The 56,789-nt window shown below is 51.3% G+C and carries 61 protein-coding genes; 13 read left to right on the top strand and 48 right to left on the bottom strand.

The window, feature by feature from the left end; genetic code table 11:
- Positions 1-21: 21 nt before the first annotated feature.
- Positions 22-339 (top strand): heat shock protein HspQ, encoded by a 318-nt coding sequence (gene hspQ / locus NA197_RS12670; RefSeq protein WP_000561983.1) that lies wholly within the window; start codon positions 22-24, stop codon positions 337-339.
- Positions 340-383: 44 nt separating this feature from the next.
- Here hspQ and NA197_RS12665 read toward each other — a convergent pair whose 3' ends face one another.
- Positions 384-797: a CoA-binding protein gene (locus NA197_RS12665; protein ID WP_001537782.1), complete on the bottom strand. Its 414-nt coding sequence runs from the start codon at positions 795-797 to the stop codon at positions 384-386.
- Positions 798-970: 173 nt separating this feature from the next.
- Here NA197_RS12665 and NA197_RS12660 point away from each other — a divergent pair, with 173 nt between their 5' ends.
- Entirely contained in the window at positions 971-1,633 is a 663-nt protein-coding gene (locus NA197_RS12660) for a DUF2057 family protein (RefSeq protein WP_000847732.1), read from the top strand.
- 94 nt (positions 1,634-1,727) lie between these two features.
- Positions 1,728-2,186, top strand: coding sequence for a methylglyoxal synthase (mgsA, locus tag NA197_RS12655; protein ID WP_000424187.1), 459 nt, complete (start codon positions 1,728-1,730; stop codon positions 2,184-2,186).
- A gap of 35 nt (positions 2,187-2,221) precedes the next feature.
- Here mgsA and helD read toward each other — a convergent pair whose 3' ends face one another.
- Entirely contained in the window at positions 2,222-4,276 is a 2,055-nt protein-coding gene (helD, locus tag NA197_RS12650) for a DNA helicase IV (RefSeq protein ID WP_064043056.1), read from the bottom strand.
- A gap of 123 nt (positions 4,277-4,399) precedes the next feature.
- Here helD and NA197_RS12645 point away from each other — a divergent pair, with 123 nt between their 5' ends.
- Positions 4,400-4,846, top strand: a complete 447-nt coding sequence (locus NA197_RS12645; protein WP_001261222.1) for a YccF domain-containing protein — start codon at positions 4,400-4,402, stop codon at positions 4,844-4,846.
- An 18-nt stretch (positions 4,847-4,864) separates the two neighbouring features.
- A complete protein-coding gene (yccS, locus tag NA197_RS12640) occupies positions 4,865-7,018 on the top strand; it encodes a YccS family putative transporter (protein WP_000950869.1) in 2,154 nt (717 codons plus the stop codon).
- Here yccS and NA197_RS12635 read toward each other — a convergent pair.
- Positions 7,005-7,610 (bottom strand): TfoX/Sxy family DNA transformation protein, encoded by a 606-nt coding sequence (locus NA197_RS12635; protein ID WP_064043055.1) that lies wholly within the window; start codon positions 7,608-7,610, stop codon positions 7,005-7,007. The genes yccS and NA197_RS12635 overlap by 14 nt on opposite strands.
- A 216-nt stretch (positions 7,611-7,826) precedes the next feature.
- Here NA197_RS12635 and sulA point away from each other — a divergent pair, with 216 nt between their 5' ends.
- On the top strand, positions 7,827-8,336 hold the full coding sequence (gene sulA / locus NA197_RS12630; RefSeq protein WP_000288732.1) for an SOS-induced cell division inhibitor SulA: 510 nt from the start codon (positions 7,827-7,829) through the stop codon (positions 8,334-8,336).
- Positions 8,337-8,692: 356 nt separating this feature from the next.
- Positions 8,693-9,745 carry a porin OmpA gene (gene ompA / locus NA197_RS12625; RefSeq protein WP_001670727.1) on the top strand — a complete coding sequence of 351 codons (1,053 nt, stop codon included), beginning with the start codon at positions 8,693-8,695 and terminating at the stop codon, positions 9,743-9,745.
- A gap of 71 nt (positions 9,746-9,816) precedes the next feature.
- Here ompA and matP read toward each other — a convergent pair whose 3' ends face one another.
- Positions 9,817-10,269, bottom strand: coding sequence for a macrodomain Ter protein MatP (matP, locus tag NA197_RS12620; protein ID WP_000877172.1), 453 nt, complete (start codon positions 10,267-10,269; stop codon positions 9,817-9,819).
- 185 nt (positions 10,270-10,454) lie between these two features.
- Between matP and NA197_RS12615 the strand changes: the two genes are divergently transcribed.
- Together NA197_RS12615 and fabA are read left to right on the top strand one after the other, a co-directional pair.
- Positions 10,455-12,215 (top strand): AAA family ATPase, encoded by a 1,761-nt coding sequence (locus tag NA197_RS12615; protein WP_000156454.1) that lies wholly within the window; start codon positions 10,455-10,457, stop codon positions 12,213-12,215.
- A 68-nt stretch (positions 12,216-12,283) separates the two neighbouring features.
- The gene (gene fabA, locus NA197_RS12610; RefSeq protein WP_000227928.1) at positions 12,284-12,802 is read left to right on the top strand and encodes a bifunctional 3-hydroxydecanoyl-ACP dehydratase/trans-2-decenoyl-ACP isomerase; all 519 of its coding nucleotides are present in this window, start codon (positions 12,284-12,286) and stop codon (positions 12,800-12,802) included.
- A 99-nt stretch (positions 12,803-12,901) separates the two neighbouring features.
- Here fabA and rmf read toward each other — a convergent pair whose 3' ends face one another.
- From rmf to rlmKL, 6 genes are all read right to left on the bottom strand, one after another.
- Positions 12,902-13,069, bottom strand: a complete 168-nt coding sequence (gene rmf, locus NA197_RS12605) for a ribosome modulation factor (protein WP_001537784.1) — start codon at positions 13,067-13,069, stop codon at positions 12,902-12,904.
- Between the two features lie 255 nt (positions 13,070-13,324).
- Positions 13,325-13,888, bottom strand: coding sequence for a membrane integrity-associated transporter subunit PqiC (pqiC, locus tag NA197_RS12600; RefSeq protein WP_000759136.1), 564 nt, complete (start codon positions 13,886-13,888; stop codon positions 13,325-13,327).
- Entirely contained in the window at positions 13,885-15,525 is a 1,641-nt protein-coding gene (gene pqiB, locus NA197_RS12595) for an intermembrane transport protein PqiB (RefSeq protein ID WP_000433414.1), read from the bottom strand. The genes pqiC and pqiB overlap by 4 nt, the downstream gene beginning before the upstream one ends.
- 4 nt (positions 15,526-15,529) lie before the next feature.
- Positions 15,530-16,783: a membrane integrity-associated transporter subunit PqiA gene (pqiA, locus tag NA197_RS12590; RefSeq protein ID WP_000333152.1), complete on the bottom strand. Its 1,254-nt coding sequence runs from the start codon at positions 16,781-16,783 to the stop codon at positions 15,530-15,532.
- 14 nt (positions 16,784-16,797) lie between these two features.
- Positions 16,798-18,705, bottom strand: a complete 1,908-nt coding sequence (locus NA197_RS12585) for an ABC transporter ATP-binding protein (protein WP_058116386.1) — start codon at positions 18,703-18,705, stop codon at positions 16,798-16,800.
- Positions 18,706-18,717: 12 nt separating this feature from the next.
- On the bottom strand, positions 18,718-20,826 hold the full coding sequence (gene rlmKL, locus NA197_RS12580; RefSeq protein ID WP_064043054.1) for a bifunctional 23S rRNA (guanine(2069)-N(7))-methyltransferase RlmK/23S rRNA (guanine(2445)-N(2))-methyltransferase RlmL: 2,109 nt from the start codon (positions 20,824-20,826) through the stop codon (positions 18,718-18,720).
- 98 nt (positions 20,827-20,924) lie between these two features.
- Between rlmKL and NA197_RS12575 the strand changes: the two genes are divergently transcribed.
- On the top strand, positions 20,925-22,034 hold the full coding sequence (locus NA197_RS12575) for a YcbX family protein (protein ID WP_000224075.1): 1,110 nt from the start codon (positions 20,925-20,927) through the stop codon (positions 22,032-22,034).
- Here NA197_RS12575 and zapC read toward each other — a convergent pair.
- The 3 genes from zapC to pepN form a co-directional block, all read right to left on the bottom strand.
- Positions 22,031-22,573, bottom strand: a complete 543-nt coding sequence (gene zapC / locus NA197_RS12570) for a cell division protein ZapC (RefSeq protein ID WP_001220671.1) — start codon at positions 22,571-22,573, stop codon at positions 22,031-22,033. The two genes, NA197_RS12575 and zapC, sit on opposite strands and share 4 nt — an antisense overlap.
- A 165-nt stretch (positions 22,574-22,738) precedes the next feature.
- A complete protein-coding gene (pyrD, locus tag NA197_RS12565) occupies positions 22,739-23,749 on the bottom strand; it encodes a quinone-dependent dihydroorotate dehydrogenase (protein ID WP_000291723.1) in 1,011 nt (336 codons plus the stop codon).
- A 207-nt stretch (positions 23,750-23,956) separates the two neighbouring features.
- Entirely contained in the window at positions 23,957-26,569 is a 2,613-nt protein-coding gene (gene pepN / locus NA197_RS12560; RefSeq protein ID WP_023241234.1) for an aminopeptidase N, read from the bottom strand.
- A 426-nt stretch (positions 26,570-26,995) separates the two neighbouring features.
- On the opposite strand from pepN, the gene NA197_RS12555 reads away from it, so the two are divergent.
- A complete protein-coding gene (locus NA197_RS12555) occupies positions 26,996-27,202 on the top strand; it encodes a DinI-like family protein (protein WP_000497440.1) in 207 nt (68 codons plus the stop codon).
- A 206-nt stretch (positions 27,203-27,408) separates the two neighbouring features.
- Here the strand turns inward: NA197_RS12555 and NA197_RS12550 are convergent, their stop codons facing one another.
- The 6 genes from NA197_RS12550 to NA197_RS12525 are packed head-to-tail and all read right to left on the bottom strand — an operon-like array spanning position 27,409 to position 33,820.
- Positions 27,409-28,539, bottom strand: a complete 1,131-nt coding sequence (locus NA197_RS12550) for a tail fiber domain-containing protein (protein ID WP_371062088.1) — start codon at positions 28,537-28,539, stop codon at positions 27,409-27,411.
- Positions 28,540-28,549: 10 nt separating this feature from the next.
- Positions 28,550-29,509, bottom strand: a complete 960-nt coding sequence (locus NA197_RS12545; RefSeq protein WP_001113925.1) for a DUF6453 family protein — start codon at positions 29,507-29,509, stop codon at positions 28,550-28,552.
- Between the two features lie 8 nt (positions 29,510-29,517).
- Positions 29,518-32,238, bottom strand: coding sequence for a phage tail tip protein J-related protein (locus tag NA197_RS12540; protein ID WP_001110473.1), 2,721 nt, complete (start codon positions 32,236-32,238; stop codon positions 29,518-29,520).
- Positions 32,238-32,636: a DUF6950 family protein gene (locus NA197_RS12535; RefSeq protein WP_000682267.1), complete on the bottom strand. Its 399-nt coding sequence runs from the start codon at positions 32,634-32,636 to the stop codon at positions 32,238-32,240. The genes NA197_RS12540 and NA197_RS12535 overlap by 1 nt, the downstream gene beginning before the upstream one ends.
- A 6-nt stretch (positions 32,637-32,642) precedes the next feature.
- Positions 32,643-33,227 carry a hypothetical protein gene (locus NA197_RS12530; protein WP_000967282.1) on the bottom strand — a complete coding sequence of 195 codons (585 nt, stop codon included), beginning with the start codon at positions 33,225-33,227 and terminating at the stop codon, positions 32,643-32,645.
- Positions 33,227-33,820, bottom strand: a complete 594-nt coding sequence (locus NA197_RS12525) for a hypothetical protein (protein WP_000729325.1) — start codon at positions 33,818-33,820, stop codon at positions 33,227-33,229. Before NA197_RS12525 ends, NA197_RS12530 begins: the two co-directional genes overlap by 1 nt.
- Positions 33,821-33,982: 162 nt before the next feature.
- Here NA197_RS12525 and NA197_RS12520 point away from each other — a divergent pair, with 162 nt between their 5' ends.
- Positions 33,983-34,204: a hypothetical protein gene (locus tag NA197_RS12520; RefSeq protein ID WP_088730722.1), complete on the top strand. Its 222-nt coding sequence runs from the start codon at positions 33,983-33,985 to the stop codon at positions 34,202-34,204.
- On the opposite strand, the gene NA197_RS12515 is transcribed toward NA197_RS12520, so the two are convergent.
- The 22 genes from NA197_RS12515 to NA197_RS12410 form a co-directional block, all read right to left on the bottom strand.
- Positions 34,172-34,528: a hypothetical protein gene (locus NA197_RS12515; RefSeq protein ID WP_052921015.1), complete on the bottom strand. Its 357-nt coding sequence runs from the start codon at positions 34,526-34,528 to the stop codon at positions 34,172-34,174. The two genes, NA197_RS12520 and NA197_RS12515, sit on opposite strands and share 33 nt — an antisense overlap.
- Before the next feature lie 45 nt (positions 34,529-34,573).
- Positions 34,574-37,888, bottom strand: a complete 3,315-nt coding sequence (locus NA197_RS12510; RefSeq protein WP_023231014.1) for a phage tail tape measure protein — start codon at positions 37,886-37,888, stop codon at positions 34,574-34,576.
- 46 nt (positions 37,889-37,934) lie between these two features.
- On the bottom strand, positions 37,935-38,270 hold the full coding sequence (locus NA197_RS12505; protein WP_000404385.1) for a zinc ribbon domain-containing protein: 336 nt from the start codon (positions 38,268-38,270) through the stop codon (positions 37,935-37,937).
- Positions 38,271-38,326: 56 nt separating this feature from the next.
- Entirely contained in the window at positions 38,327-38,617 is a 291-nt protein-coding gene (locus NA197_RS12500; RefSeq protein ID WP_001211645.1) for a phage tail assembly protein T, read from the bottom strand.
- A gap of 11 nt (positions 38,618-38,628) precedes the next feature.
- Entirely contained in the window at positions 38,629-39,000 is a 372-nt protein-coding gene (locus tag NA197_RS12495) for a phage tail assembly chaperone (RefSeq protein ID WP_001129939.1), read from the bottom strand.
- 27 nt (positions 39,001-39,027) lie between these two features.
- The gene (locus NA197_RS12490; RefSeq protein WP_438796693.1) at positions 39,028-39,732 is read right to left on the bottom strand and encodes an immunoglobulin domain-containing protein; all 705 of its coding nucleotides are present in this window, start codon (positions 39,730-39,732) and stop codon (positions 39,028-39,030) included.
- 55 nt (positions 39,733-39,787) lie between these two features.
- Positions 39,788-40,135 carry a tail completion protein gp17 gene (gene gp17 / locus NA197_RS12485; protein WP_058800908.1) on the bottom strand — a complete coding sequence of 116 codons (348 nt, stop codon included), beginning with the start codon at positions 40,133-40,135 and terminating at the stop codon, positions 39,788-39,790.
- The gene (locus NA197_RS12480; RefSeq protein WP_058800907.1) at positions 40,132-40,581 is read right to left on the bottom strand and encodes an HK97-gp10 family putative phage morphogenesis protein; all 450 of its coding nucleotides are present in this window, start codon (positions 40,579-40,581) and stop codon (positions 40,132-40,134) included. The genes gp17 and NA197_RS12480 overlap by 4 nt, the downstream gene beginning before the upstream one ends.
- Entirely contained in the window at positions 40,578-40,928 is a 351-nt protein-coding gene (locus NA197_RS12475; RefSeq protein WP_058800911.1) for a phage head closure protein, read from the bottom strand. Before NA197_RS12475 ends, NA197_RS12480 begins: the two co-directional genes overlap by 4 nt.
- A gap of 7 nt (positions 40,929-40,935) precedes the next feature.
- Complete coding sequence (locus NA197_RS12470) at positions 40,936-41,262, bottom strand: head-tail connector protein (protein ID WP_049017487.1); 327 nt, start codon at positions 41,260-41,262, stop codon at positions 40,936-40,938.
- Complete coding sequence (locus NA197_RS12465; protein WP_058800906.1) at positions 41,259-42,302, bottom strand: hypothetical protein; 1,044 nt, start codon at positions 42,300-42,302, stop codon at positions 41,259-41,261. The genes NA197_RS12470 and NA197_RS12465 overlap by 4 nt, the downstream gene beginning before the upstream one ends.
- Entirely contained in the window at positions 42,299-43,654 is a 1,356-nt protein-coding gene (locus NA197_RS12460) for a phage portal protein (protein ID WP_058803862.1), read from the bottom strand. The genes NA197_RS12465 and NA197_RS12460 overlap by 4 nt, the downstream gene beginning before the upstream one ends.
- Before the next feature lie 203 nt (positions 43,655-43,857).
- Positions 43,858-45,792 (bottom strand): phage major capsid protein, encoded by a 1,935-nt coding sequence (locus tag NA197_RS12455; protein WP_058800042.1) that lies wholly within the window; start codon positions 45,790-45,792, stop codon positions 43,858-43,860.
- A 58-nt stretch (positions 45,793-45,850) separates the two neighbouring features.
- Complete coding sequence (locus NA197_RS12450; protein ID WP_024152330.1) at positions 45,851-47,512, bottom strand: terminase large subunit; 1,662 nt, start codon at positions 47,510-47,512, stop codon at positions 45,851-45,853.
- Positions 47,509-48,003 (bottom strand): terminase small subunit, encoded by a 495-nt coding sequence (locus tag NA197_RS12445; RefSeq protein ID WP_000954404.1) that lies wholly within the window; start codon positions 48,001-48,003, stop codon positions 47,509-47,511. The genes NA197_RS12450 and NA197_RS12445 overlap by 4 nt, the downstream gene beginning before the upstream one ends.
- Before the next feature lie 106 nt (positions 48,004-48,109).
- Positions 48,110-48,478: an HNH endonuclease gene (locus NA197_RS12440; protein WP_023231022.1), complete on the bottom strand. Its 369-nt coding sequence runs from the start codon at positions 48,476-48,478 to the stop codon at positions 48,110-48,112.
- Positions 48,471-49,064 carry a hypothetical protein gene (locus NA197_RS12435; RefSeq protein WP_024148404.1) on the bottom strand — a complete coding sequence of 198 codons (594 nt, stop codon included), beginning with the start codon at positions 49,062-49,064 and terminating at the stop codon, positions 48,471-48,473. The genes NA197_RS12440 and NA197_RS12435 overlap by 8 nt, the downstream gene beginning before the upstream one ends.
- Positions 49,045-49,398 carry an HNH endonuclease signature motif containing protein gene (locus NA197_RS12430; RefSeq protein WP_042782225.1) on the bottom strand — a complete coding sequence of 118 codons (354 nt, stop codon included), beginning with the start codon at positions 49,396-49,398 and terminating at the stop codon, positions 49,045-49,047. Before NA197_RS12430 ends, NA197_RS12435 begins: the two co-directional genes overlap by 20 nt.
- 209 nt (positions 49,399-49,607) lie before the next feature.
- Positions 49,608-51,065, bottom strand: a complete 1,458-nt coding sequence (locus NA197_RS12425) for a glycosyltransferase family 2 protein (protein ID WP_058800043.1) — start codon at positions 51,063-51,065, stop codon at positions 49,608-49,610.
- Positions 51,066-51,082: 17 nt separating this feature from the next.
- Positions 51,083-51,310 carry a hypothetical protein gene (locus NA197_RS12420; protein ID WP_001223372.1) on the bottom strand — a complete coding sequence of 76 codons (228 nt, stop codon included), beginning with the start codon at positions 51,308-51,310 and terminating at the stop codon, positions 51,083-51,085.
- 10 nt (positions 51,311-51,320) lie between these two features.
- Positions 51,321-52,214 carry a phage tail tip fiber protein gene (locus NA197_RS12415; protein ID WP_371062087.1) on the bottom strand — a complete coding sequence of 298 codons (894 nt, stop codon included), beginning with the start codon at positions 52,212-52,214 and terminating at the stop codon, positions 51,321-51,323.
- Positions 52,215-52,335: 121 nt separating this feature from the next.
- Positions 52,336-52,671 (bottom strand): hypothetical protein, encoded by a 336-nt coding sequence (locus tag NA197_RS12410; protein WP_000509527.1) that lies wholly within the window; start codon positions 52,669-52,671, stop codon positions 52,336-52,338.
- A 76-nt stretch (positions 52,672-52,747) separates the two neighbouring features.
- Between NA197_RS12410 and NA197_RS12405 the strand changes: the two genes are divergently transcribed.
- Complete coding sequence (locus NA197_RS12405) at positions 52,748-53,293, top strand: hypothetical protein (RefSeq protein ID WP_001034848.1); 546 nt, start codon at positions 52,748-52,750, stop codon at positions 53,291-53,293.
- 144 nt (positions 53,294-53,437) lie between these two features.
- On the opposite strand, the gene NA197_RS12400 is transcribed toward NA197_RS12405, so the two are convergent.
- The 7 genes from NA197_RS12400 to NA197_RS12370 form a co-directional block, all read right to left on the bottom strand.
- On the bottom strand, positions 53,438-53,695 hold the full coding sequence (locus NA197_RS12400; protein ID WP_001283924.1) for a hypothetical protein: 258 nt from the start codon (positions 53,693-53,695) through the stop codon (positions 53,438-53,440).
- Positions 53,692-54,015, bottom strand: coding sequence for a DNA-binding protein (locus tag NA197_RS12395; RefSeq protein WP_058800044.1), 324 nt, complete (start codon positions 54,013-54,015; stop codon positions 53,692-53,694). Before NA197_RS12395 ends, NA197_RS12400 begins: the two co-directional genes overlap by 4 nt.
- A gap of 21 nt (positions 54,016-54,036) precedes the next feature.
- Positions 54,037-54,120: a hypothetical protein gene (locus tag NA197_RS12390; RefSeq protein WP_234696397.1), complete on the bottom strand. Its 84-nt coding sequence runs from the start codon at positions 54,118-54,120 to the stop codon at positions 54,037-54,039.
- A 278-nt stretch (positions 54,121-54,398) separates the two neighbouring features.
- Positions 54,399-54,866 carry a lysis protein gene (locus tag NA197_RS12385; protein WP_058800046.1) on the bottom strand — a complete coding sequence of 156 codons (468 nt, stop codon included), beginning with the start codon at positions 54,864-54,866 and terminating at the stop codon, positions 54,399-54,401.
- Between the two features lie 397 nt (positions 54,867-55,263).
- Positions 55,264-55,806 (bottom strand): lysozyme, encoded by a 543-nt coding sequence (locus tag NA197_RS12380; protein ID WP_000255147.1) that lies wholly within the window; start codon positions 55,804-55,806, stop codon positions 55,264-55,266.
- Positions 55,807-55,808: 2 nt separating this feature from the next.
- Entirely contained in the window at positions 55,809-56,123 is a 315-nt protein-coding gene (locus tag NA197_RS12375) for a hypothetical protein (RefSeq protein WP_001189445.1), read from the bottom strand.
- Positions 56,124-56,516: 393 nt separating this feature from the next.
- Positions 56,517-56,789 (bottom strand): antitermination protein Q (locus tag NA197_RS12370; protein ID WP_438796692.1); only part of this gene is annotated, 273 nt, incomplete at its 5' end.

Here is a 56,789-nt window from a genome sequence, read left to right as displayed (position 1 = left end):
TCTATTTCCCGGGAGGTGACTATGATAGCCAGCAAATTCGGTATCGGCCAACAGGTCCGCCATTCCCTGTTAGGTTACCTCGGAGTGGTCGTCGATATCGACCCGGAATATTCGCTTGATGAACCGTCGCCTGATGAACTGGCGGTTAACGACGAACTTCGCGCCGCTCCGTGGTACCACGTGGTAATGGAAGATGATGATGGTCAGCCAGTGCATACTTATCTGGCCGAGGCCCAGTTGCGAAGCGAAATGCGGGACGAGCATCCAGAACAGCCATCGATGGATGAACTGGCGCGTACCATTCGCAAGCAGCTTCAGGCGCCGCGACTACGTAACTGATTGTATGTAAAAGGCCGGAGAGCGATATCCGGCCATTTAAACTTTTATTTCGCCAGCCCCAGGCGAGGGATCTCAATCGCCGGGCAGCGATCCATCACCACGGTCATGCCTGCATCCCGCGCCAGTACCGCCGCCTGTTCATTGATCACGCCAAGCTGTAGCCACAGCGTTTTTGCGCCGATGGCGATAGCTTCCTGTGCGACGCCCCATGCAGCTTCAGAGTTGCGAAAAACATCCACCATATCGACTTTTTCGGGAATGTCCGCCAGCGTGGCATACCCCTGTTGCCCCAGTAATGTCTTACCCGCGACTTTTGGCGCAACCGGAATCACATGGTAGCCCTGTTCAAGCAGGTATTTCATTACCCGATAACTTGGACGATCGGGTTTATCGCTCGCACCTACCAGCGCGATAGTGCGAGTGGACGTCAAAACATCAGCAATATCGGTCTCTTTCATCATCTTTCTCCTGGCTGTTTTGCAAAGTGTACGACAAACCTGACATAGCAACCATTCATCCCATACCGATGTATGAGAGCAAAACGCCAAAATATGTCTATATGTTAGTAAACATGATCTAAGAAAAATTTCGATACATTATTAGCCAGACGGCCTTTGGACAGGAGAACCTTATGAAAACCGGCGCGCTAACCACCTTCCTTGCTCTCTGTTTGCCGGTGACTGTTTTTGCTACAACGCTCCGTTTGTCGAATGAGGTTGATCTGCTGGTGCTGGACGGCAAAAAGGTGTCCAGCTCTTTATTACGCGGCGCAGAGAGCATCGAACTGGAAAACGGGCCGCATCAACTCGTTTTCCGGGTGGAAAAAACCATCCGCCTGCCCGGTAATGAAGAGCGGCTTTATATTTCTCCGCCGCTGGTGATAAGCTTCGATACCCAGCTGATAAGTCAGGTCAATTTTCAGCTCCCGCGGCTGGAAAACGAGCGCGAAGCCTCGCATTTTAACGCGGCGCCGCGTCTGGCACTTTTGGACGGCGACGCCATGCCCATTCCGGTAAAACTCGATATTCTGGCCATTACTTCTACGGCTAAAGTGGTCGATTATGAAATAGAGACCGAGCGTTATAATAAATCGGCGAAACGCGCCTCGCTTCCTCAGTTCGCCACGATGATGGCAGACGACAGCACGTTACTTTCCGACGTCTCAGAGCTTGATACCGTACCGCCGCAATCACAAACCCTGACAGAACAGCGGCTGAAATATTGGTTCCGACTGGCCGACCCGCAGACACGCCATCATTTTCTGCAATGGGCGGAAAAACAGCCGCCCTCTTGATATGAGTTGTCCCAGCGCGCAATTTTTTTGTCTTTCTCTTGCAGCATCAAGCGCTTCCAGTAATCTGTAGACAGGTTAACTACGGAATCGAATTATGGAACTGACGACTCGCACCTTGCCGACGCGCAAACATATCGCGTTGGTTGCTCACGACCACTGCAAACAGATGTTAATGAACTGGGTGGAACGCCATCAGCCGTTGCTGGAAAAACACGTTCTTTATGCAACCGGCACGACGGGGAATCTGATCCAGCGCGCAACCGGTATGGACGTTAATGCGATGCTGAGCGGCCCGATGGGCGGCGACCAGCAGGTTGGCGCGCTCATTTCAGAAGGGAAAATCGACGTGTTGATTTTCTTCTGGGACCCGCTTAACGCGGTACCGCACGACCCCGATGTCAAAGCGCTACTGCGTCTGGCCACTGTATGGAATATCCCTGTCGCCACTAACGTCTCAACGGCGGACTTTATCATCCAGTCCCCGCATTTTAATGACGCTGTAGATATTCTTATTCCGGATTATGCGCGTTATCTGGCCGAGCGCCTGAAATAACCGCTACGCGGGCGGGATGCTGTACCGCCCGCGCTTTAGGGCTTCCTCGCCACTGGCACATCCAGCTGTTTAAGCGCCTCCACAAAGCGCGAGGGATTATCTTTATTGAAAAGCAGCCAGACCCGCGCACGCGCGCGCGTCAACGCCACATATAACAAACGCCGCTCTTCAGCGTCCGGAAAATCCTCAACCTGAGGAAGAAGCGCACTTTCCATAATGGATTCTCGCGCCGGGGCGGGGAAACCGTCGTTACCCTCCTGCAATCCGACAAGAATCACGTAATCGGCCTGTTGGCCTTTGCTGGCATGGATAGTCATGAAGTCTATCTGTAACTTCGGCCAGCGAGTCGCCGCTTTTTGTAGACTCGCGGGTTTCAGATGGTGATAGCGCGCCAGCACCAGGATACGTTCATCCTCCTTCGCATAGCCGGATAATTTATCCAGTAACGCGTCCAACTGGCTTTCATCCAATAACGTCACCGCTTTTTTATCGCCTGAGGTCAGACTATTTAACGGTTTTTTAAGCTGGTGCGGATTCTGCTGTACAAAGCGATTGGCAATATCGCCAATCCGACTGTTAAAGCGGTACGTGGTGTCCAGGTGGCAATGCTCGCCCTCGCCGAACGTCTGATGAAACGCCGTCGTTAAGGAGAGCTGCGCCCCGCTAAAACGGTAAATCGCCTGCCAGTCATCGCCAACGGCAAACAGCGTAGTCTGGCTATTCTGCTTGCGCAGCGCCTCTAACAGCGCCGCCCGTTGCGGGGAAATATCCTGAAATTCATCGACCAGAATATGCTTCCACGGGCTGATAAAACGCCCTTTTTCGAGGATCACCATTGCCTGATGGATCAGCCCGGAGAAATCAACGGCATTTTCCGCTTTCAACGCGCTTTTCCAGGCCTTCAGCAGCGGCGCCATCAGCTTAATGCGTTTGCCAAACAGCTCGCGGCACTCCTCTGGCGCGCCAGCGATCATTTCTGCCTGCGCGCCGCCGTGCATACGCATCAAACTGACCCAACGATCCAGGCGAGGGGCCAGACGCCGCTGCAATGTCTCATCGTCCCAGAAATTACCTTCCGGCACTACCCACTGCATCTCCTCTTCCAGCCACTGACGCCAGCCTTTGGCCTGCGCTTTTTTCTCGCTACACTGCTGACGCCAGGTGCGCAGAAATAGCTGATGCCGCGCGGTGGCGTCACTTTCCAGCTTACTGACAACCGGCGCTTTTTTACTGCCTTGCTGAATAATATACAGCGCCAGCGAATGGAACGTACGGGCAGTAATCTCTTCCGTATGTAAGCGCTCGCGGATACGCTCATCCATCTCCTCTGCCGCCTTGCGACCAAACGCCAGTAAAAGAATTTGCCCCGCATCTGCTTGTCCGCGCACCAACAGCCAACCCGCGCGCGCCACCAGCACCGAGGTCTTACCGCTTCCCGCGCCCGCCAGTACCAGTAACGATGATTCGCCGTTAACCACCGCCCTGGCCTGGGAAGGATTAAGCGGAGAAGATTCTATCTGCGTAAAAAAGTCGGCATGCGCTTCCAGCATGGCATCAGCATACGCCTGATTATGCTGCTGCCGACTTCCCTCGCTATCCTGTAACCATGCCAGACACTTACGCCATATCTCGCGACAGTGAGCAAACTCCTCCAGACGTGAGACCGGCAGCGGCAAGGCGGCAAACGTCTGGCGAATTTCGTGTTCCAGCCCCCGAACGCGTTCACGGGTAAGCCATTGGTTTTCGCCCGTTCGCTCACTAATACGCGCCCATTGCTCTTGTAATGCCTGCGCGGCGACATCACTCATCTCCTGGCTCCAGCGACGCCAGTGCGCGTCCAGATAGCGATGGAATTGCTGGGTTTCCGACCACTCGGTACCGTGCAAACGCACGACTTTATCCTCCGGCAGGACAAACTCCAGCTCGCCCCATACCAGCCCACGCTTACAGTGAATCGCCAATAACTGATTGAATGGAATAAGATATTCATGCCTGTCGCCAGACACTTTCACCCCAGCGTTGAGGATCACGGCACGATCATACGGGTGTTGCGCCAGACGTTTTCCAAGAGAAGTAGCTTTCAGTTCCATGACTCAGCGAATCCAGACGTAAAGATGTGCTTATCAGTGTAACCGCCAGAGAAAACGTGCTCCAGTCTAAAAAAACGTTACAATTGCCCGCAGTGATAGAAAACCGGAATGAACTGAGGGTTTATGCGTACCGTTCTGAATATTTTAAACTTTGTACTGGGCGGCTTTGCCACTACGCTGGCCTGGCTGCTGGCGACGCTGGTCAGTATTGTGCTTATTTTTACCCTGCCGTTGACCCGCTCCTGCTGGGAGATAACCAAACTGTCCCTGTTCCCTTACGGTAATGAAGCCATTCACGTTGACGAACTTAATCCGGCGGCAAAAAGCGTATTAATGAATACTGGCGGTACCTTGCTGAATATTTTCTGGTTACTTTTTTTCGGCTGGTGGCTATGCCTGATGCACATTGCCTCCGGTATCGCGCAGTGTGTCACTATCATCGGGATACCTGTCGGTATTGCGAACTTTAAAATTGCCGCGATTGCGCTTTGGCCTGTCGGTCGCCGCGTCGTCTCTGTAGAAACCGCTCGCGCCGCGCGAGAAGCTAACGCGCGCCGCCGTTTTGAATGATCGGGACAAATAGCCTTTATGTTAAGTCCGTTGATTCGCCGTTATACCTGGAACAGTACCTGGCTGTATTACATCCGCATTTTTATCGCTCTGTGCGGCACCACCGCCCTGCCCTGGTGGCTGGGCGACGTCAAACTGACCATCCCGCTCACGCTCGGTATGGTTGCCGCGGCGCTAACCGATCTCGACGACCGCCTTGCCGGACGCTTGCGTAATTTAATCATTACCTTAATTTGCTTTTTTATCGCGTCTGCTTCTGTTGAGCTGCTCTTTCCCTGGCCGTGGCTATTTGCGTTGGGCTTAACGTTATCCACCAGCGGATTTATTCTGTTGGGAGGACTAGGGCAACGCTATGCCACCATCGCGTTCGGCGCGTTACTCATTGCGATTTATACGATGCTGGGCGCTTCTTTATACGATCACTGGTATCAGCAACCACTGCTCCTGCTGGCAGGCGCAGTATGGTATAACCTACTGACGCTAACCGGGCATCTGCTATTTCCGATCCGCCCGTTGCAGGATAATCTGGCACGCAGTTACGAACAGTTAGCGCACTATCTGGAACTGAAATCACGTCTGTTTGATCCTGATATTGAAGATGAAAGCCAGGCGCCGCTCTATGATTTAGCGTTAGCGAACGGGCAGTTAATGGCGACGCTGAACCAAACGAAAGTGTCGTTATTGACTCGCCTGCGCGGCGATCGTGGTCAACGCGGTACGCGCCGCACTCTCCATTACTATTTTGTGGCACAGGATATTCATGAACGCGCCAGTTCTTCGCATATTCAATATCAGACGCTGCGCGATTATTTTCGCCATAGCGACGTCATGTTCCGCTTTCAACGTCTGATGTCGATGCAGGCGCAGGCCTGTACGCAGCTGGCGCGCTGTATCTTACTGCGTACGCCGTACCAGCATGATCCGCGCTTTGAACGCGTCTTTACCCACATTGACGCCGCGCTTGAACGTATGCGCGCCAGCGGCGCTTCTTTAGAGCTGCTGAATACGCTTGGATTCTTATTAACCAACCTACGCGCCATTGATGCGCAACTGGCGACGATCGAGTCGGAGCAGGCCCAGGCAATGCCGCGCAATGAGTCAGAAAACCAGTTGGCTGATGATAGCCTACACGGGTTTAGCGACATCTGGCTGCGTCTGAGCCGTAATTTTACCCCGGAGTCCGCTCTCTTTCGCCATGCGGTACGCATGTCGCTGGTATTGTGCATCGGTTATGCTCTCATCCAAATTACCGGGATGCGCCACGGGTACTGGATATTGCTCACCAGCCTGTTTGTTTGCCAGCCTAACTATAACGCGACCCGCCATCGCCTTGCGCTCAGGATTATCGGCACGTTGGTAGGCGTTGCTATCGGCCTGCCGATTTTATGGTTTGTTCCTTCGCTTGAAGGACAGTTAGTTCTGCTGGTGATTACCGGCGTGCTTTTCTTCGCATTCCGTAATGTGCAGTATGCCCATGCAACGATGTTCATCACCCTGCTGGTATTACTCTGCTTTAACCTCCTGGGCGAAGGCTTTGAGGTAGCGTTACCGCGCGTCGTCGACACGTTAATTGGCTGCGCTATCGCCTGGGCTGCGGTCAGCTTTATTTGGCCGGACTGGCGCTTTCGCAACCTTCCCCGGGTACTCCAGCGCGCCACCGATGCTAATTGCCGCTACCTTGATGCGATCCTTGAGCAATATCACCAGGGACGGGATAACCGCCTGGCCTATCGCATTGCCAGACGCGACGCGCACAACCGCGATGCAGAACTGGCATCCGTGGTTTCTAATATGTCGAGCGAACCCGACGTCACGGCTGAAACCCGGGAGGCGGCGTTCAGGCTGCTTTGCCTCAATCACACTTTTACCAGCTATATCTCCGCCCTCGGCGCGCACCGCGAAAAGCTCAGTAATCCGGACGTGTTGGGGCTTCTGGATGACGCGGTCTGCTACGTTGATGATGCGCTTCATCATCAACCTGAAGACGAACAGCGCGTACACCAGGCGCTGGAGGGTTTAAAGCAGCGAGTTCAGTCACTGGAAACACGTCCGGACAGCAAAGAACCTCTGGTTGTTCAACAAATTGGTTTGCTCATTGCCTTACTGCCCGAGATTGGACGCTTGCAACGGCAAATTTCACCGCCGACTTCTACATTAATTACCCAGCCGTAAGCGAATGAGCCCAGTCGGCAAGCTCCTGGCGACGACTCGCCGGGAGCGCCGCTTCATGTACGCCGACAATTGCGCCTTCCAGGGCATACAAAACTTTCACCGTCAGCAAGGGATTGCTTTGTCGCAACCTTAGCCAGCACATTTTCGCGCCCAGTATGCGTAACATATTTTCGTCCTTTATCCCTGACTCATTGAGCAATGTTTCCAGATGGAAGGTCATATTGGGGAGATCTTTGAGTCTTTGCTGTAAAATACGGCTGTGTTTTTCCTTCATTGCCGCGTCAAGAGAATACTTCGATAAACGCACCAGCTGCTGCTGATCGCGCCACAGGCTTTCATCCACCCGGTAATAGTTGAGCATAACGGGACGTCCACACTTCATAAACATGAGCCAGGCGGGAGGATGCTTCACACAGTAGGGTACGCTTTCTTCACAGGCGCGGAGATAAAGCTCGCCATTAGCCACCATCGCAAAGACGGTATCCTCCACGGTCAGACTATAGCTACCGAATAAAGATCGATACTGGATCGTCCCCAAAGAGGCCAAATATTCTTGCGATTTATAGATCCTGTCATAAGAGAGTGCTCTCATAAAATTCCTTTTAAATCATAAAGTAAAAGAATGATTTGCAGTAACGGATCCGTTAATGACGAAAATAGGCAACTTATACTCCGCGAGCAAGATGATTTTTATTTTTGACGCCACTAAGAATAAAAATTGCGAGACAGTTTCCGAAAATAGAGTTGATCTTTCATCGCCACAGGGGTACTGTATGAATATACAGTAACTCACAGGGCTGGATTGATTATGTACACTTCAGGTTATGCAAATCGTTCTTCGTCATTTCCTACCACTACCCACAACGCTGCGCGCACCGCTACGGAAAATGCCGCGGCAGGACTGGTCAGTGAAGTTGTCTACCACGAAGACCAGCCCATGATGGCGCAACTCCTGCTTTTGCCTTTACTCCGTCAGTTAGGCCAACAATCACGCTGGCAGCTCTGGCTCACGCCGCAGCAAAAGCTCAGCCGTGAATGGGTACAGTCTTCAGGTTTGCCATTAACGAAAGTGATGCAAATTAGCCAGCTTGCGCCTCGTCATACGCTGGAGTCGATGATCCGCGCTTTGCGTACAGGAAATTACAGCGTGGTAATTGGTTGGATGACTGAAGAACTGACAGAAGAAGAACATGCCAGCCTGGTTGAAGCAGCGAAGGTAGGTAATGCGGTAGGGTTTATCATGCGCCCTGTACGTGCGCACGCTTTACCCAGGAGACAGCATTCCGGGCTAAAAATTCACTCTAATTTGTATCATTAAGTAAAATTAGGATTTATCCTGGACTTTTTTTTACGCGAACGTATCTCCTTTGAGTGCTAACGTTTTTTTTGCGAGAACGCTTGTCAGAAGCGGTTTCCGCAATTTTTGCTGTACGATTTATCATCTGAAACTGTTAAATGATGTGTATATCCGTCATGTTTTTTTCACATGTCTGACGGAGTTCACACTTGTAAGTTTCCAACTACGTTGTAGACTTTACATCGCCAGGGGTGCTCAGCATAAGCCGTAGATATCGGTAGAGTAACTATTGAGCAGATCCCCCGGTGAAGGATTTAACCGTGTTATCTCGTTGGAGATATTCATGGCGTATTTTGGATGATAACGAGGCGCAAAAAATGAAAAAGACAGCTATCGCGATTGCAGTGGCACTGGCTGGTTTCGCTACCGTAGCGCAGGCCGCTCCGAAAGATAACACCTGGTACGCTGGTGCTAAACTGGGCTGGTCTCAGTACCATGACACCGGCTTCATTAACAATGATGGCCCGACTCATGAAAACCAACTGGGCGCAGGTGCTTTTGGTGGTTACCAGGTTAACCCGTACGTTGGCTTTGAAATGGGCTACGACTGGTTAGGCCGTATGCCGTACAAAGGCGACAACATCAATGGCGCTTATAAAGCTCAGGGCGTTCAGTTGACCGCTAAACTGGGTTATCCAATCACTGACGATCTGGACGTTTATACCCGTCTGGGTGGTATGGTATGGCGTGCAGACACCAAGTCTAACGTCCCTGGCGGCCCGTCTACTAAAGACCACGACACCGGCGTTTCCCCGGTATTCGCGGGCGGTATCGAGTATGCCATCACCCCTGAAATCGCAACCCGTCTGGAATACCAGTGGACTAACAACATCGGTGATGCCAACACCATCGGCACCCGTCCGGACAACGGCCTGCTGAGCGTAGGTGTTTCCTACCGTTTCGGCCAGCAAGAAGCTGCTCCGGTAGTCGCACCGGCACCGGCACCGGCTCCGGAAGTACAGACCAAGCACTTCACTCTGAAGTCTGACGTACTGTTCAACTTCAACAAATCTACCCTGAAGCCGGAAGGCCAGCAGGCTCTGGATCAGCTGTACAGCCAGCTGAGCAACCTGGATCCGAAAGACGGTTCCGTTGTCGTTCTGGGCTTCACTGACCGTATCGGTTCTGACGCTTACAACCAGGGTCTGTCCGAGAAACGTGCTCAGTCTGTTGTTGATTACCTGATCTCCAAAGGTATTCCGTCTGACAAAATCTCCGCACGTGGTATGGGTGAATCTAACCCGGTTACCGGCAACACCTGTGACAACGTGAAACCTCGCGCTGCCCTGATCGATTGCCTGGCTCCGGATCGTCGCGTAGAGATCGAAGTTAAAGGCGTTAAAGACGTGGTAACTCAGCCGCAGGCTTAAGTTTCCGTCTGATAAAAAACCCCGCGTCGCGGGGTTTTTTGCTCTGGTCTGGATGACAACGCCTTTCAGCGTTACTTCTTGCCTAATAACGCCTGTAAATCCTGCTTTAACGTGGTCATTTGCGTGGCATATTTCTCTTTATGCTCCGCGTCTTCTATCAGTTGCACTATCGTTTCGGATAATGTTTTACCGCGTCGCTGCGCAAGGCCCGCCAGACGCTGCCAGACCATAAACTCTAAATCGATAGATTTTTTGCGCGTATGCTGATGTTCCGCATTGAAGTGTCGTTTGCGTCTTGCCCGAATGGTTTGTTTCATCCGATTAAGCAAGGCAGGATTCATATGCCTGTCTATCCAGACATTTACCCGCACCGGTTCATTTTCGAGGGCCAACAACAAATTGACGGCTTCCTGGGCTGCACTGGCTTCCACGTAGCGGGTGATCAACTCCCCTTCGCGGTGCTTTTTCACCAGATATTTCCATTTCCAACCGCTTTCAAGATTTTCAAGTTGTTGATATTTCATTGCGATCCCAACGTTACCGTGTAACTGTTATCAGAATATCAGTTTTTTAGCCATCTGAAGAAAAGAATCTCGAACCTGTGAATGGTTACACGTCTTCATATTACTTTGCATTCGCTTTCCGCGTGTGCAGCGTGACGGGTTAGGCTATAATCCCCCCTTTTACAACAGACTAAAAAACCTCAACTTTGACCATTACGAAACTTGCATGGCGTGATCTGGTTCCGGATAGCGAAAGCTATCAGGAGATATTTGCACAGCCACACGCGACTGACGAAAACGACACCTTACTCAGTGATACTCAGCCACGACTGCAATTTGCGCTTGAGCAACTTATACAGCCGTGGGCATCATCCTCTTTTATGCTGACTAAAGCGCCTGAAGAGCAAGAGTATCTCACTTTACTTTCAGATGCCGTCCGCGCTCTGCAAACCGATGCCGGACAATTAACCGGCGGACATTATGACGTTTCCGGGCATACTGTTCATTACCGCGCCGCGCAGAATGCGCAAGACAACTTTGCCACCGTCACACAAGTCGTCAGCGCGGACTGGGTCGAAGCCGAACAGCTCTTTGGTTGCCTGCGGCAGTATAACGGCGACATTACCCTGCAGCCGGGACTGGTTCATCAGGCGAACGGCGGCGTGCTGATTATTTCCTTACGAACCCTTCTGGCGCAGCCGTTACTGTGGATGCGTCTGAAAGCCATCGTTAGCCGCGAGCGTTTTGACTGGGTGGCCTTTGACGAGTCGCGTCCATTACCGGTCTCCGTGCCATCAATGCCGCTCAAACTGAAGGTGATTCTGGTTGGCGAACGTGAATCACTGGCTGATTTTCAGGAGATGGAACCGGAGCTCGCGGAACAGGCTATCTACAGTGAATTTGAAGACAATTTACAGATAGCGGACGCAGAAGCTATGACCCTGTGGTGTCAATGGGTGACGCGTATCGCTTTACGCGATAATTTGCCCCCTCCGGCACCGGACGCCTGGCCCGTCCTGATACGCGAGGCTGTGCGCTATACCGGCGAACAGGATACGCTGCCTCTTTGCCCACTGTGGATAGCCCGCCAGTTTAAGGAGGCGTCGCCTTTATGCGAAGGCGATACCTGTGGCGCAGAAGCGCTCAGTCTGATGCTTGCCCGACGCGAATGGCGAGAAGGCTTTCTGGCGGAACGGATGCAGGATGAGATTCTGCAAGAGCAGATCCTGATTGAAACCGAAGGCGAACGCGTTGGACAAATCAATGCGCTTTCCGTCATTGAATTTCCCGGGCATCCGCGCGCCTTTGGCGAACCGTCGCGAATTAGCTGTGTTGTGCATATCGGCGATGGCGAATTTAACGATATTGAGCGCAAGGCCGAACTTGGCGGAAATATCCACGCTAAGGGAATGATGATTATGCAGGCCTTCCTGATGTCGGAGTTGCAGCTGGAGCAACAAATTCCCTTCTCTGCCTCGTTAACCTTTGAGCAGTCCTACAGCGAAGTGGATGGCGATAGCGCCTCAATGGCGGAATTATGTGCGCTCATCAGCGCGCTGGCCAATGTGCCAGTGAATCAAAATATTGCGATTACCGGCTCGGTCGATCAGTTTGGTCGCGCGCAACCGGTGGGCGGGCTAAACGAAAAAATTGAAGGTTTCTTCGCCATCTGCGAGCAGCGGGAATTAAACGGTAAACAGGGCGTGATTATCCCTGCCGCCAATGTCCGCCATCTCAGTCTTAAATCTGAACTGCTGCAAGCGGTTAAAGAAGAGAAGTTCACTATCTGGGCGGTAGACGACGTGACCGACGCCTTACCGCTACTGTTAAATCTGGTGTGGGATGGCGAAGGTCAAACGACGTTGATGCAGACTATCCAGGAGCGTATCGCGCAGGCGACGCAACAGGAAGGCCGTCATCGTTTCCCGTGGCCATTACGTTGGCTGAACGCTTTTATTCCGAACTGATCGGACTTGTTCAGCGTACACGTGTTAGCTATCCTGCGTGCTTCAATAAAATAAGGTTTACATAAAACATGGTAGATAAACGCGAATCCTATACAAAAGAAGACCTTCTTGCCTCTGGTCGTGGTGAACTGTTTGGCGCTAAAGGGCCGCAACTCCCTGCACCGAACATGCTGATGATGGACCGCGTCGTTAAGATGACCGAAACGGGCGGCAATTTCGACAAAGGCTATGTCGAAGCCGAGCTGGATATCAATCCGGATCTATGGTTCTTCGGATGCCACTTTATCGGCGATCCGGTGATGCCCGGTTGTCTGGGTCTGGATGCTATGTGGCAATTGGTGGGATTCTACCTGGGCTGGTTGGGCGGCGAAGGCAAAGGCCGCGCTCTGGGCGTGGGCGAAGTGAAATTTACCGGCCAGGTTCTGCCGACAGCCAGGAAAGTCACCTATCGTATTCATTTCAAACGTATCGTAAACCGTCGCCTGATCATGGGCCTGGCGGACGGTGAGGTTCTGGTGGATGGTCGTCTGATCTATACCGCACACGATTTGAAAGTCGGTTTGTTCCAGGATACTTCCGCGTTCTAAGTGTTGAATTGATATTCCGCGCTATCGGTATCATGCTTGCAAAGCCCATAAAGGCGAAACCTCCGCAGTGCGGAGGTTTCTTTTTCTAAAGAGACAGAATCAGGCCATTACCGCCCTGTCCTCCATGGCTTGTCGCCAACCTCCCAACCAGTATGACCGTTGATTCAGCGTCTGATAGGGACACATTTCTTTTGATCGTCCGGCGATGCCGGCCTGATATCCACGTTGATGTGCCCGTTCCAGGCGATCTCGTTTTTGTCTCTTCATGCCTCGTTTCCCTCATATTTGTATCTGGTGGAAAAGAAAACAGTGATTACAAAATGTGCAATCACACTACACGAATACCTCTAAATGGATCGCCCGTCAATGCGCAAAATTCACACCAATGTCATATTTGTGAGCTATACGGTAAATCATTTGTACAAAAAATGTGAGCCATAACAACTATTTTTCCGGCGTCAAAAATAAAAAAACCGCCTCAGGCGCACGACCTGAAGCGGTTAAATTTACATTACTTTTATCTCAGGGAAGGCGCTTTATCTCATCTGCGATAGCGGCTGCTTCCTGACTCCATGCGCTTGCCAGTACTTTGACCATCTCATCATAGCCATCTTTCTGCTGACTGGCTTCGATATGGAAAGGCCGCTTAATCAGCTGTCCATTGTGGTTTAATAACCACTCCCCGCTGACGATAACCTTACCATCGTAGCGTCCATGGAATCCGGTTACGGTAACGTTTAACGTATCCTGGGTGGTTCCCAACGGCTGGGAAGCGACGACCCAGCCAGGAAGCCGGGCGCTAAGATTCGCCACCAGCGTGTTACGTAATTGCTGGTCCAGCGGGCTGGCCCACAGATTGTTATTGGCAATCACATACTGGACATCACTGGTTTGATACACCACGCCGTTACCTGCCAGATAGTCAGGTACGGAAACCTGCTCTACCCATAAGAGACGGTTGCCCTGGCTTGCGGTGCTTTGCACACCGCTTTGCGCTATCGGGAGCTGATAATAGCTTTTATTCTCTCCGCCGGAGCTACATGACGCCAGCCAGAACGCCATTATCACGACTAGCCATTTTTTCATTGTTTCGCCCTCTTAGGCTCAGGATCTTTTTTATCCTTCGCTTCAAATACCAGCGCGTTGCTCTTCTCGTTCAGAGTTTTCAACACCGGTTGTAACTCACGAAGCACCTGATCGAGACGCTGCATATCCGCCACCATTTTGTTATACGCCGCCGATCCAGGCTGGAAGCCTTGCATACTGCGGTTAAGTTCGCGTAACGTCGTTTGCATATCTGCCGGAAGCTGCTGCATCGACTGACTGGAGGTAATCTTGTTCATATTATCCAGCGTGGTTTGCAGCCGACGCATAGTACGCTGGCTTTCAGACAGCGTATTGGTCGCTTGTTCGATCATCGGATTCAGCGGCAGGTTGTTGATCTTATCCAACGTTTCCACCAGTCGCTGTTGAATTTGCGCCAGGCCGCTGCTGACGGTGGGAATAATTTCATAACCATCAAATTCGCGTAGCCCGGTAATCGGCGGCTCCTTAGGATAAAAGTCCAGATCGACATACAGCGCCCCGGTCACCAGGTTACCGGTTTTAAGCGAAGCGCGTAAACCGCGCTTAAGCAGTTCCGTCAAATGCGCGCCAACATCCGCATTTTCTCCCAGTTGCGCTTTCAGACGCTCCGGTTCAATGCGCACCAGCACAGGAATACGGTAATCGTCGTTAAATACCTGGCGCATTTTAGACGCAAAGAAAGGCACTTTGCTTACCGTCCCCAGACGAATACCGCGGAACTCCAGCGGCGCGCCGGGTTGTAATCCGCGCACCGAATCTTTAAAGAACATCAGGTAATCGATATGATCGGTATACAGCGAATCCTGAATACTTTTTTGATCGTCGTAGAGATTAAACGCCGTTTTTTCGGCGACGGGTTGCCCCTGCTCAAGTCCTTCCGGCACATCAAAACTCACGCCGCCGCCAAACAACGTCGTCAACGATCCCATTTCCACGCGCATTCCCGCCGATGTCAGATCCACAGCGATACCGCTATCTTTCCAGAATCGGACATTACTGGTGACCAATCGATCGTTTGGCGCCTTAATGAACAACTGATAACTCATTGTCCGTTTTTGCGGATCGAAAGAGCTGGTTTCAACGGATCCTACCCGATAACCCCGGAACAGAACGGGATCGCCAGGACTGAGCTGACCGGCCTTTTTGCTGTCCAGAATCACACGGATACCTTTGGCATCGGGCGGCGCCAACGGCGGTGAGTCAAGAAGCTGATAGCTTTCCGGCTGACTGCCCTTACTTCCTGGTTGTAGTTCAATATACGCGCCTGATAGCAGCGTCCCAAGCCCGCTGATGCCTTCACGCCCCACCTGCGGTTTTACGACCCAAAATACCGAGTCTTTATGCAGCAACTTCTCCATACCGGAATGAAGCCGCGCTTTGATTTGTACATGGGTCAGATCGTCAGTCAGCGTCGCGCTTTCAACCACGCCAACATCCACGCTGCGACTTTTGATCGTCGTTTTTCCGCCTTCAATGCCTTCCGCATTGGTGGTAATTAAGGTAACTTCCGGTCCCTGGTGGCTGTAGTGATAAAACAGAATCCAGGCTCCGATAAGCGCAGTAACAATCGGGAATATCCAGACAGGCGACCAATTTTTCACCTTTTGTACTTTGGCTTCCCCTTTTTTAGGTTCCATGCTATCAGGACTCCTCATGGCCTGGTTCGTACTCACGATCCCACGACAGACGCGGATCAAAGGTCATCGCAGAAAACATTGTCATTATGACGACTAAAGCAAACATCAACGCACCCATCGCAGGATAAATATTCATTAACCCTCCCATACGCACCAGCGCAGAGAGTACGGCAATGACAAAGACATCAATCATTGACCAGCGCCCCACAAACTCCACTACTTCATAAATAAAATGCATCCGTTCACTGTCGCGCTTACCGTGGCCTTTCGCATCCCAACAAAGCCAGGCAATGGCGATCATTTTTAGCGTCGGCACCATAATACTGGCGAGAAAGATAACCGCCGCCACCGGATAAGACCCCTCGCTCCACAGCAAAATCACGCCAGCCAGAATGGTCGACGGCATTTTCGAGCCCAGTAAATCGGTAATCATAATCGGCAAAATATTGGCGGGCAGATAAAGCATGATCGAGGTAAATAATAACGCCAGCGTCCACTGCAAACTGTTTTTACGCCGGACATAGCCTTTCGTATGGCAACGCGGACAGACGAGACTCTCCGCAGGCAGGATCGCCGTACAGCAGGCGCAAGAACGCAAAGACTGCCGGATACCGGTAATCCCCGGCGTTAACGGCTGTGCCAGTGCAGGTTGCGGGGCGATATCATCCCACAACCAGCGGCGATCGACACACTGGAACGCCCGCAGTTGAACGAGACAAAATAAGCACCAGGGAATAAAGCTGCTGCCGATGCCGATATCGCCGTAAGCCATCAGCTTAACAAAACTGACCAACACCCCGGCGAGAAATATTTCCGCCATTCCCCACGATTTGAGGAGGAAAAAGATCCTTGCCAGCGTTTTTTTTACCGACAACGGCAGACTGGCACGGTTGACAAGTAATAGAATGGTCACCAGGCAAAATGCCGGCACCAGTTGGACAAATAATAAAAAGAACGTGCCGAGGCTGGCGTAATCTTCAGAAAACATGACGCCGGGGATTTCCAGAAGCGTGACTTCGCTGGTGACGCCCGCGACATTCATATTCACGAAGGGAAAAAGGTTAGAAAGCAGCAACATAAATAGTGCCGCTAACGCATAGGCGGTAGGACGCTGCCGGGGCGCGTCCCACTCGGTCGTTAACGTTGCGCCGCATCGTGGACATGCTGCTTTTTGCCCATGCGAGAGGCGGGGTAAAGCCACCAGCATGTCGCATTGCGGGCACAATATGTGCTTCGCAGCATGGTGATGTTCACACATAGGCGCTCCTTTCGTTATGCCCCGTTTTTCAGGCCTTCAAGATACTCCCAACGTTCGAAGGCTTGCTCAAGTTCTTGCTCCGTCTGACTTAAATCGGCCAGAACTTTCTGCGTTTGCTCATGGGGTTGGCTAAAAAAGGCCGCATCCGCAACCTGCGCCTGTAGCGCTTCCAGCTTCGCTTCCAGGTCTTCAAGCTGACCGGGTAACTGCTCCAGCTCGCGCTGCAGTTTATAGCTTAGTTTGCTACTGCCACGTTTTACAATTTCTGCTTTAGGGGCAATAACTTCCTCATTTTTTTTCGCCACTGGCTGTTTCGTCGCCAGATGCTGCTCTTGCTGCGCGCGCGCATCATGGTAGCCGCCAATATAACGTCCGATTTTGCCGCTGCCCTCGAAAATCCAGCATTCCGTCACGGTATTATCGACAAATTGCCGATCGTGGCTGACCAGTAGTACCGTGCCCTGATAGCCATCAATTAATTCTTCTAATAGTTCCAGCGTTTCGACGTCAAGATCGTTCGTTGGTTCATCGAGAATTAAAAGATTGCTCGGCTTGAGGAACAGTCGCGCCAGCAGCAGACGGTTACGTTCGCCGCCGGAAAGCGCGCGGACGGGCGTCATCGCCCGTTTGGGGTGAAACAGGAAGTCCTGCAAATAGCCCAGTACATGGCGCGGCTTACCGTTTACCATCACCTCCTGCTTGCCTTCCGCCAGGTTATCCATCACGGTTTTTTCCGGGTCCAGTTCGGCGCGATGCTGATCGAAGTAGGCGACTTCCAGCTTCGTTCCTACGTGGATGCGCCCGCTGTCAGCCTGAAGCTGTCCCAGCATCAGTTTCAGTAGCGTGGTTTTACCGCAGCCGTTCGGGCCAATTAACGCAATCTTGTCACCGCGCTGTACCTGAGCGGAGAAATCTTTTACCAGTTGTTTTCCTTCTACCTGGTAATCGACATTTTCCATCTCAAAAACGATTTTACCGGAGCGCGTCGCTTCTTCGACCTGCATCTTCGCCGTGCCCATCACTTCCCGGCGCTCGCTGCGTTCACGACGCATCGCTTTTAACGCCCGCACGCGCCCTTCATTACGGGTGCGGCGCGCCTTGATACCCTGGCGAATCCAGACTTCTTCCTGCGCCAGTTTGCGATCAAATTCCGCGTTTTGTAATTCTTCTACGCGCAGCGCTTCTTCTTTCTCCAGCAGGTATTGATCGTAATTTCCCGGATAGGTGACCAGTTTGCCACGATCGAGATCGACAATGCGGGTTGCCATATTGCGAATAAACGAACGATCGTGAGAGATAAAAATAATCGTTCCGTTAAAGGTTTTCAGAAACCCTTCCAGCCAATCGATAGTTTCGATATCCAGATGGTTAGTCGGTTCATCCAGTAACAATACGCGCGGATTGCTGACCAGCGCCCGACCCAGCGCGGCTTTACGCAGCCAGCCGCCGGAGAGCGACGACAGCGCGGCGTTAGGATCGAGTCCAAGCTGCGCCAGCACTTCATTAATACGGTTTTCCAGCTGCCAAAGATTATGATGATCGAGCTGTTCCTGTACGCGCGCCATTTCATTGAGGTTTTTCTCGCTGGGATCGGTCATCACCAGACGGGAAATCTCATGATAGCGCTTGAGGTATTCCGCTTGTTCTTCGATACCTTCGGCGACAAAGTCATAGACGCTGCCCGCAATATTACGGGGCGGGTCCTGTTGCAGACGCGCGACGATCAGATCCTGCTCATAAATAATACGCCCATCGTCCAGACCCTGTTCGCGGTTGAGGATCTTCATCAAGGTGGATTTCCCGGCGCCGTTACGCCCCACCAGACAGACGCGTTCGTTATCTTCGATATGCAACTCTGCGTTATCGAGAAGCGGCGCGTCGCTGAACGACAGCCATGCGCCATGCATACTGATTAATGACATTTACTTTTCCTTTCAGGCGGCGCGGATCAGCCAGCAGTTATGAATCTGACGGTTACGGGCAAAATCCGGGGAGAGCGTTTTTTGCGTAATTTCTTGTGCGGTAAGCCCCAGTTCCGCCAGCCCTTCCAGATCCATACGGAATCCGCGCTTATTATTTGAGAACATGATGGTGCCGCCTTTACGCAGCAGGCGTTTTAAATCTTTCATTAACGCGACATGATCGCGCTGAACATCAAACGACTCTTCCATACGTTTTGAGTTAGAGAACGTCGGCGGATCGATAAAGATCAAATCGAACTGTTCATTCGCCTCGCGCAGCCAGCCCAGGCAGTCGGCCTGAATCAGGCGATGCGCGCGGCCGCTCAGTCCGTTCAGACGCAAATTACGTTCGGCCCACTCCAGATAGGTGCGGGACATATCCACCGTTGTGGTGCTGCGCGCGCCGCCCAGACCCGCATGTACGCTGGCGCTGCCGGTATAAGAAAAGAGATTCAGGAAATCTTTGCCTTTGCTCATTTCTCCCAGCATTCTGCGGGCAATACGGTGATCGAGGAACAGACCGGTGTCGAGATAATCCGTCAGATTTACCCATAAGCACGCATTATATTCGCTGACCTCAAGGAACTCGCCCTTCTCGCTCATTTTCTGATACTGGTTTTTTCCTTTTTGCCGTTCGCGGGTTTTTAACACCAGTTTATTCGGCGGAATACCGAGCACTGACAAGGTTGCCGCAATAATATCGAACAGACGTTGCCGCGCTTTTTGCGCATCCACCGTTTTCGGCGGCGCATATTCCTGAATCACCGCCCAGTCGCCGTAACGGTCTACCGCCACGTTATATTCCGGCAGGTCGGCATCATACAAGCGATAGCATTCAATCCCTTCCTGGCGCGCCCATTTCTCCAGCTTTTTAAGATTTTTACGCAGGCGATTAGCGTAATCTTCCGCCACCGTCGCCGGTTTACTGTCCGCCGTGGTTTCCGCAATATGATAGTTTTTCTGCACACAGTCCAGCGGGCCATTCTTGGCTTTAAACTGTTTGTCGGCACGTAATTGCAGGCTGCCCAGCAGATCGGGCGAAGCGCTGAACAGCGACAGGTTCCAGCCGCCAAACTGATTTTTCATGGTACGGCCCAGCAGGCTGTGCAACGCAATCAGCGCCGGTTCGCTGTCCAGACGTTCGCCGTAAGGCGGGTTACTGATCACCGTACCATACGGGCCTTTCGGCAATGGATTACTCAGTTGCGCCACATCTTTCACTTCAAAGGTGATAAGCTCGCCGATACCGGCGCGACGGGCGTTGCTGCGCGCCCGCTCAATGACGCGCGCATCGCTGTCGGAACCGTAGAAATGAGAGGAATACTCCGCCAGTCCCTTACGCGCCCGGGTCTGCGCTTCGGCTTTCACTTCCTGCCAGATAGTTTCGTCATGCTGCGCCCAGCCGCTAAATCCCCAGTGACCACGGTGCAGTCCCGGCGCGCGATCGGTCGCCCACATCGCGGCCTCAATCAACAGTGTCCCCGAACCACACATAGGGTCGAGCAGCGGCGTACCGGGTTGCCAGCCGGAACGCATAACAATCGCTGCCGCCAGCGTCTCTTTAATTGGCGCCAGCCCGGTGCGATCGCGATAACCGCGCAGGTGCAGGCCATCACCACTGAGATCCAGCGCAATGCTGGCAGTTTCTTTATTCAGCCAGACGTTAATACGGAGGTCCGGCGATTCGCGGTCCACATTTGGACGCGGAAGATTTTTCCGCGTAAACGCATCGACAATCGCGTCTTTAACTTTCATCGCGCCATACTGACTATTACGGATGGTGTCGTTCAGGCCACTGAAATGCACCGCAAACGTCGCGCCAGGATTAAAAATCTCTGTCCAGTTTATCGCCTGAACGCCGAGGTAAAGATCGAGATCGCTGTAGACCTTGCACTCACCCATCGGCAGGATAATACGCGAGGCCAGGCGGCTCCACATCAGGCTCTGGTAAATAAGCCGCGTGTCGCCCTGAAAATGGACCCCACCCTGAACAACCTGACACCCTACGGCGCCCAGTTTTTCCAGTTCAGTTTTTAACAGCTCTTCCAGCCCGCGGGCCGTACTGGCAAACAGAGAATTCATATTGTCACTTTTACGCTAAGAAAATTGTTGCGCATTATAGCTAATCTCACGCCCATGTCATAAAGTTGAAGGCTTATTTTCATTTGAGGGACTGTACGGTGGCGACGTTATCACGGCTTTTTATTCATCCGGTCAAATCCATGCGCGGCATTGGCCTCACTCATGCGCTGGCAGATATCAGCGGCCTGGCTTTTGATCGCATCTTCATGGTGACCGAGCCTGACGGCACATTTATTACCGCCCGCCAGTTTCCACAAATGGTACGTTTTACCCCCTCTCCCTTACACGACGGCCTCCATTTGACCGCGCCAGACGGCAGTAGCGCGCTGGTTCGCTTTACGGATTTCACCCCGCAGGATGCGCCGACCGAGGTCTGGGGAAACCATTTTACCGCTCGCGTCGCCCCGACGGCGATTAATCAATGGTTGAGCGGCTTTTTCTCCCGCGATGTCCAGTTGCGCTGGGTTGGGCCGCAGTTGACGCGCCGGGTTAAACGACATAACGCGGTGCCGCTGGGATTTGCCGATGGCTACCCGTATTTATTGACCAACGAAGCCTCGCTGCGCGATCTGCAACAGCGCTGTCCGGCAGGCGTACAAATGGAACAATTTCGCCCAAACTTAGTGGTTTCCGGCGTAGCGGCCTGGGAGGAAGATAGCTGGAAAGTGCTTCGCATTGGCGATGTGATTTTTGACGTCGTGAAGCCCTGTAGCCGCTGTATTTTTACGACCGTCAGCCCTGAAAAGGGGCAAAAACATCCTTCCGGCGAACCGCTGGCGACACTGCAAGCTTTTCGTACCGCCCAGGACAATGGCGATGTGGATTTCGGTCAGAATCTGATTGCCCGCAATAGCGGCGTCATTCGCGTCGGCGATGAGGTGGAGATACTGGCGACAGCGCCGGCAAAAGCTTATGGCGCCACAACGGTCGACGACAGCGTTACGCCAGAGAAACACCCGGACGGGAGTGTAACCATCGACTGGCAGGGGCAAACCTTCTGCGGGAATAATCAACAGGTACTACTGGAACAGTTGGAGAATCAGGGGATTCGTATTCCGTATTCTTGCCGGGCTGGTATCTGTGGTTGCTGCCGGATACGTTTGCTGGAAGGCGAAGTAAGTCCGCTGAAAAAATCGGCTATGGGTGACGATGGTACGATTCTGAGCTGTAGCTGCGTGCCTAAGACCGCGTTACGACTGGAAAATTAAACCGCTTGTTCAAGGCTGAAACTGTGACAGTGAACCTGCGGTTTCAGCCTGTCGTTCATAATTTTAATCGCATCGCCAAGCTGCATGGTTCGGCCTGCTATCACCACGCCTGGCTGTGCCAGCAGACACAACGCGGCATTTTCTCCCGGCTCAACGACCAGCAAATTAACCTGTTCCGCCGTATCGCTTAACCAGACGCTTGCGGCATCGCCCGTTCCTGGGGTCCACATTTCGCCATGCGCCACAAAATGCCAGCTTTTTGGCATCTGCGGTTTGAGATAGCGAATCGCCACCAGCGCATTCAACACCAGCTCCGCGCGTTGCTCTTTGGTTAATTCGAAATCCCGGCATTTTTCTTCAAAGGAAAAATAGAGCGCAGCGTCATCCACACAAAAACCGGTCGGGCAAAACGCGTCCGGCGTAAGCATTTTACGAGAGAAGCGCGAGCGAAAAAGCATACCATTGGCGAGATCGAGCATCATACGATCGTGCTCTTCATCATAATACCAGCGCCAGTTATCGTCAGGTTTAATTCGCATTACCTCTCTCCCGCTTTTAAGCAACTCGTAACAGCATTGTCCTTTTGCCGCTTCGTTTATTACCCCAATAATAAAAGCCTAAAATGTCTAAATAAGCAACAGTGGAGAAATATAAAACAACCAGCGCCGGAAATAAAGCCCTGGTTGTCTGATAAAGGCTAAAGTTTAGATGTGCGTTACGATTTCTTTAATCAATGGCGGGCCTTTAAAAATAAAGCCGGAATAAATTTGTACCAGCGTAGCTCCTGCCGCTATCTTCTCGCGCGCGGCGATAACTGAGTCAATGCCGCCGACGCCGATAATAGGCAATTGTCCCTTTAACTCCTGGGATAAACGGCGAATAATTTCTGTGCTTTTTAATTGTAATGGCCGGCCACTTAATCCCCCCGTTTGCTGGCAATTTTTCATTCCTTGTACCAGAGAACGATCGAGGGTGGTATTTGTCGCAATCACCCCATCAATATTATGACGAAGCAGGCTATCGGCAACCTGGATCAATTCTTCTTCACAAAGATCCGGCGCGATCTTTACTGCCACCGGCACATATTTATGGTGGATCGCCTGAAGATCGTTTTGCTTATTTTTAATGGCAGTTAACAGATCGTCCAGCGCATCGCCATACTGGAGCGTACGTAGCCCTGGCGTATTCGGCGAAGAAATATTAATGGCGATATAACCCGCATAAGCATAGACTTTTTCCATACAAATCAGGTAGTCATCTTTGCCATTTTCGACAGGTGTATCTTTATTTTTACCGATGTTAATTCCCAGAATACCATCAAAATGGGCTTTTTTAACATTCTCGACCAGGTTATCGACGCCCAGATTATTAAAGCCCATCCGATTGATGAGACCTTCAGCATCCACCAGACGAAAAAGACGCGGCTTATCGTTACCCGGCTGTGGGCGCGGCGTCACGGTGCCGATTTCCAGGGAGCCAAACCCCATCGCGCCTAACGCGTCGATGCACTCCCCGTCTTTATCCAGACCGGCAGCCAACCCCAGTGGATTTTTAAAGGTAAGTCCCATGCAGGTAACCGGCTTTGTCGGTACTTTCTGGCGCACCAGCGCTTCCAGCGGCGTACCTGTAATGCGGCGTAATTGTTGAAATGTAAATTCATGAGCGCGCTCTGGATCGAGCTGGAAAAGGGCTTTACGAACGAAGGGATAGTACATGAACTCTCCTGGATTCCCGGTGTGCAAACCGGGGGCGTATTATGGGCGATAACAAGGCAAAAGGGAATTGACCTACGGCAATAAATAGCAATCGTTTTCCTTCATTCTCACTTCACGTTTCGCCAGCGAGCGTCATCGTCCGGCAAAAAAATACCCGGCAGCGCTAACGCTTACCGGGCATGTCTTACCTCTTTATAACGGATACTGTCAGGCTAACGCTTTAGTTATCTTCTCGTACAGATCGCCGGAAAGATTCTCCAGTCCTTTTAACTGCTCCAGCGCCGCGCGCATTTTCTCCTGACGCTTATCATCATAACGTTTCAGACGAATCAGCGGTTCAATGAGGCGAGATGCTACCTGCGGGTTACGGCTATTCAGATCGGTCAGCATCTCGACCAGGAACTGGTATCCACTACCGTCTTGCGCATGGAACGCCGCCGGGTTGCTGCCAGCAAACGCGCCAATTAATGAACGGATGCGGTTCGGGTTGCTCATACTGAAAGAACGGTGTTTGAGCAGGCCGCGTACGGTTTCCAGTACATTTTCCGCCGGGCTTGTGGATTGCAGGATAAACCATTTATCCATCACCAGGCCGTCCTGATGCCACTTATCGTCATACTCCTGCATCAGCGTATCGCGGCACGGCAACTGCGCCGCCACCGCAGCAGACAGGGCCGCCAGCGCATCGGTCATATTATTGGCGTCGCGATACTGTTTGCTGACCAGCGTATTAGCCAGCTCCGTCTCGCCGAACGCCAGGAAGCGCAGGCAAGCATTGCGCAGCGTGCGCTTACCGATATCGCCGTGATCAACACGATACTCATCCAGATGATTGGCGTTATAGATAGCCAGGAACTCATCCGCCAGTTCTGCCGCCAGCGTACGCGTTAGCGCTTCACGAACTTGCGCAATGGCGATCGGGTCAATGACCTCAAACAGCTCCGCAATTTCATTGGCCGAAGGCAGCGTTAAAATTTCTGCGGCCAACGCCGGATCGATTTTCTCATCCAACAGTACTGCGCGGAACGCATCAGCGACATGCACCGGAAGCGATAGCGGTTGCCCCTGCTGATGACGCGCCACATTCAGTTTAATGTATGTGGCCAGCAGGCTTTGCGCCGCATCCCAACGGGAGAAATCATTGCGCGCATGGCGCATCAGGAACGTCAACTGCTGATCGCTCCATTTATATTCCAGTTTCACCGGCGCTGAAAACTCGCACAGCAAGGCCGGAACAGGCTGGAAGTAAACATTATCGAAGGTAAATGTCTGCTCCGCCTGCGTGACGTTCAGCACGGCGTTGACCGGGTGACCGCCTTTTTGCAACGGAATGACGTTGCCTTCGTTATCGTACAGTTCGATGGCGAATGGAATATGCAGCGGCTGCTTCTCCGCCTGATCCGCCGTCGCCGGAGTGCGCTGGCTGATGGTCAACGTGTACTGCTCGGTTTCCGGATTATAATCATCTTTTACCGTTACAATCGGCGTGCCGGACTGACTGTACCAGCGGCGGAAATGGGACAAATCGACATTAGAAGCATCTTCCATCGCCTGTACGAAGTCATCACACGTCGCGGCGCTGCCGTCATGGCGCTCAAAATAAAGCTGCATCCCCTTCTGGAAATTTTCCTCACCCAGCAACGTGTGGATCATGCGAATGACTTCCGCACCCTTTTCATAAACGGTGAGGGTGTAGAAGTTATTCATTTCGATTACTTTATCCGGGCGGATAGGATGCGCCATCGGGCTGGCGTCTTCCGCGAATTGTAAACCGCGCATGGTACGCACGTTACTGATGCGGTTCACCGCGCGTGACCCCAAATCAGAGCTAAACTCCTGATCGCGGAACACGGTTAGCCCCTCTTTCAGGCTCAACTGGAACCAGTCGCGGCAGGTGACGCGGTTGCCGGTCCAGTTGTGGAAATACTCATGACCTATCACGCGCTCAATATCGAGATAATCTTTATCCGTCGCGGTATCGGTTCGCGCCAGCACGTATTTGGAGTTAAAGATATTGAGACCTTTATTCTCCATCGCGCCCATATTAAAGAAATCCACCGCGACAATCATATAGATGTCGAGGTCATATTCGAGCCCAAAACGCGTTTCATCCCATTTCATGGAATTTTTCAGCGAAGTCATTGCCCACGGCGCGCGATCCAGATTGCCACGGTCAACGTACAGTTCTAATGCGACTTCACGCCCGGAGCGGGTGGTAAAGGTATCGCGCAGCACGTCAAAATCACCGGCCACCAGCGCAAACAGATAACACGGTTTCGGGAACGGATCTTGCCACTGAACCCAGTGACGGCCATTCTCCAGTTCACCCTGCGCAACACGGTTGCCATTGGAAAGCAGGAACGGATATTTGCTTTTATCGGCAATAATTTTGGTGGTAAATCGCGCCAGTACGTCCGGGCGGTCAAGATACCAGGTAATATGGCGGAAGCCCTCCGCTTCACACTGGGTACAGAGCGCATCGCCGGACTGGTACAATCCTTCCAGCGCCGTATTCGCCGCCGGACTTATCTCGTTGACAATGCGTAACGTAAAACGCTCTGGCAGGTCGCTGATGATAAGCGCGCCCTCTTCTTCCTTATATGCTGTCCACGGCGCATCGTTGACGTGGATAGATACCAGCGTTAAATCTTCCCCATCAAGGCGAAGAGGCGCATCAGGCGCGCTATGACGAACAGCCTGGCTTATTGCGGTGACCACGGTTTTTTCGGCATCGAGGTCAAAGGTCAAGTCAATATCAGTAATCTGGTAATCCGGCGCGCGATAGTCATGGCGGTATTTGGCTTGTGGCTGTTGTGTCATAAAAAACCTTTCGCATCTTTGTGTAGAGTGTCGACTCCAGTCTATTCCTGTTGCGCAAATCGCGCTACGCAGAATGTTCATCTTTTCAGGCACAAACGGCCTATTTGCTACATTTTTATAATATGTACTCATAGTTTTTAAAATCGATAAAGATCGTCCAGGAGCGCTTTAAACAAGGGATGAGCGAGATCGAGATGAAGCTTGATTAACGAACTTTAACGAACTTCACAGACCACTTTTGCCCCATCCATGCCCCACACATAATTTTAGTCAACGCCAGACCCCATCAGCCCTGCAGGGAAAATCGATAACAAACACGCCCGCAGTATGTTCCCCAAAATTTAAAAACAAGTGGTTCATGCCTTGACAGACAAAACCGCCAAAGCAAAAATACTGTATATACAAACAGTTATTAGCGAAACACGTATGTTCGTAGAACTGGTTTATGACAAGCGTAATGTTGAAGGACTCGAAGGGGCCAGCGAGATCATTCTGGCCGAACTGACGAAGCAGGTGCACCAGATTTTCCCTGATGCCGAAGTGAGGGTGAAGCCGATGCAGGCAAACTGCTTGAATAGTGATGCCAACAAAAGCGATCACGAAAAGTTGAACAGATGCCTGGTTTCAGATTAAACACATTAATTAGTCATTCTTAACCAGTAGAATCCGCCGCGACTGGCAACCATTCAATACTCGCACTATCGAACGATCGCCAGTCAGCCGCAATCATGCTCCTGCATACGGCGTTGTTGCGGCATCAATTCACATCTCAACCAGTCAATTTTCCCTTGCAAGAAATTCAATCCCGGAAGCAGGTAACCTGCCAATTCAGGTGATTTTTATTTTTGTAAAGCAGCTATAGTAAGTTTCAGTTCTGTAATTTGCGCTTGCAGGTTCTGAATGCATCCTAGCAAATCCATTACAATTGGGTTGTTGTCTATAGACGGACGGTCTGCATACTGCTGGTTGACAAGCTGGCCTTCTTCATTGTAAACCTGACTGCCAGGTACCGGAAATTGGTTGTGCTTGACATATTGTGGTGCCACATCTTCAGCTTCTTCTGCAATAATCCCGAAACGGACACGCGCCAGTTCATCGTCCTTATACACGAAATTAACCATACGCAGCCCCATAATGCGCCGCATTGCTTCGCAGGTGTCTGCATCCTCTATATCCTTTTTGTATTCCCTTCCGGACGTCCCCTGTACGGCAAGAACTCCCGGCGATGACGGCAGAAGTGACTCTATCTGGTTTTCGGGGGTATTCTGGTTATTTTTTTGTATTATTGATCCTCTCGAATTGGCAGCAACTGAAGCTTCAATAGAGACACGAGCACCAACATCTGTTGCGCCTCGAGAGGTATTCTGCACTCCAATAATTGCGAACCCTGTTGTAGAAATGTTTAACTGCGAAAAAAAAGGGCTGCTTTTTTGACCAAGGCCAATATTATTTGCCGCATCCGCAGGGGTTGCTCCTCCCGTCCCACCTTGAGCAACACTTAACGGCGTTGTCAGTCCTGTAAGGCTGGTAATATCTGAGTTGTTCCCTTTTTTAGCCTTGTCACTGACGCTGTTGATTAACTTTTTCGCTGACGGCCCCGTTGTCTGGCTGGTATCAGGAAGCGTAATGGTTACATCACCGTCCGCAGTGAAAAATTGCTGCCAGTTCTGCTTATCGTAATTCAGTCCTCGCAATGCCTCAGCGCTTTGAGCCACCAAGGCAGCCGTGACCATGTTCAAAGCAACACGAGGCACGGCAGACCACGCAGCGCCGGATTGTGTCGGGCCTGTGTAAACACTAACCAGCGTCAGTGATGTATTGTTATTTACTGCTTTAACCGGAAGTGTATAAGGGATGCCGCCGACAGTTACGACAATAAAATCGCCAGCAGCAAGTTCTGCTGTAAACGCTGTGCCGCTGCCAGTAACAGCATCTGTGTCATTGGTAAGAGTTAAGGTTCCTGCTGACATGAATATTTCCTCAATACATATCCGGAAGGACAAGAATTGGCATATTGATATTTTGATTAAATGTCATATCAAATCTGTTGTCATTGTAATTACCAACAACCTGATTATACGCTGACCGGATGCTTCCACCTGACATTACCACGCCCTTTTTCCTTATATTAAAATATCCATCCACTCGTCTTGACTGCGCACCTGTAAATACTATCTGGCAATATTTATCACCTATGTATTGATTATTGTCTGTTACCGTTAGCTGCTGGTCATATACAAATGGGCGCTTCACTGTTGAAAATGTCACCTGCCCAGCCGAATTAGTCATGGTAATGCCATCACCGGCTACAGGCGCGGTATTATTGAAAATTACCAGTTCCATTGTTACAGATGCGGAAACATCATCCCGTCCTGAGTAATTGATGTCTCTTACAATAATATTTGCTCCGTCAAATCCTACAGACACATTATTGTTATCCCACTTCCCGAATGGTATTCCTGATACGGGAAGCGCCATCGAGCCGTTGACTGTCACCGTGCCAACATAAGCACATGTCATTAATCTTGCCTGATTCGAAATTGCAGTGAAATCAGTAGAGTTGGAAACGAGAAGTCCTTCGTTGTAAGTAGCAGCAGGGAGAATTTCAAATACAGTTCCTGCCCAGTTTGGTATTCGCTGGTAGTTTCCCCTGTTTGTACCGTTAACAGTCACACCGTTGTCTCCGTTTCTTGTAACGGATGTCATATATATCGGTAAAACTATCCATGTCTGATTGTCTGCGAACTCCTGAACGTCAACCGGACGTGTCGGTAAAACAAAAACTGTGGAGCCTGACGTTAATGGAGTATTAACCTGAAACTGGTTTGCCCCCGTACCGTAACCAGCAAAACTTGTGCAGAATGACGGGGCACGGAGCCCCGCTGTAATCGCCATCGCAGGACGGCCATCGTTATAATCTATCAGTATTCCTTCCGGCATATTTCACCTTATGTCCATCGTCCAACAACAACACGACCACCTCCTGAGAGATTTACTGTGATCCCATTGCCGTCAATGCGAGTAACGTTATTCACTCCGTTAAATGCAAATTCACCGCTGTCGGCATAGAGTTTCCCATGGAATTCTGGGCTACCAGATTTTGGTAAATTCCATCCGCGTCCACCACCACCGGGGATAAAGTTTGCAGACTGAAGTGAATCGGTAATTTTCGCAAAATCGATGGATGCTTCCTGAATTAATGCGCTACGAATAAATACCTGTCCGTTATAGACGAAGAATGCAGCCTGCCAGTTGCCGGGGTTATTACCGGAATAAATGCCGAACTGTTCCGCGGCAAATACAACGGTAGATTTATAGCTATTCCCCGATGGCTCGATAGACATGCCGAATCCGGTGTTATATTTCACACCGTTCCTGACAATCCCCATATTGAGTGTGTAAGAGGCTTTTGCAGTCCCATCACTATTTACCTCAGCTGTCATCTTCTGGTTAACGGCTGATGTAAGGCTACCTTCAGGGCCAATCTGCGCCTGAACATATGTGGACAGGTCAGCAAGTCCCTGCTCAGCAGTCGCTACCGTGGTTTTCACGACCAGGATATCGGCACGTACCTCACCGTACTGCTGATACTGGTGCTCAACAGTACCGTGGTTCGCCAGCGAATTTTCCATAATTCCTTCGAGGTTGGTATCGACCCCATCTTTAACATTCTGGAATGCATCTGATTTTTGGATGCCGTCATCAATAAGGTCCATCAATTCACCGGTATCCATCGAGCATAATGCCGGCACTTCAACGAATGCTGATGCACCGAAAGCGTTAATCGTCCTGATGTACCAGTAATAGGTGTGACCTGCCTGTAACTGATTGCTGGTCCATGTGGTACCAACTCCCTCTCTGCTGGCATTTCCCTCAACAGTTGAAGTGGATGTATCGGGGAGTTTTGCCTCCCCTGACGTCCAGAAATCAAACTGCGTGGAAACGTTGGTTATGGCCGCAAGTCTGGGGATCATCGTGACTGCAAAGAACCCCTGCTCAATATCGACGTGCGATGGCGGCGGAGGCGCTTCAATGCTGAACTCCAGATAACCTTCCGGCGATTCTGCCCCCATCTGGTTAACAGCAATAACATGAGCGGTATAGGTATCTTTTGGTAATCCGTTAAGACGCGTGAACGTCCCGGGGACCTGGACGGACATGACCATCTGGCCATTGCGACGAATGATCACTTTGTTGTAGACCACCTGTCCGATGTTCTGCCATGACAAAATCCCCTGTACGACCTGACCAATTTCCTCCACGGTGTATTTCAGGTTCTGCGGCTGCGCCACGCCGCCTGATGGCAACTGAGTAAACGGTGGTCGCTCGATCGGTTTACCGATGACATCGCCCCAGACATCTGCTGTTTCCTGCTTCAGTGTCAGTTGGACGCCATTCTGAACGCCGAACTTCCAGTCAGTTACCCGCATCTCAACATTCACGATACCGATAGACGGGAAATTCACCTTCACATACATTCCAGGGCGATAACGGTACCCACTCAGATTTAACGTTACGTTCATCGTCCTGGCGATGCGAGTGCGCTTTAACTTCACGTCTGCCAGACGCTGGGCCTGAAATTCAGAGGTCACAAATCGCAGCTTCATATCCTGCGATATTTCTACTCCGTCTTCCGTCACCCATTCACCGACAGACACAGAGGGGAAATCAGCTTCGGTATACCCCTGTTGCGGATCAACAAACGTCCCCTTGATGGTGTTAACGCGTTCCGCCTGAGAGACTTCCGGCATGATTTCGATATCACCGGCCAACTGGCTTTCAGTGATCACTTCGGTAGCTGGTCCGTAATACGCCCCGACCAGAAGGCCATGTTTGCCAGCTGTATACGTTACATCCCCGGCGCACGCTGCCAGCATCCCTTCCAGAATACTGACTTTGTTTTCACTGAGATCGAACTCACCGTTGATGGTATAGCGCTTCTCAACAGTATTGCCGCCAGTAATCACATCCTCATCACAGATATTCGCCGCTTCCTTAAACTGGTCCCAGAGAATATCGGTGTCAGGAACTTTCAGGTAATTGCGGTAATAGTCCAGGATAACCAGCGCCGCATTATTGCTGTAACCCGTTAACCCGGTACGCGGGTCATAAATAGCCCGCCCCTGCTTTTCTACCTTGATGTTAGGGATACCTGCCGGGAATTTTTCGGCATTGAATTTCAGGGATACGCGCAGCCAGGTGATCCCTTTCCCGATCATATCTTCTTTCCATGACGGGCAGTTTTCCAGCATGTAAGGATCCGCCGTCTGTCGGTTGGTGTGCACCTCGAAAAAGGCATGCTCAGGATAGCTACTGATCGGTTCGTCACCCAACCAGACAGTCTGTACACCTGATAACGGGTGTCCCGCCAGGGCAATGGCCAGATGCAGCATTTCGCCATCATCCTGTTCGCCAGCCTGCTCTTCGGAAAAGAACAAAGTGCCCGCCGACGTTGAGCGACCGTAAACAACGGTTTTGGCACTGGCCGCAGCGCGCAGAACCTGTTTGCGTTCAGACGTATCACGGTAGGAATTCAGCGACGGGGTCTTGGTCAGCGCCTGAGTGGCAATCTGTGCGGCGACGGTGATAACCATCGCAATGGCATACATTTCATTTGCCGCTGCCACACCTGCGGCAATGGTGGCAACAATAGGAACAGCAGCAGGCATTAACGTACCCTCCAGACACTCAGCGGTTTAACCCGCAGTCGGACAAGACCATTTTCTCCCGGAACCCATACAACGCCGGAATACACCACTCCGGCACACCGCGCCCCGGAATTTTCAACAATGGCAATATCCCCTCGCTGCGCCAGCTTCACCGGTACTTCATCGAGATATCGAGCAAACACTTTTTCAAGTGAGCCGCCACCGCGAAGAATCGCCTTTTTTGCTCCCATTTCGCTGTCATACGTTCCGCGCCAGCCTTCCGCAAAATCTTCGCCGCACATGGCCTGAACGCAGTCCGCAGCGAACAGGCAGCAGTCATGACTGCCCCATAAAAATGGCCGCTTCTCAGCGGCTCTTATTACGGTGATTAATCTGTTATGCCAGTCCGGATGCTTCATGCTTCCTCACTTATAGATAAATCCTGGTGCATCTTTTTTACTGCCCCAATAAATCGATCGTTCAGCCATCTGCGCCACATACCGGAATATACGGTCGCCGGGATAAGCGGCCTGCTGCGATTCATCGGTATAGCGATCAGGGAAAGGACGCTGCCAGTCTTCAAAAATATTACTGATGGTGTACTGCAGGGCGTTCTTACCGCCAGCGGTCGCCCCCGTACTGGATACCCGCCCTTTAAACAGGAGATCGGCAACCTGGACAACACCGTTATCATCCATGGCCACCAGATAGATTTCGGCATTTCTGCCCACACATCGCTCATTCAGCATGGTGGCAAAGAGAGCCATATCCAGCCCTGAGAGGGTCATTTTGACCTGCGTGGGGCTGGTCGTGCTGGTTTCACTGGCATCATCAACAGAACCCATACGGCCCATGCCGTAATAGACATAACCACCAAGAATCAGTGTCCCGGTACCGGAATGCACATAGACGGTACCGGATTCAAACTGAATATTGGCGGCGATCGCGGCCGTCACCCTGTCGCGGGATAACCAGTCCACCATCGAATCAGAAAAGGGGGAATACAGCATTAGAATGCCTCCTCAAGCTCCAGCGTGTAACTGGTAAAAACACCCGGCACTCGGTTACCGGCACCCTGCTGGTTATCCTTCAGTTTGAAAATGCCGTAGGGTTTCGCGACTTCAATGGCTGCATTAGCAGGCGGCGAACTACGCAACATCGGGGCAAATACAATCATTGCGGTACCGTTCGCTGCGCTCGTCACGTCGGCCGTAACCATCTTCAGCTCGTCATTAACAGTGAAATAATCGCCCTGTCTGAGCACCACTGCTCCCGGCGTCCAGCCCTTACTCTGGATCTGGGTTCCGGTCTGATTAGCGCCATCAATAACAGGCGCTCCAGCAGGTGCTCTACCACTTCTCCCCCAGTCGCGAACTTTTACCCTGCCATACTCGCCATCGAGGGAAGCCACCAGAGCATCAATGCGCCTGGATTTTTCATCTGTCAGGTTATTAAAGGTCAGGGAACATACCCAGCGGGTGCCGGGGAAGCGAGCTGTCTGCGATGAGCCATTGAAGGGGGAACGAAAAGTTTTGGTATTGCTTTCTGGTCGCCACGTCAAAGACGCCGGACAGACATCTTCCGGCCATTCAAGTGCAGCCATAAATGCTCCTGGATAAATACGCGCAACGGCGATACTGATCATTTGTCAGGGTGTTACGGGACATTAACCCTGGTTAAAGTGTGTGGTTCAGCCCGCCAGTGGTTGGACACTGGCGCACTCAAAAAAGGAGGGATGGCTGATTACCTCTAAGAAAGGATTAAAATGGATATTGAAGTATTAAAAAGAAGCCTTGACCGAACTGATGCTCTTGAGTCGGTCGTTAGAGAACTAATAAGTGTGCTCACGCCTGAACAACTATCTGCTTTTCAAAGCAACACAAAAAAGAGATGGGAGTTAGCTGAAAAAAATGCTCCGTCTGAACTCGCTGATACAATATCCAGAACTAAAGCTTTAGCTCTGAAATTGTCTGGTATTGGAAATTAAATTTTGCTTTGCGTTATCTAATGCAGCATTAACATTTGAATCAAATGCGGCCTGATTTTGGGCCGCTTCAAAAATCTTCGAGACCATTTTTTCAGCATGCTCTTTCGCCCGCTGATTGTACCCTTCAAGCGTAAGTTCTGGCGTTAAGTCTTCGCTGTACTGGATAGTAGCTAAGGTTTCTTTGCCAATTTTCACCGACACATTACTGCCAATGCGTTGTGTCGATGACATGCGTAAATTTTCTCCGAAGGAAATTCTTACTCCATTCTCTTCCGGAAACCCTACTGTAAATTCAAGTGGCTCAACTCGTTGTTCTAAAGTCATAATTATCTCCCTCCTTTCGGCTAATTAAATTAATGATGCAGTCCATCACACGCCTAACAAACGACGCGCCTGCCCTAGATTAGAAAAATCCTGAAGCAAATCCTGACGCGCCTGTTTAGCGCCATCGTTCGCCCCCAGCCGGGCTGCTTCCAGCATTGCCTGTTTCAGTGCTGCATCACCATTACCGGATATGGTGAAATGCTGGGTGATGTGCTGAGTGATGCCATTTCCGGCTGCCGGAGACTGTGAACCAACCACACGAACTCCTAACGATCCGTCAGCGGAGCGGGTTAACGGCATAATAGCTTCCGGCCCAGCTTCCCCCATCAAGCCTGCGCCTTTGGCGAAGGCAAAATAGGTAGGCGAACTGACGATGCTGTTACTGTATGCGCTGAGGCTTGCAGAAGCATAGGCGCCACCTTTTGCGTTAAGTTGAAGTCCTGACGCTGCTGAGTTGTAAGCGCCGGACGGAGTACTGCCAGATACAGCGCCTGCGCCCGCCCCAAACATACCGCCGATTGAACTGAAAAAACCGCTGTTACTGGTTGAGCGCAAAGAATCCACCAGCATCGCATTGAGGATAATTTTCTGCATAGACTGAAGCACAGAACTGGCCCAGTCCTCCCAGTCGACCTTATTACCGGCCAGCGCATCAGAAATATTTCCCACCAGTCCGGTCATGGCATTGTTTACCAGGTCAGCAGACTGAGAGGCATAGTCCGAGGCGGTGTCAGCCCAGTTAGCGAATCCTTCACGCATGCCATCCGCCCAGTCACTTCTCTGAGCATCAGAAGCAGCATAGAAACCTTGCTGATCGCGCAGGCGCTCAGCGAGATAACGCTTATTCAGATCCAGTTCCTGACGGTATAGGTCTTCAGAAATATCACCTGACTGGTACTGCCGCTGAAGATCAACGTTCTTCTGCTGAAATTCCTCCCGGATGCGTAGCATTTCCTGCATACGTTCACGCATTCGGCTTCCCTGTCCATACCCGGTAAGTTCTGCCTGGTTAGATGCTCGCGCGCTGGCGTTTGAGTCAGCGAGGTTGGCTTCATACGCCGCTAATTGTTCGCGGATTTTCTGCTGATCAATCAACGCGGCATTCTGCAACAGGGTTTGTTTTTGCGCTTCTGTGAGGGAAGTAAGTTCACCCTGACTAACCTGATATTTCAGTTTTGCCAGTTCGGTATTCTGACCAGCCAGAGCGATTTGCTCTTTCTGCTGCTTGATCAGCTTGTCATACGTATCAACTGTTTTTTCAGCGTCAGATTTAGGGCCTTTCTTCTGAGGTTTACTGGCTTCATTGTTACGCCACTCAGCCAAACCATTATTAATAAATTCGTTACGACTAGTTTGATAACGCGGATCATCCGCAACAAACCCTAAATCGTCAGCCGCGTAAGCTAAACGTGCACGCTCTTTTGCTTCTCCTTTTAATTTCGATAATTTTAGATCGCGGCGACTTTTATTTAATGCATCGCTTTGACTGGTATTAAGCTCAGCCTGAGGAAGACGCATCGGGGCATTTACAAGGCCCTGCCTAGCCATGAGCAGGCTATTACCTAGACTCAACAGGCGGTTAAATTCTGTATGCTGTCCATTCATCACCAATAATGATTGATATGCGCTGTTTTGCTCTGCCGCTTGCTGTCGAATCAAGGCGATCCGTCGATGCTCAATACCTTCAAGAACCTCCTGTATAGACTCAGATTTTGCCTGCATCTGAGCCAAACGCTCCTGCTCAACAACTAAAGAACTCGTTGCGTTTGAAAGTTCACGTGTGGCGTCATCAATACTTTTCAGATGGTTAATCATATAACCACCTACAGTTACCCCAGGATTTGCCAGCATATGCTGATAACCGGCAATCTCTTTCTTTAGTTGCCTTACTTTTTGGGCTTGCTCATCAACAAGCCTGTTTTGTTCATCCAGAGCCTGCCGGGTCTTTGTTTCATTATCAGAAACCTCAGGCAGAGACATGGATTTAGTCTTAGCGCGAACTTCTTCTAGAGTGTTTGCATATTCCTGTGCTGAACGTCTGGCTTGTTCTTGATTCTGATACATGGTGTACCATGCACCAGCTCCAAGCAGGACCAAACCGGGTATTCCGCCCACCAATCCAAGTGCACCACTGATCAATCTTGACCCAGCAGCGCTCACATTATTGAGCGTTGTTTGTGCTGCTGTTCTGGCTTGAATATTTCTTGTTAATGATTCCTGAGCTGCGGATAATCTTTTCTCGGCAGCTGCTTGGGCATCTGTACCACGAGCTGCAATCAGTGCTTGTTGGGCACGATATACAGCCGCCCTGGCTCTTGCTGTAGAAATCTGGGTTCCCCTGAGCTGGGCTTCAGCCAATGACACCTCGCTTTTTGCAGCATTTAACAACTCAGCCGTCGCAGATGCTGCACCAGTGGCCATTCCACCAAGCCAGCGAGCTGTACCGACAGCCGCTAGCGCACCAGCAGCCATTGCTACAGTATCAATATTGTCAGCAACACTATTAAGCGCACCGGTTAATACCTTCGTTGTTCCTGTAGCTTCGTTAGCCCCGCCAACCCATGCCATGAAAGCATTTTCTATCTTCGTAGAGGCAGCAGAAACTGTCTGAGGCATGGAGCCGAACTCATCTCTCAGCGTACCAAGCTGGCTAATTAATGCCGGTACCACCTTGTCAGAAGTAAGCTGGCCTTGATCAGCCATTGCTTTAAGGTCTTTTCGCGCGACGCCCATTCCAGTTGCGAGCGCACGAATAACACGATCCCCATTCTCGTTTACGGAGTTAAATTCTTCGCCACGCAAAACACCTTGAGCAAGAGCCTGGCTGAACTGGGTGATAACTGAACTTGCCTCTGCAGTGTTGGCTCCTGAAAGTTTTAATCCTGTAGAAATCGCTTCGGTAACCTTTAAAACCTCTTCGGAGGAATAACCGTATTCACGCATTGAGGCAGCGGAACGCGCAAACAAACTGGCATTGTCTGAAAAAGTCGTACCTGTGCGCTGGCTGATCTCCATCAGAGCACGCTGAGAAGCAATAAAATCATCGTTAGACTGGGATGCCTGCTTCAGTCTGGCGTTCACGGAACTCCATTCGTCCGCAAGTGAAATAAGGTGACCTGTTGCAAACGCTCCTGCAAATGCCCCTGCCAGCCCAAGAGCAGATGCCTTTGCTGTGTTAATCTGATTGGTAACCTCCGCCAGAGCTCGCTGTGTTTCACGCGACGCAGCAGCAGCCTGTCGTCCGCCATTTTGCATAGACCGATAATAGTCCTGCCCCATTCGAGAGGCGCGTGATATCTCCGTCTGGAAAGATTGAGAATTAGCAGAAATTTTGATTATTAATTCGCGTAAGGTTGCCATTTATCCAAGCTCCAGACGTAAAAAAACCGCCGAAGCGGTTTTATTTTTATTGTTTCCAGACCTTTTGTCTGGCCTCTTCAAGGTATTCTTCATCAGTTTTAGGTGGAGGTGATCCAGCTGCCAAATCACTGCCGCAGTGTTTACATTTAATGGCTTCGCTTTTGATTATCTCAGCACAGAACGGACATTTCTTCATACCCTCGTTTTCAATTAAGTCTTTTTCTTCAGCAGCAACATCCTTCTTTATTACAAGAGAATGCACGAAAGCAATAATAAACAAGAGGGCACCATACACCCACCAGGCAAAGAAAGAGCGGCCTTTGCTATGAGCAATCAAGGCCGGAATTAAGCCGATGACAATTGAAACAAGTAAAATTTCCATATTTTTGGTCCCAGAATAATTAGTCGAACAAATCCTAATATTTTCTGGGCTAAATGTCACTGCGTCGCAGCTGTAAGCGCCGCCTCAAGCCCGGCAAACGGGTCTGCACCTTCTTCATCAGGATCACGCTGCCAGCGCAGCAGCATGTCGCTCATCGTGGCTTTTGCACCTTGGGAATTGAACACAGCCGTTGCAATCTGCGCCGCCTGAATGTCTCCCCGGATATCACCTATTGGGCTGTGTTTATCAAATTCAGCCCAGAGCCTGAGCTCACTGGCAGACATGGTATCCCGAAGCTCTGATAGCGTGCGCCCCATGCGGAGCGCAAGCGACATCAGAAACCGCATGCCGGGCTGTGCTACTTTCCCTCAGCTTCCTTCGGGTCAGTGGTCAGATTAAGAGCCTGGCGCAGCAACCGCGCATGAACAGGGCCATACACCGCTTCAACATCGGCAAAATCATTTTTGCTGAATACCGGTTCACCCTGTTCGTCAAACAAAACATCAATAAACAGTGTGACATCTGCGCGGAGATTGCGGTTCGCACGTTCTGACACGGACAACTCACCATCAGTATCACCAGGTTTAATCACGTCCTGCCAGTGCAACCATGCTTCTGCTGATGGTTCCCGAAGGACAACCTTCACACCATCCCATTCCGGAACAGTAACATCAGTATGACGAAATGCTGACGCTCTGGACAGTGCCAGTTCTTTAAGACTCTTAGCCATTTTTTATCCCTGATTAAAGAAGATGAGTTATGCCACCGTTACTGTGCAGGTTGATGAGGTAACTTTTCCGGCAGGCGTGGAGGCGTCAGTAACCTCACAAACATAATCACCGGCATCACCTGAGGCAGTGTTTGCCTTGTTGAACGTTGCAGTCGTCTCCCCACTAACTGCGCTACCGCCCTTCTTCCATACGTAGGAATAAGGTGTGGTTCCTCCCGCTGCCACTACCGTCAGTGATAAAGCTGATCCAGATGTTACGGATTTGGTATCAGGCAGATCGGTGGTAAGGCGCAGCGCGTTATCAATTTTCGTTGGCTTACCTTTCAGACGTAGCGAGAACGTTGCAGCCACAACGCTGTTTGTACCTGATGACCAGGTGTGCTGGCGAACTTCAGCCAGGAACTGGAAGCCGATCCCTGAAGGGAAAATGATTTTGAAACCGTATGTGGTGTCGTTGTCATAGGCTTCACGCAGAGCATCCTGTGCAGGGTTTGAATAAAAGTTACCTGACAGAGAGATTTCTGACTGCGCACCCAGTCCGTTAATATTTTCCTGCTCAGTAGAGCACAGGGTCGTAACGTCAATATCCTGTTTCTGACCACCAGTGAACTGCACCTCTTTAATCGTGCACTGAAGATCAAGGTAGGAAGCATCATCTGCCGTTTCTGACGTTACAGGGGCAGAGGTAATCTGAATCTTCGTGCCCTGTGATTTTTCATAAAGTGAGGACATGACTGTCTCCTGAAATAAAAAACCCGCCGTAGCGGGTGGGATGGTTTAGGTTCGATCAGACAGTGACCTGAAATTCGAGCGTCGCTCGGTGATAGCGCAGATCAGGCTCATAGCCAGTTGTTTTCACAATACCTGCAGGCTTCAGCACCTGCAGGGCGTCAAGTGCCAGATTCATGATCGTACGCGCTTCTGTGATGGTGCTGGAATAGACATCGACCTGCACCGAAACAGATGACTCTGCCTGGCCGCAGAGAACGTCTGCGGCCACGTCGGTAATAATCGAGAAAATTACCCAGGGCGGCGAGACTGAAGGCTTCCCGTCACTGCCGAGCGGTGCAACGTAGGGATAAACCTGCCCTCCGGCCAGCGGTGCCAGCAGAGGATAGAGATCGTCTTCCGTCATTTGCTTAATGCCTCGTCAATGGCCTGGTTCATGCGCCTGATCGCGACCTCTGTCGCCTGCTCCTGGCGGACGTCAAACGCGGGACGAATGAAAGGATGTGGCGGCATGTTGGCCGTTCCCATTTCAACGAATCGCCAGTAAAAGGCGTTTCTCGGGTTATTCGCCTTCATCGTGTTATCGCTGTTACCGGTGCGCGGGTTAACGCCACGAATATGGACGCCGGAAGAAATCTCCCCGCGGCGGCGGCTTTTTTGGGTCACCACCACCACGTTTTTTTTCAGTTTTCCGGTGCGTACCGGTGCACGTGCGATCACTTCTTCCTTTAGAACTTCTGCCCCGGCGCGCGTGGCATCACGCAAAACCTTGTTGTTTTCAGCGCGGCTAAGTAACTCCAGGTCTTTTGCTATGTCATTCAACCCGGAAAAATCGAGGCTCGTCTCAATCATTTTTCAGCTCCCAGCTTGCACAATATCTCCAGGCGTTCCCCCTTTTCATCGGGGATGGGCGGGCCTATAACGTTAAGAGTTTTGCCTCGGTATGGCCCACTCTGAACCTTTAGCCTGGATGCCGCTGTTATAGTTTTTCCCGATTTTCCGCGAACCCATACCCTGACATCAGCCTGAGCAATTTCGGCACCGGCAGACATTAATTCTCTTCCGCTCCGTCCCCTAATATCTGCGCGGATGGTTTCCCCATCTTCCCATGTTTCAACGGGCTGTCCTGAATCGTCACGTATATGTACGGGGTTTTGTATCATTAGAATTTGTATGAGCTTACCAGCGGATATAGCCATGATGCCCTCAAATAATTGTCGGAAGTCGAAGGTCATGAATTAAAAACGACACAGAAAAAGGAAGCTCTCCATGCAGTAAATCTTCTTTTTCAGCCAGATCAGGGTTTCGGTACAGCATGCCCACCAGACGCATCGTAGCGGCCTTCATCCGGCTTAGCGCTTCACCTTCGATTAACTTTCCTGTCTCATCAACGACCTTGTCACGGCTTCCCTGAATAAAAGCCAGTAACACGGAACTGGCTTCCTGTATTTTTTCCTTAAGCGGGCCGTCGTCAGCATCATGATCAATATGCAGGTGTTCCTTAATCTCAGAAAGTGTCACAAGTTCAATCATGTTTTATCCCTCCCGTCGCGGCCCCGCTTGGCTGCCAGCGTCCAGCCTTTCGAGCCAGCCTCACCCGGCTTGTCCTGCGTCCGATCGTCGCAGTGCCACAGAGAGCCGCCCCATGTAACCGTGTCGCCAGGCAGATATTCCTGACCGGATTTGAATACGCCCTGATAAATCATTACAGGCACGTCAAAGGATTTGGTTTCACTGGTGCCACTGGTGCGGTTAACCGTCAGGGTGAAGGTACGCTGCTCAGAATGCTGTATATCAATGCCCGCCACGCCATCAACAAGACACTCCCAGCCGCGCATGCCATGGGTTTTCTCGTAAGCGCGCCACAGGCCGCCGTTATGCGTTGCATAGCTGCCACGCGGGTAGCTTTTCCCCTCATCAATGAAAGGTAGAATCTCCAGCGACAGGGCGTCCCGGCCATCTTCACCATCCCGCCCCGGTTCCGGAGGGGGCAGCAAAGTGACCGCCTCACGAACCAGCGATTTCACATCTGGAAATTCCGGAATGGCCGAGGAAACAAGCTCCTGAATCATCGGCTGCACGTCATCTGCCGTAACGCTTTTTCCATCCTTAGGTACCGGGATAGCAGCTACCGCATCGCTGACAGCGTCTTCAACTGCCTGTTTAAGTATCGCCGGATCGTAGTCTTTGCCGTCCTTCGGCACAGGAATTTCACCGACGGCTTTGCTGACCAGCTCCTGAATCAGCGGCTGGACATCGTCGACCGTGACACTTTTACCGTCGCGCGGTGCCGGGATAGCAGCTACCGCATCGCTGACCATGGCGGCAATATCCGGCAGTTCTGGTGCTGTCGGTGCTGGTAAATGAGCGATGGCCGCCTTCACCATACTCTCGATGTCGGGATCGGGTGCATTGCTGATTTCTTCAACCTGCTTTGCGAGTCTGGTTAGCTTTTCTTCATATTCCTCTCGCTGCGCCTGAAGGTTTTTACTGAAGCTGTCACGCATTTCAGCGAGAACCTGACCGAATTCCTCGCCGAGCACCTTTATCAGGGATAGTTCGCGTTCGTTCATTTTGTAAGAAATCCTCTGATCATTGCTTTGGCCGCCGATTGCTCGGCGTCGGTTAAAGCCTTTCCTTCATTTGCGGAGGTTGAAGACTGTGACGAACTGCTTTTACCGAAGGGATCATCCGAAGCATCACGGCGCGCCAGCGCCTCAAGGCTGAAATTCTGCTGCTGTAGGTAAAGAGAATCACCGCCAGCCAGCGGGGGAAGGTTCTCACTTTTTCGCGCTTCGTTTGGTGTGAGGATGGTATTTTTCACCCCCTCGCCCAGGGATTTGATACGGCGTTCACTGTCCATACGCAGCAGCGCATTAACGTCAAACTCAGTTCCTGTATCGCCTTCAAGCTCAAACGCTTCATCCAGCAGCAATTCGATGGATTCAATCAGGGACTGAAGACACTGCGAGTAATACTGCTGATCCTGTGCCTCAATATTGTCATGTGTCGGCAGCTCACCGATGCCAACCTTATAAGCTGGCACGTGAAACACGGAACAGACAATCTGCGCGGTCATGCGGAGCTGTTCGACAGTCTGCGCATCAGCAGCTGAGACCGTACGGGGAACATATTTCGCACCATTGCTCAGAATGGCGGTTTTACCCGCATTTTCCCCGGTATAACCAGTATCCCAGTTTTCTTTGATCTTCCTGGCGTTCTCTTCCGTAATCGAGCCCGGAACCTCGATAACGCCGCTGGGTTTCCCGCCATTGCGGAAAAAGTACGCCGAGCTTTCCTGAATATGGTGACCCTGCATTGCAGCCATACCAGCCGCATAAATCGGGGAAAGACCAATAAGGGGATGGAACAGACAGTTGAAACGATCGTGAATAACCTCTCGTGCCGGTACTGTCACAGTTGAATCAATGCCCGCCATGTTATCCGGGTTGATCTGGTAGAAGACAGAGCCATCATCAGCTACCAGTGGCGTGACCTTGTTCCAGTCCAGCAGCCTCAGCTCAGTTATTTCACCGCGATTGTTCCGGATCTTGAGCGCAACGGCATTACCTTCGCACAGCTTGGAATTCAGCCAGTGCTCAAAGAACTGGATGCGGTTCTGAAAGGCATTTGGCCGGGAATATAGCGCGGCTATCTTCCCGGTTTTAATTTCCCTCCGGACGCCATTTGAATCCTGCTTCATCAGGCGCGGAGGCATTTTAGCGATATCACTTGCGATCAGAGATATGCAGGAAAACACAGCATAATAGGAGAGAACCGTTTTGGGCTTAATTTCCATGTTCTGCTGCCAGGCCCCGGCGTAGGGTTCATGGACATAACTGAACATAGGTGTCCAGCCCCCGCGGCTGACAGGCTGCTGTAGATTTTTGACTTGCCCCTCTTTTCTTCGGAAAGGATTCCACATTAGCCGTTCTCCGCTTTACGCTTATTCTTCCTCACCCTGGTAGTTACCTCGGTGAAATATTCAGCCTTGCCAAGCAGCACCAGCACCCTTGCGCACCGTTCGTCCACGGTCTTTACGTCTCCCGTAACAGAGTCATGTGTGCGTTGCAGATATCTGATTTTTGCCATTCTAATGGCGGGGATCCCCCCGCCCTCCTTCGGTAATTAGCTGCCTGCGCCAGCGCCGTAGTTGACGCCGGAAATCACCGCTACTGCGGCAGTACGGCGACGCTTCCAGTTGATCCAGCGCTCGGCACGAATAGCCACGCTGTTCGTCTGGAACATGGAAACCAGCTCGGTACCCGTTGGTGTAATGCTGTCACCAGCCGGATCGCTTTCCATTTCCAGAGACGCTTCGCGGGACATATCGACCGCCACGCCACCATCATCAGCGAGGTAGATATCCGGTGCGTTTACCAGCACCAGCTGGTTGCCAACGTACTGAGACACAATCACTGGAAGGCCCTGGAAAGTACCGCCCAGCAGGGTCATTTCCGGGTACTCCTTCTGGCCCAGCGCATTCTTGCGCATGGACAGTGCCAGTGCCGTAGTACTGGACATCAGCCAGACAGCACCGTTCGGCTGAAGGTTGGCCGCAACAAACACGCCAAATGCCGCAGCCGCGTCGTCATCCGGGTTTCCGGTAGACGGGACGGCGGTAATGCCGTTGGTAATGGATGCCGGAGAGACGTTGGCAACCTCAGCTTTTGATGGGCTGATGAAGTCCGTATCAAGACGGGCAATGACCGCTTCGGCAAGGGCGTTACGCACCAGAGCATCTGCTGCCGGATTGGAGAATCGGATCAGCTCATCGGTCAGGACCGCAATGGCTGCGACTTTGGCGAAGCTGAACGTGATGGACTCAAAGTCGAATTTGGTCAGCGGTTTGGCCTTACCCTGACCTACCCAGCTTGCAGATCCGCCGGAAGTTTGTGCCGGAATGCGAATGTTGAACGGGACCTGACGCAGGGCAGGAATACCACCCTGACCGAAACGACCGATAATGGTCTGCGGGCGGAGGAATTCAACAAAATCATTTGCGTATTCCTGATACTCCACCAGCGCACCAGCCCACTGAGGATCGGTCGTTGTGCCAGCACCAACAGCGGCTTTCAGCACATGGTGAAGTTTCGCATCATCCGGGTACTGCTTACGTGCAATTTCCAGCGCTTCAGAACGGCTGCCGTTTGCCGCCGCCAGTGCCTTGGCAAAACGGGCAAAGGCGATACCTTTCTCCAGATTTTGCTCAACGCGAATGATCCCCGGTGCGTTTGCCTTAACGGTGGTGACTTCGCCACTGGCAGCTTTAGATACCGGTTTTGCAGTCGATGCAAGATTGCTTTCCATGTCGCGCAGTCGCTTGAGGTGCGCATCAACGGATTTAATTTCTGCGGACGTGTTGTCGTAGCTCTCTTCTTCTTCAGCGTCCAGGGTGCGTCCCTCTTCAGCCGCCTTTGACATCACTTCATCGAGTGATGCGGCAAGCGCTGCACGCTTCGCTTCAAAGCTCTTGATTTGTTCTGCGATATTCATCGAATTGGTTCCTTTTTTGGTTTTGGGTGCTGTAGCGCCAGCGGTTTTAGAGGTTTTCACTACCGGTTTCTCATTGCCTGACGCGGCGAGAAACTGGCGGTCGAAAGATTTAACGGTCTGGATGGAGCATTCGGCATTGGCCGGAATGGTCACCGCCGAGACCTCAAGCAGGTCCCAGGACAAAAAGCGAATACCGCCTTCATCCAGGAAGGAATACTCAATTGGTCGGAACCCAATCGACAGGCCTCGTACCAGCCCCGCCTTAATCGAAGCCCAGGCTTCATCAAGACGTGCGATCAGCTGTGATGGCATGTCGGAGGTTGGTTTCACGAGTTTTGCGGTTATCTGCAACCCCTCTTTCACCATTTTTGGCGTGCAGGTGCCAATAGGCTGAGAGCGGTCGTGCTGCCAGAGGAACGGCGTATCGCTACGGAATTTCGCCCCCTCCGGCTCCATAATGTCACCGTCACGATCGGGAGACGGTGTTGAGGCGATGCCGGTGATAATCCGCTCATCCTCATTTACCGACTTAACCGTCATGAGGGTGCAGGCGCGTTTAAGCGTCATTTGCTGGCCTCCAGAAATGAAAAAACCCGCATGCGCGGGCCATTAACTGACGTGTGTGTTAAACGAAAAATACCTGGTAGTCTTTTTTGACCGGTTCGGGGTTAAGGGCCATTAACGTAACGGCGTTGAATATGGCCATCAGGGGATCAATTTTCCCCTTCCCGCTGGCCTGTTTGGTAATGAGAATGGCGTTACCCTTAGGCTCAACCCTTGCATTACTCACGCACCAGGCCATCAGAGGCTGGCCGCCATGAAGCAGAACACCTTCAGCCAGCTTGCGCTCAGCTGTCTTAATGGCGCCGCCGAGTTTCCAGCCCTGGCTGACCCCGGTTACAGCCTCATCAGGAATGCCTGCTTCACTGAGCGCATCAAGAATTTGCCCTACCTCAGAGGGGTCTATTCCAATTTTATCCAGCAGTTCGGCTTCATAAATCCGGCTGACATACTCTGCAACCTGCTCGACATCCTCGCCTACCCGCTTAACGATCGTCAGGTCACCGGCCCTCTCAAAATCCTTTAATTTTGAAATTTCGCTCTTTCGCCTTTCCAGGGCGATGGTATGTGCCCATGCATGGCACCAGCATAACCACTCGCGCGTCTCGCGATCGCGCCCGATAACAGCCAGGCCGAGAAGGTCATCGAGACCACCGCCATCGATACCAACTGTGACCACCTCAGAACGGCGCAGAATATCGTCAAAAGTGACGCGCCTTGCCTGTTGCTCCCAGAAATCTGCCCCTGCCCATCTGTCAGCGCGCAGGGCGAGACCGATTTCAACGTTGGCGTGCTTCGACATAAAGCCACGGAAATCTTCTTCCCCGGCCTCTTTCGCTTTGTTGTATTCACGGTATAGAAACTGCTCGTCTACGGAGTAACCCAGGTTGGGGTTAACCATCGCGAGGTTATCCAGAAGAAGATGCTCACCGCTGGCAACCATTTCCGGTGGATGCTCAAATATCACCGGAAGAAAATGCGGATCGTGAATCTTTCCGTCGCGAACGTCACGGGCGTATTGCAACTTCTTCTTAAACACACCTGCCGGCGGTTCGTTAGACTGCGTGGTGGTGTACATCACAAAGCCTTCCGGTCGTGATGCCATGCCACCGACTGCCTCACGCAGCATATCTTCGGAGTTATGTTGCTTACCAAAAAGCCACAACTCGTCAATGAGCGTGCCGACAGATTTAATCCCCGAAACGGTGTTGGGGTCGGCGGCCACCACTTTCAGCGTCGTGTCCGTTCCCCTGTGGGTGATGGTCCTGATGTGTGTCTGAACCTGGCAGAGGTCATCCAGATCATCATCCCGCTTTACCATGTCGCGCGCCGGGTTAAAGGCGTTTGTCGCCACCTCTACAGTCGGTGCGATGATGGTGTATCCGGCAGCCTGACGCCAGTTGAGCAGCAACGCCGTCATCATGATCCCGGCGGCCAGCGTAGACTTGGAGTTTTTTTTGGGGATGAGCACAAACACTTCTGTAATGTGCCTGCGACCGGTTTCGGCATCATAGGAGCCGAACAGCGCCGCAACGAGATCGAAAACCCACTGTGCGCAGGATTCACCGAACGTTGGCGAGCCTGGGGCATCAACAATTTTCAGTTGCCTGAAAACGTTCAGGGCTATTTCAGCCTGCTCCGGGTAAATCGGTGCAGGAATAATAGACTGGCCCTTCTTCAGGCGCTCCGCCCAGTCAGGGCAGGCAGTTGTCCATTCCGGCATTATGTATTCCCGCGATTGTTAACCACCAGTTTCGGTGGTTGCTGAATGGCAAACTTATTGGCCGCTTTTTTGGCAGCCTCAGCTTTTGCATCTTTCTTACCGCCCTCACCTTTCTTCTGATGCATATAAGGCAGCATGGCCTTCGCAGCATCTTTCCTGGTTTCGATTTCGTAACCAACGTTGTTCATAACCGATTTCAGGAAGTCGAGAGGATCTTCATACTCACCGGCGGACGATGCCGCAGGAGGTCGTTTTTCTTCAGGCGTGTTTACTGCTGGGGTATAAACATTCCTGCGATACGCAGGTTCGTCATCCACCTCAACTTTTTCTCGTTTTTTTCGCTCAATAAACGCGATGACCTCCGGGTCTTTAGCAAGCTGCGACCCCTTGGAACGCGCGGATTTTTCAGAATATCCCGCCTTTATAGCCGCATCCTTCTGAGACATCCCGGACATCAGCGCGAGAGCATATTTCCGCTTCTGCGCTGTTAACATGTTTACACCCTCCAGAGGGGGATTTTTTCTGCGAATGAGAGGGGGGGCGGTGTCCAGGGCGATCGATGTTTACTCTGGATGATACCCCCCCCGGGGTTGGCAGGCATCAGAGCCCTACAAATCCTGATGTCTGATTGTCTTCAGGCACTTCATGCTTCAGGGCCAGCTCATCAGGCTGTCCGGTGGCAACTTCACGTGCAGACTTACCTGCGTGACATTCAGTGCAGAGTGTCCACAGGTTGCGTTCGGAGTTATCGCCTCCGAACTGAAGAGCAATGCGGTGGTCGAGTTCGCTGTCAGTCAGATCGACAACCCGACCGCACATGCAGCAGTGACCACCATCACGCGCGTAGATGCGACGCTTCAAACCCACTCTGGCACTTCCGCTTATGCGGCGTTGTTCACCGTAAACCGGCTTGATGCGACGTGTATCAATGGCTTTCAGGCGTGGCTTTAACGTTGTGAGCTTAGACATGTAACCTCCACGCCCGACGGCGTTCTGTCCGTGGCGCTGAGTCAGGGTGACGTTCAACAGGTTCACCATCTGCATGATCCACCAGCGAGTAACACGGATAAACCACAGCGCCGCCATAGGCATCACCAACGGCATAATCAGCTGGCTTGCTGCTGTCCCATCGGGAAATGACTCGTTCGATATGCTGAGGGGGTACGCTATAGCAAACGCCGTGTATAAGCCGCTGAAGCGTGATGAAATCAGCCTGAGTCTTATCAGCAACAATCAGCCGCTCAGCTATCTGCATTTGATACTGAGGTGGTCGGCCAGTACCCAGGTAGAAACTCACCAGCGATTCTGGGAAGCGGTTAAGCCATTCACTAACCTGCTCAATAAAATCTGGAACAGGCAATGCGTCATCTTCGATTATCACTACCCGGCAATCCTGCCATGATGCCCATTCAAGCGCGCGGAGATGATTCCAGTTTGCGCCATGGTTACCGTCATCAATAAGCAGATGGACATCCAACATCGCAGCGAGACGTTGCGCATGTCCTAAGCGGGTGTGATGGCTGACCACCACAAACTTAAAATCTGTCTGCATCATTATGGGTAAACACCTTATTACGGGCTCGTCGTGCAGCTTCAGCAGCCTCCTCAAGATCATCGAAGAAGCCTACACAGTGCGCCTTTCCGTTGTGGCTGTAGCACGCATGCCACTTTCCAACCTGAGGATTCCATCTAACACCGCGCTTTCCAGATGAGTTCCTTGTGATAGCGGGACCCTCTCGGTTTTCGCTGTTTTGCTTTGGAGTTACGAGCCTGAGGTGAGAGGGATTGACGCATAGAGTGTTATGACACTTATGGTCAACGAGCATGCCAGGCGGAATGTCACCATACTTCAGAAACCAAGAAAGGCGATGAGAAGACCAAAAAAACACGACCTGCAGGCGTTCTCGGCCCCGCTATTTTCCCGTATATCTGAGGTTTGATATGTCTTCCGCCCCCTGGTTGAATGGTTGCGCCGAGCCAGATCCAGCACTCATCGTCACCACGCTTATCAACCTTTTCCCAGAACCTTTCCTCAATCGGTCTTTTTTTAGGCACAGGAACACCTTCCATGAAAAGGAATAAAGAAATTTAATAGAGGTTACTTATGGCGCCAGAAAGCTACTTCCTTACCGATACCATCAGTCTTAAACACTGTGTGGATGCGCGGGCCGGTGACAATGCGATCGCCAAATGACTTCGCGACAATGCCAAAAGCGATCATGTCACCCACCGCAGCGCCAGCCTGCTCTTTCTTCCAGAAGCGATAACTCTCGATCCGGTAGTAAAGACGGATGATGCCGTGAGCGAACGCCATTACATCAACGCGGCTGCCACCCAGCAGGCCAGCGTTAAGCATCACATTATTGCGGTGCGCTTCAATGAACTCCTGATAGATGCGCTCCGGATGATTCTGCTTTGCCCAGGTATCGGCGTAGGTCTTTGGTTCTGAACCGACGTACACCTTCCCGGGCTCCATTTCTTCCCACGGTGCGCGAAGCATTTCGACATCGGTACCATCAGTACACCAGACGAACCGGTATTCAGGGTGATCTCGCAGGTGCTGCCAGATGTGCAGCCATCGCCGGAAATAGACATTCATCTTCACGTCAGGTACGCGATACAACTCAACATCTGCTGGTGCCGTCAGTAATTCATCCACCAGCGCGATACGGCCACAATTCCGAAGTGATGAGGCCCATTTAGCCAGCATGTCAGGCGAGGCCGCCATTTTTGTACCGCGCTGCGGGTCAGGCTGACTGGTAAGCAGCGTTGTGATAACCACGTCTCGCTGCTGGCGGTATTCAACGTAACCAGTAACCCCGGCATCACGCCGTTCGTTGTGGATCTTCACGTTACGTTCCACCAGCGCCTGTCGGTCGGGACGCGGTACCGAACGCTCTACGGCTTCATGCTCATCGAGAGAATGGATTAGCTTTTCTGAACCGACCACATCACCGTAAGCCCACGTAGTCAGTCCTGCGTTATGGATGCGCAAGGCGAGATCGCTGTGCTCGTACATGCCGCGACCATAAACCGGATCGAAACCGCCAACCTTCTCGATAGCGCTACGGTGGTAATACAGCATCACGCCGCGCTGCCCGGTGTAAGCGATGTGCTTATCATCCCGGTACAGGACCGCCATATCCTTCAGCTTATTCGTTCCTGCCAGATCGAGAAACTGATAAGCCAGGTGCGGCTCGGGTGATTCAATGTAAGGCAAGTGCCAGTTATCAGCGATGGGCCAGGCGTCATCGTCCCACAGGAAGAGATGCTCACACCCGGCGTCCATTAGCGCGGTTAAACTGGCGTTCTTCGATGCAACAATGCCAAGTGATGTTTCATGGCGACGCAACTGCACTCCGTCAGGTACTACGGCGGCAGGTTGAGAACCGTCGTCGATAACCACCACCAGCGACCCGGCGGGCAGATGTTTAATGTGCTGCTCAATGGCGCGCGTTAAAACGTCTGGCCGGTTGTGGGTAGTGATGGCAATGCCAATCCGTGATGCTGAAGCGCAGGCAGGAACAAACGGGACACCATCAATAGTGACCTGCATAATTTCTCCATCGGGGTTTATTGGCGTTGGATGATTACTCGCCCGTAAAAAGATTGCCGCTTTACTTCGCCATTCTCTGCCGTTATGTAACCGCGCCCATCGGTCACGGCGGCAATCACTTCGCCTTTTTCATCATCAGCAGTAAATACGTGCTTAACTTCAACGCCATCGATATAGACTTTATATCGTTCCTGAGCGAGATTAATTTTCCGCCCCGGATCGTCATCCAATACAGTGATACGCATACACCCTCCCTCAGAGTCCACTCGACCGTGTATTCCAGAGGATGCCGCCTGGCTTGAGCGCATTGCGAAGAGCGTCGTTCACCGCTTCGTGCATCGCCTGTTGCAAGCCAACTACTGAAGCTGTTTGCGCATCAATCTTTGCCTGGAGGGCTGCGAACAAATCGCTTTCGCGTACAGCGGAGATAATGGCTTCGCACATCTCATCATTGAGGCTGGTTTTGGTGGCATTATTACCATCAGCGGGATTAGCCTTATCATGACTAATTGCTCCATGGAAGCCACCAAAAGACAAACCAACATTGAATGTCGTCTTTTCATTATTGCTGGCTGATTGAGCGGCTTCATGCACCTTATAGCGATCGGCCAGAAACTCAACCTTGCTATTCTCACCTTCAACACAGAGGGTCATGCCAGCTTCGTGCGGCTTGCCTTTGCCGGCGACGTTTAATTTAACGCTGTAGCTCTTAGACAATACGGCATCGTCGATCTTCGCATCGGTAACGAACACCTCGCCGTTATTAATAATCAGCACCCCGTTCTTTTCGAAAGTCCAGCCATCTTTCAGGACTTTGAATGCATCGCTATTACGGATTTTGTCATCCAGTTCGTCAACAGCCTGTTGTGCGCCTGATGTGTCCAGCTCAACACGAAGCTTCATTGTGCGTACCAATGGTGCGCATGAGTCATCAGGTACAGATGGTCCTTTATCATCCACTAGCGCTTGCGGACGCTTATTTACCGTGACAGAGGAGGGAAAGTACTCTGGGATACCATTCACCTCACGGCGTGCGCCCCACGCATCATATTTTGCCGTGCCAGCAGCGCTTTGTAGTTCGATTCCTTCATCGGTTTCGATAACGTGAAGGCTACGCATTGCATCTTTTAGGCTTAAAGTTTTTTTCATGTTTACTACCCTTTTAGACGTGAGCCTGTCGCACGGCAAAGCCGCCGAAAGTAATCGGTTTGCCCAGGCTCACAGCTGAAAGACTTTCTTTGATGTGCGCGTGCGATGCGCGGAAGTGTTATTACCAGCAGTGGGAATATTGACTGTCTCGAAGTTCATCTGACAGTTCATTGGCGGTAAAAGCGATGGCCATCTTCTGTTCCCTGCTGAACGACGGCCATAGATGACGTAAGGATTCGCTAAGATGATACTGCCAGTGCTCTTCGCCACTTAATTCTTCCCAGCCAGCAGGAAGTAGGCAAAGCCCGCGCCCGTAAAGTTCCTCTTCTGGGGTAAGGGGTGGGAGTGGCTCAGCCTTGGGTGCTGTATTATCGCCAAAATCTCCGATAACTATTTTCCCGCCACCAGCCATATTGACTGTTACGCCAACTTCACTGATCTCAATTGTTCCGCCCACACGCTACCTCTCTATATACTGGAATAGAGTGCTCATCTGCCCACGAGCACTAGCACACCCAACAAAGGAATGATTTATGAATAAGAAAATTTTCAATGACATGGTTCTGCTTAACGAACAAACATGGGAAAGACTATCTTCGATAATGCAAAGTGAAGACGACATAGGTGTAGTCTTGCGCCTCCACCTGGTAACCGAGAAAATTATTGAAGCATGGTGCTGTGCGGCATCAAACAACGTTAATTTTTTTGATGGTTTCGGCGAAAACCTAACTATGTCATACGCGGCAAAACTCAAGCTAGCTACAAATTTTGGTTTGAATGAATTTTCTTACCAGGAGCTTAAAGTCGTAAACAAAATCAGAAATGCACGCTCTCATCAAATTGATAACTCAGAAATTACCGATGAAGAAATAAATAAATTAATCACCCACATAAGCAAGGGTGACCAAAGAGAGCTAATTGAAAACCCCAAATTTGGCATTCTGGTTGGTGATAAAGGAATACATCTCAATGAAGAAGGTATTTCAAACCGTGAAAAGTTCATTGCTTCTATTGCTGCTGTGATTCTGAGGATTGCCAAACAAGCTAACGACAGCGATAAATTTATAAAACTACTCTAACCATCCATTTTACAGCAGGCATTCACTGAGTGCCTGCTGTAATGCTGATTACACCTGGTGCGTAACCGTATTATTCCGTAAAACTCCGTCCTTCAGGGCGTGGAGGATGTCAACAAGCCCATCCGTAGATGGGCTTTGTAATGGCTACTTCGCTTTTGATTCCGCTCGCTTACGCCGGCGCTCTTCTTTCCTCTCGGCTTTTGCCATGTCCATGAATGCCTGCATGATCGAGTTCCGCATCATGTAGCTAACAAAGTGATGATTGACACAGCCGTTGAGGCGCAGCTGCTCGCCAAACTCATCCACCGAGGCCAATGCTTCCATCATGCCCTTCTCACCTTTCATGAACTCTGAGAAGTCGCGCCCCGCTCTGGAGGCGCATTCAATGACACGATCACTCATCCCGGAAGCCCTGGGATCGTAATCTGCAGCTGGTTAGCCAGGGAGTTAATCTCGGCGACCAACACTGGCTTCGTATAGCGCCATGCCGCCAGCCCTTGTCCACAGAAGCTCGCCATATCTTTTTTCTGATCAAACTCATGACACTTCATATTGAGCTGCGCACTTAAGCTGTTCCGATGATGAAGCTCTCCGGTGAAGTAGTCATCGAGGACTTTATAGGCTGCATATTTAAATCCAGGGTTTAGCCATGCTGCGTAATCATAAGCAACGAACTTTCCGCCATAAGTTCCACCGTGCACACCGCGTTCCGTAAAAACCACAGATTCGTGGTTTTTCTCCAGCTAGGCTAAGAACTCTTTGGTCTGCTTGTTTCTCAGGTAGTGGTACGGCGATTCAGATTCACTTTTACCACTAGCTTTCCACATGTCAGTGAGGCAGATCATTCCTGATTCATCAACACGGATCGGTGTATTAAAAAGCGTGATTGCTTTCATAGCGTCTTTACCTTTTAGAAAGTGAGCCTGTCTCACAGAAAAGCCGCCCGAGAGAGGTCGCCACCTATAACGGCAATTCTCAGGCTCGCTTACTGAAAGGCTCTCGTTGATATGCGCGTGAGATGCGCGGTGAAATACCGATACAAAAACGCCCCGCATCGCGAGGCATTTTCCTGAAAGTCACTTGTCAAATTTCTATGCGAGGGAAATTATTTAAGGCATTGCGCCCTGATGTACTCCTGAAGCGTTCTCAGTGCTGTTTGGTCACTGATGATTCCGTCCCGGATACCGAGAACGTTTCGTCCAGCAACTGGAGAGAGTTCGACGGTGGCATCATTGCCCATGCCGGAGGCGCTGGAGGTTTCGGCTGAGGATGACACAGGGCATTTTCCTTTGACGAGCACCCTACCACCATTATCAAGCTTGCGCCGAAGAGCATCATTTTCAGCTTTCGCATCAGCTAATTCCTTCGTGTATCTGGCGTCGAGCGCAGCAACATCATGCTGACGCTTCGTCATGTCGGTAATTGTCGCGTTCGCCAGCGCCAGCTTATGAGTAACGGTATCGCGCTGCTCTTTGTATTTCACGGCGTTACCGTGGTAGTGGTCGGTAGTCCACGCCAGCACTGCGGCCACAATCAGCAACGAGATTATTACGCCAGTGGTTATGCGGTTCATGTTACCACCAACGGATTTGCCCTATCAGATAGCCAATAGCAGCGACAAACAGTACCAGCCAGATCAGGATAAATTTCCAGTTTGGTAATTGTTCAATCATTAGTCGCAACTCCCTAATCAGTTTGCTAATATCAATCACAGGTTCTCCCTTGCCTTCATCAAGGTGCAGAAACAGAAAACCCCGACTGTTTGCAGCAATCGGGGTTTTCGCTTTTATATCCTTCGTAAATCAGAAATCGGCAGATTTTGTGTTATCCGCCCGCGTGGCGCCACGGCATTTTTTAGTGAAATATTCTATAAAATGATAATACCTGCAAATATAAGCCAGCCCCAGCCGTCATTCCCACTGATCGCAACTGCCGCCGCCATCAGAAAACATAATGCTGATACATCACGCTTACTCATGGTCAATCCCCCAGCACGCCAACGCGCTTTCCTGGTCTCGTCGCTCTACCTGACCATAGCACCCATTTTTCTGGCCTTTGGTCAGACGACAATCGCGGCCACCGTCTTTAATCCACCAGCGAATAGCTTCACAGGCTCCTTTACGGTCGCCAGCATTAATTCGCTTATAGAACGTAGACGGGAAACATTTTCCTGGGCCGATGTTGTAAGGGCAGAAAGAAGCAATACCTGCTTTCTGTGGTTCCGTCAGCGGCACTTTAATATTGCGCTCCACCCACGCCAGCGCCCTGTCACGTTCAATAGCGTTAACCTGGTCGCATTTCGCCTTTGACAGCGTCATGCCCCGAACAACGGGTTTACCGTCCACCTTTGTGGCACCGCGACAGATGGTCCATATGCCGGAGCCATCTCGGTATGCCGTGGTGTGGTTGCCTTCTTTTTCGTCCAGAAACTGGTCGAGAATCACTGACGCAGACGCACCGGCAAGCACCAGCCCCAGAACGGCAGCACTTAACTTTGTTTTTGTCGAGACCATAGTTATTTTGCCACCTCACCAGAGATGCGTTTCATTGCCTCTGTTACGACCTCAGCCGCTGCTGGGCGATCTCGACCTGGTTTAACGGCCACATCAGCAAGGTACTTAGCCAATAACTGCGTTCTTTTTTTCTCTTCATCAAGCCGTTCACGTTCTTCTTTCCGCTTCGCGTAGTAGGTCTTAATGGTGAAATAGGCCGAGATCAGAGCGCCAAGGATAAATACATAATCTTGCAAACTCAGAACAGAAAAAAAACCAAGCAGCCCTGACCACCAGTACGGCATGTTATGTCCATCGGTTGGGTTCATACGTTGCATATCCGCACCTCCGTAATCGGGGCGCTGTGTGAAGTAAGAAGGCCGCCCGGTGGATTAACGACAAAACTCAGAGGGATTATTCCGGACGGCACAAACAGAAAAGCCCCGGCAATCACCGAGGCTTAAATTGTTGCCGGTTACCGCTCCGGCGCGATCAGCAAAAGCTATCGCGGTATCAGATTGTGGTCCTGCCTGTGTGAGCTTTGCGGTCGGCTGGAACATGTAGACTCCGCATCACTCCCCGCACTTTGTCTTATTGGCGTCGGGAATCCATAAAAGAAAACCCCGCCGAGGCGAGGTTCTTAATTCTTGTAACGTCACAGGCATAATAACCCATCGTTGGAATCAGGTTAGCCATTTTCCGTTAATTTTGCAATAGCTAAATTATTTTGGTCATCGAGTCACGTTTCCCAGCACCTTTTCTGCATAAGATTCCTCAATATGGCAATGCTCCACCAGCCGATCGAAAAACAGTTTATAGTTGTACCGCCATACCATTTCCGTTACTCCCAGCGCTTTAAAAATTTCGGTATCTTTGAGACGTGGGTAGCCCCTTCCCTTGCATCTTGGGCATTTTTTATAAACCGGTACGCCCTGCAACTCAGATTTTTTCTTATCGAGAATTTCTCCGCGCCCCCGGCAACGACATTCATTTTTCACATGGCC

It is taken from the genome of Salmonella sp. NW884 (assembly GCF_051700745.1).
Taxonomy (GTDB): domain Bacteria; phylum Pseudomonadota; class Gammaproteobacteria; order Enterobacterales; family Enterobacteriaceae; genus Salmonella; species Salmonella enterica.
Note: the sequence above shows the minus strand (reverse complement) of the source record. Positions and strands in the feature narration are given on the sequence as shown.

Bases quoted from the DNA above. Each gene is read 5' to 3' on its own strand.
- hspQ (WP_000561983.1), top strand. From the start codon at position 22: ATGATAGCCAGCAAATTCGGTATCGGCCAACAGGTCCGCCATTCCCTG.
- NA197_RS12665 (WP_001537782.1), bottom strand. From the start codon at position 797: ATGAAAGAGACCGATATTGCTGATGTTTTGACGTCCACTCGCACTATC.
- NA197_RS12660 (WP_000847732.1), top strand. From the start codon at position 971: ATGAAAACCGGCGCGCTAACCACCTTCCTTGCTCTCTGTTTGCCGGTG.
- mgsA (WP_000424187.1), top strand. From the start codon at position 1,728: ATGGAACTGACGACTCGCACCTTGCCGACGCGCAAACATATCGCGTTG.
- helD (WP_064043056.1), bottom strand. From the start codon at position 4,276: ATGGAACTGAAAGCTACTTCTCTTGGAAAACGTCTGGCGCAACACCCG.
- NA197_RS12645 (WP_001261222.1), top strand. From the start codon at position 4,400: ATGCGTACCGTTCTGAATATTTTAAACTTTGTACTGGGCGGCTTTGCC.
- yccS (WP_000950869.1), top strand. From the start codon at position 4,865: ATGTTAAGTCCGTTGATTCGCCGTTATACCTGGAACAGTACCTGGCTG.
- NA197_RS12635 (WP_064043055.1), bottom strand. From the start codon at position 7,610: ATGAGAGCACTCTCTTATGACAGGATCTATAAATCGCAAGAATATTTG.
- sulA (WP_000288732.1), top strand. From the start codon at position 7,827: ATGTACACTTCAGGTTATGCAAATCGTTCTTCGTCATTTCCTACCACT.
- ompA (WP_001670727.1), top strand. From the start codon at position 8,693: ATGAAAAAGACAGCTATCGCGATTGCAGTGGCACTGGCTGGTTTCGCT.
- matP (WP_000877172.1), bottom strand. From the start codon at position 10,269: ATGAAATATCAACAACTTGAAAATCTTGAAAGCGGTTGGAAATGGAAA.
- fabA (WP_000227928.1), top strand. From the start codon at position 12,284: ATGGTAGATAAACGCGAATCCTATACAAAAGAAGACCTTCTTGCCTCT.
- rmf (WP_001537784.1), bottom strand. From the start codon at position 13,069: ATGAAGAGACAAAAACGAGATCGCCTGGAACGGGCACATCAACGTGGA.
- pqiC (WP_000759136.1), bottom strand. From the start codon at position 13,888: ATGAAAAAATGGCTAGTCGTGATAATGGCGTTCTGGCTGGCGTCATGT.
- pqiB (WP_000433414.1), bottom strand. From the start codon at position 15,525: ATGGAACCTAAAAAAGGGGAAGCCAAAGTACAAAAGGTGAAAAATTGG.
- pqiA (WP_000333152.1), bottom strand. From the start codon at position 16,783: ATGTGTGAACATCACCATGCTGCGAAGCACATATTGTGCCCGCAATGC.
- NA197_RS12585 (WP_058116386.1), bottom strand. From the start codon at position 18,705: ATGTCATTAATCAGTATGCATGGCGCATGGCTGTCGTTCAGCGACGCG.
- rlmKL (WP_064043054.1), bottom strand. From the start codon at position 20,826: ATGAATTCTCTGTTTGCCAGTACGGCCCGCGGGCTGGAAGAGCTGTTA.
- zapC (WP_001220671.1), bottom strand. From the start codon at position 22,573: ATGCGAATTAAACCTGACGATAACTGGCGCTGGTATTATGATGAAGAG.
- pyrD (WP_000291723.1), bottom strand. From the start codon at position 23,749: ATGTACTATCCCTTCGTTCGTAAAGCCCTTTTCCAGCTCGATCCAGAG.
- pepN (WP_023241234.1), bottom strand. From the start codon at position 26,569: ATGACACAACAGCCACAAGCCAAATACCGCCATGACTATCGCGCGCCG.
- NA197_RS12555 (WP_000497440.1), top strand. From the start codon at position 26,996: ATGTTCGTAGAACTGGTTTATGACAAGCGTAATGTTGAAGGACTCGAA.
- NA197_RS12550 (WP_371062088.1), bottom strand. From the start codon at position 28,539: ATGTCAGCAGGAACCTTAACTCTTACCAATGACACAGATGCTGTTACT.
- NA197_RS12545 (WP_001113925.1), bottom strand. From the start codon at position 29,509: ATGCCGGAAGGAATACTGATAGATTATAACGATGGCCGTCCTGCGATG.
- NA197_RS12540 (WP_001110473.1), bottom strand. From the start codon at position 32,238: ATGCCTGCTGCTGTTCCTATTGTTGCCACCATTGCCGCAGGTGTGGCA.
- NA197_RS12535 (WP_000682267.1), bottom strand. From the start codon at position 32,636: ATGAAGCATCCGGACTGGCATAACAGATTAATCACCGTAATAAGAGCC.
- NA197_RS12530 (WP_000967282.1), bottom strand. From the start codon at position 33,227: ATGCTGTATTCCCCCTTTTCTGATTCGATGGTGGACTGGTTATCCCGC.
- NA197_RS12525 (WP_000729325.1), bottom strand. From the start codon at position 33,820: ATGGCTGCACTTGAATGGCCGGAAGATGTCTGTCCGGCGTCTTTGACG.
- NA197_RS12520 (WP_088730722.1), top strand. From the start codon at position 33,983: ATGGATATTGAAGTATTAAAAAGAAGCCTTGACCGAACTGATGCTCTT.
- NA197_RS12515 (WP_052921015.1), bottom strand. From the start codon at position 34,528: ATGACTTTAGAACAACGAGTTGAGCCACTTGAATTTACAGTAGGGTTT.
- NA197_RS12510 (WP_023231014.1), bottom strand. From the start codon at position 37,888: ATGGCAACCTTACGCGAATTAATAATCAAAATTTCTGCTAATTCTCAA.
- NA197_RS12505 (WP_000404385.1), bottom strand. From the start codon at position 38,270: ATGGAAATTTTACTTGTTTCAATTGTCATCGGCTTAATTCCGGCCTTG.
- NA197_RS12500 (WP_001211645.1), bottom strand. From the start codon at position 38,617: ATGCGGTTTCTGATGTCGCTTGCGCTCCGCATGGGGCGCACGCTATCA.
- NA197_RS12495 (WP_001129939.1), bottom strand. From the start codon at position 39,000: ATGGCTAAGAGTCTTAAAGAACTGGCACTGTCCAGAGCGTCAGCATTT.
- NA197_RS12490 (WP_438796693.1), bottom strand. From the start codon at position 39,732: ATGTCCTCACTTTATGAAAAATCACAGGGCACGAAGATTCAGATTACC.
- gp17 (WP_058800908.1), bottom strand. From the start codon at position 40,135: ATGACGGAAGACGATCTCTATCCTCTGCTGGCACCGCTGGCCGGAGGG.
- NA197_RS12480 (WP_058800907.1), bottom strand. From the start codon at position 40,581: ATGATTGAGACGAGCCTCGATTTTTCCGGGTTGAATGACATAGCAAAA.
- NA197_RS12475 (WP_058800911.1), bottom strand. From the start codon at position 40,928: ATGGCTATATCCGCTGGTAAGCTCATACAAATTCTAATGATACAAAAC.
- NA197_RS12470 (WP_049017487.1), bottom strand. From the start codon at position 41,262: ATGATTGAACTTGTGACACTTTCTGAGATTAAGGAACACCTGCATATT.
- NA197_RS12465 (WP_058800906.1), bottom strand. From the start codon at position 42,302: ATGAACGAACGCGAACTATCCCTGATAAAGGTGCTCGGCGAGGAATTC.
- NA197_RS12460 (WP_058803862.1), bottom strand. From the start codon at position 43,654: ATGTGGAATCCTTTCCGAAGAAAAGAGGGGCAAGTCAAAAATCTACAG.
- NA197_RS12455 (WP_058800042.1), bottom strand. From the start codon at position 45,792: ATGACGCTTAAACGCGCCTGCACCCTCATGACGGTTAAGTCGGTAAAT.
- NA197_RS12445 (WP_000954404.1), bottom strand. From the start codon at position 48,003: ATGTTAACAGCGCAGAAGCGGAAATATGCTCTCGCGCTGATGTCCGGG.
- NA197_RS12440 (WP_023231022.1), bottom strand. From the start codon at position 48,478: ATGTCTAAGCTCACAACGTTAAAGCCACGCCTGAAAGCCATTGATACA.
- NA197_RS12435 (WP_024148404.1), bottom strand. From the start codon at position 49,064: ATGATGCAGACAGATTTTAAGTTTGTGGTGGTCAGCCATCACACCCGC.
- NA197_RS12425 (WP_058800043.1), bottom strand. From the start codon at position 51,065: ATGCAGGTCACTATTGATGGTGTCCCGTTTGTTCCTGCCTGCGCTTCA.
- NA197_RS12420 (WP_001223372.1), bottom strand. From the start codon at position 51,310: ATGCGTATCACTGTATTGGATGACGATCCGGGGCGGAAAATTAATCTC.
- NA197_RS12415 (WP_371062087.1), bottom strand. From the start codon at position 52,214: ATGAAAAAAACTTTAAGCCTAAAAGATGCAATGCGTAGCCTTCACGTT.
- NA197_RS12405 (WP_001034848.1), top strand. From the start codon at position 52,748: ATGAATAAGAAAATTTTCAATGACATGGTTCTGCTTAACGAACAAACA.
- NA197_RS12400 (WP_001283924.1), bottom strand. From the start codon at position 53,695: ATGAGTGATCGTGTCATTGAATGCGCCTCCAGAGCGGGGCGCGACTTC.
- NA197_RS12390 (WP_234696397.1), bottom strand. From the start codon at position 54,120: ATGTGGAAAGCTAGTGGTAAAAGTGAATCTGAATCGCCGTACCACTAC.
- NA197_RS12385 (WP_058800046.1), bottom strand. From the start codon at position 54,866: ATGAACCGCATAACCACTGGCGTAATAATCTCGTTGCTGATTGTGGCC.
- NA197_RS12380 (WP_000255147.1), bottom strand. From the start codon at position 55,806: ATGGTCTCGACAAAAACAAAGTTAAGTGCTGCCGTTCTGGGGCTGGTG.
- NA197_RS12375 (WP_001189445.1), bottom strand. From the start codon at position 56,123: ATGCAACGTATGAACCCAACCGATGGACATAACATGCCGTACTGGTGG.